This window comes from Nonomuraea sp. NPDC050022 (assembly GCF_044460705.1).
Classification (GTDB): domain Bacteria; phylum Actinomycetota; class Actinomycetes; order Streptosporangiales; family Streptosporangiaceae; genus Nonomuraea.
This window is the reverse complement of record NZ_JBITKE010000022.1, coordinates 54,440-110,539: the sequence shown is the minus strand read 5'-3', so window position 1 is coordinate 110,539 and position 56,100 is coordinate 54,440. Positions and strand designations below refer to the sequence as shown.

Here is a 56,100-nt window from a genome sequence, read left to right as displayed (position 1 = left end):
AGGAAATCTGGTAGCCGGCGGCACCGAGCTGGGTGTTGACGGTCGCCAAGGCTTCCTTGGTCAGGTTGGTCTTGGACTGGAGCTTGCGCGTGGTCTTCTCGAAGACCGCCGCGAAGATGGCGCCCGTGCCCGCACCCGTACCAGTGATCATGGTGGGCTGGAAGCCCAGCTGCTGCTGTTCGGTGATGCGCTTCGGCAGGTCGGTGACCGACAGGTCCTGCAGGACGTTCACCTTGCGGGTGGCGTCCTTGACCCATACGGAGGTGTACTCCGGGTTGGCCGCGTTGGTCACGCTCAACGCCGAGGGAACGTAACCCGTACCCAGCAACTGCTTGATGCGCTGCAGGTGAGCGGACTCGGTGAGCCCCTGGAGGGAGAGCCAGCTCAGCGGCAGGCTCTGGGCAGACTGGACGGTCTTGGCGGGCTGCTCGGCCATCGCCGGAGACGAGAGCGCCAGCAAGGGGGCCGTGGCCGCCGCGAGCACCGTGGTGACAGCGACGATTCTCGGAGTGTTCCTCATGGTCCTCCTTAGGTAAAGGTTGTCCCAAAATCGGGACAAGAAGTGACCATAACAAAGAATGAGCGCATCTTGACCATCTGTCACCGTGATCGTGACAACGATGTGTCAAGAAAGCGGGTGCCGAGCGGCCGCATCCAGAGGAACCTTCACGTTTTGGCCGGTCACCGTCGTGCCCGACCTACGCTCCCAGGTCTGAGCGGCTCGTGCGCGATTGGGGTGCCAGCTTGATACTCGGAGATCGCCCAGATCCCTCCCGCCCGGCGACAGGAGCCGACCGTGGATCTACTCCTGCGCGCTGCCATCGACTTGGTGGCCGCCTATCGCGAGTCGCCTTGCACCTCCAGGTCGAATCCGTGTCTCCTCAGCTGGTAGAGGCGCAGGGATCGCTGCGGGAGGAAGCCGAGCATACGGATGAGTGTCGAGAAGATCACCTGGTGGACCAATTCGATGGGCATGAGACCAATGAAGGCCCACAGGGGTGATGTCGCGAGTAGCCACGTCGCGCACTGCCGCGCCAGGTAGCGCGAATCGAGCAGGTCGTCGCGTGCCCACCAGCGGTAGGTGTAGGGAAGGCGCTTGTGGAACAGCCGATACAGCGCCCAGTGCCACAACGGCGGGCGTTCGCGCAGGCGCAGTGCGATACCGGCACGTATGACGTCGAGTGAGTCACGCAGGGTCGGCCTGGTCTGCTCCGGCTTCGCCAGGTCCATCAGCGTGCCGATCAATTCCTCGCCCCGCGTCTGCCGATATCGGAGCGGATAGGCCCGCACGAGGAGCCGGCAGCGACGCTCGTAGGTATCCATGATCACGTCCCGGGTTGGAGTCGTGCGCCGAGGCGGCGCTGCGCGGTGGCGGCCAGGCGGGCCAGGCGGGCAGTCTCCTCGGTCAGGAGCTCGGCGCCCTGACCGGTCAGCTCGTAGTAGCGGCGGTGTCGGCCGTCCACGACCTCTTCGCCGACCACACGGGCGAGCCCAGCCTCGGTCAGGCGATCAAGCGCGCCATAGAGGGTGCCCGCGCCGAGGCGTATGCGGTCCTCCGACAGCTCGCGCACGGCTTTGATCACGCCGTAACCGTGCAATGGGCCTTCGGAAAGGGCCAGCAGCACGAGATAGCTCTGTTCACGTAGCGGCATATCCGATATATATCGCTAACCGTACTATTGGTCAAAGAGGCCGGCGCTCGCAGAACCGAGCGCTTCACCCGCCTCCGGCCCTTGAACCGGTCTGCCGCGCGTTGGCTCTGCCAGATCGCCCCAGCGAAGCGTTCCGTCAAGGTGCTCCACTCGTCGGGCTTGGGGAATGCGCACGCAATCCGGCACGGGCGAAGGCCGAGGGCCAGGAGCCGAAGTCGATGGGTCCGCTGGCTGGTCTCTAGGCGCGGCGGGCGCTCGCGACCTACCTGGTCGCCCAATCGCCGGACGCCGCCGGGCGACCGCGTCCGCGCGCAGTGCTGCCTAGTGAAAATTTGTGAGCGCCATCTCCGCCAAGTCGCGGAGCTGCTCATCGGAGTCACTTCGAGCAATACTTTTAACCGACTCACGAAGAGGATCCCACGGCATGTACATAGAAGCGATCACAGCCGCTCGCCGCACGTCCAGATGAGCCGACACAAGGCCGTCTCTAATCACACCGGAGACATCAGGCGAATATTCGGAAGCTGTAGCCGCGAGCATCATCAGCAGCAGAACCCTGGCATTCCACTCAGGAGCCCCATCGTAGAGCTCGACAAGCTCGCCCGACTCCACCACCTCGAAGCCTGCCGAAACTTCCTGGTAAGCATGGTGAACGGCCACGCCAGGAACACCCGAGACGGAATCATTCTCCAGCACGAGGTACGCGATGCCCAGAACCTCGTCGTCCACAAGGTGGACCCCCGACCCCACTCGGCATGACCCAGACCAGCTCTTCAGGAGAGAATTCGCCGGCAGGATGATGGCCGTCGAATGTCCAATTCCAGCGCTCCGCAAAACTAGCAAGTGCCGAGATTTCAACAGCATCCCGAAAGACCAGGTTCAATCGCGCGGGCACTCCGATCCAACGAATCACATCTCCCGGAGCCCCGAGAAAGGGGCTTCGCGGGCACGCGGCCCGATCAGCGCTGCGGCGTCACTCCCACTCGATGGTGCCCGGCGGCTTGCTCGTCACATCGAGCACCACCCGGTTGACGTCGCGGACCTCGTTCGTGATTCGGGTGGAGATCCGGGACAGCACGTCATAAGGCACCCGCGACCAGTCGGCCGTCATCGCGTCCTCCGACGTCACCGGCCGCAGCACCACCGGATGCCCGTACGTACGCCCATCCCCCTGCACTCCCACCGACCGCACGTCGGCCAGCAGCACCACCGGGCACTGCCAGATCTCCCGGTCGAGGCCGGCGCGCGACAGCTCCTCGCGGGCGATCGCGTCGGCCTCGCGCAGCAGGTCGAGGCGCTCCCGTGTGACCTCGCCGACGATGCGGATGCCGAGGCCGGGGCCGGGGAACGGCTGGCGCCAGACCATCGCCGTCGGCAGGCCGAGCTCCTCGCCCGCTCGGCGCACCTCGTCCTTGAACAGGGTCCGCAGCGGCTCCACGAGCTTGAACTGCAGGTCCTCCGGCAGGCCGCCGACGTTGTGGTGGGACTTGATGTTGGCGGTGCCCGTGCCGCCGCCGGATTCGACCACGTCGGGGTAGAGCGTGCCCTGCACCAGGAAGTCGACGGGGCCGTCGGCCATGATGGCGCGCTGCTCGTCCTCGAAGACCCGGATGAACTCGCGGCCGATGATCTTGCGCTTCTCCTCGGGGTCGCTGACGCCTTCGAGGGCCTTGAGGAAGCGGTCGGCGGCGTCGACGACGCGGAGCTTGACGCCCGTGGCGCGGACGAAGTCGCGCTCGACCTGCTCGGCCTCGCCCTTGCGCAGCAGGCCGTGGTCGACGAACACGCAGGTCAGCCGGTCGCCGATGGCTCGCTGGACCATCGCGCCGGCCACCGCCGAGTCGACGCCGCCGGACAGTGCGCAGATCGCCCGGCCGTCGCCCACCTGCCGGCGGACCGCCTCCACGGCGTCTTCGACGATGTTGAGCATGGTCCAGGTCGGGCGGCAGCCCGCCGCGTCGAGGAAGTGCTTGAGCACCGCCTGGCCATGCTCGGAGTGGAGCACCTCGGGGTGGAACTGCACGCCGTAGAGACCGCGCCCGGTGTCCTCGAAGGCGGCGACGGGCGTCTGCTGGGTCGAGGCGGTCACCGTGAAGCCCTCGGGGGCGGTGGCCACGCTGTCGCCGTGGGACATCCAGACCTTCTGCGCGGCGGGCAGCCCGGCGAAGATCACGCCCTCGCTGAGCACGTCTAGGTCGGTGCCGCCGTATTCGGCGACGCCCGTCTGGGCGACCTCGCCGCCCAGCGCCTGGGCCATGGCCTGGAAGCCGTAGCAGATGCCGAACGTCGGCACCCCCGTCGAGAACAGCCCTTGGGGCACGGCGGGCGCGCCCTCGGCGTAGACCGAGGAGGGCCCGCCGGACAGGATGATCGCCTTCGGCTTCTTGGCCAGCATCTCCTCGACCGGCATCGTCGAGGGGACGATCTCGGAGAAGACGTGGCACTCACGGACCCGCCTGGCTATCAGCTGCGCGTATTGCGCGCCGAAGTCGACGACGAGCACTGTGTCGAACTCAGACACCGAGAGGACCCCCCAAAGCGAATGCGGTGCTCACAAGTGTATCGGGGGGTAGCCCCAGAGGATGCTCCCCACCAGCCCGGAGCCGAACCTAGAGGATGCTCCCGACCAGCCCGGGGCTGATCCTAGAGGATGCTGCCGATCAGCCCCAGCGGCGGTGAGCCCAGGTCGAACAGGGCCTTGTGGAAGCGCTGCAGCGTAAAGCCCGCGCCCCATTCCTTGCGCGCCCGCTCGCGCAGGTCGAGGATGAGCAGCTTGCCCCATGTGTAGCGGCCATAGGTGGGATCGAACGTGGCCCGCCTCGCCTCCGACAGCGCGGCCGGTCCGGCCAGGTGGGTGTCGGACCCGAAACGCCGGGCGCCGTCCTCGACCGTCATCTGCCCGGTGTGTACGCCGATGGCGCAAGCCAGCCGGGTTACCCGGATCAACGCCTCCATCCAGACCCCGATCTCGACGCGCGGGTCCTGGGCCTCGAACCCCTCCTCGACGCAGAGCTCCTCGGCATAGTGCGCCCAGCCCTCGGCGAACGCCATCGAGTGCAGCAGCCGCCGCACGTCCGAGCCGGCCCGGCGCAGGGCGCGGCCGTGCGAGAAGTGCCCGGGAGCGACCTCGTGCACGTTGATCGCGGGCAGCGTGGTGTCGCTGAACACCTCCAGCCACTCCTCGGCGTCCCGCGCGGGCCAAGCGGGGTCGGGCGGGGTGATGTGGTACCAGGAGGGGCCCTCCGGTTCGCCGGGAGAGTTCCACGACATCATCGCCATCCCCCAGCGGCGCGACGGCGGCGCCAGGCCGACCAGGCACTCGCCGTCGTGGTAGGGCACCAGGTCCTTCTCGCGGGTGAACGCGATGGCCTTCTCGGTGCCGATCCTGGCCGCCTCGATGACGCCGTCGGCGTCGGGGTGCTGCTTGACCAGCTCGCGTACGACCTCCAGCGGCGCCTCGCCTCGCCGCCCCAGCTTGGCGCAGGACTCGGTGAGCAGGGCCATGAGCCGGTCGCGCTCGGCGTCGGCGCGCTCGGCCAGCCTGCCGAGGTCGACGGAGAGTCCTTCGGTGGCGCCCATCAGCCGGGCCAGCGCGTCGCCGCCGAGCGACGCGTCGGGGTCGCCGACCGCCGCCGCCCGCTCGATGTGCGCGACCAGCAGGCCGTGCGCGTCGAGCGCGGCCTCGTCCGTGACACCGGCGGACAGTCCCTGTACGGGTGCGACCAGCGACCTCGCGACGGGCGCGCTGACCCGGTCGAGCGCGGCGATCGCGTACGTCACCGCCTCCGGCCAGCGCGCCAGATGCGCGGCCTTGGCGGCCTCGCGCTCGGCCTGCGGCGCGTAGTCGCGGTCGTAGCAGGCCAGGTCGAGGTTGGCCAGGTGCGGAAGCGGATTGCTCCGGTGCAGCTCCAGCTCGCCGTACTGGGTACGCAGGCCGTCCTCGAAGACCCGCAGATGCGCCGAGTCGTACGGGTCGGCGGGTGCGGCGCCCTCTCCAAGCCGCGCCAGCCCGGCCTGTACGCCTTCCGGCGACAGATCCTGGATCTTGCCGTCGTACTCGTGCCTGCCGCCGGACTCGCGTGCGTCGGCCACGTTCAGATCGGTTATGGCGCGGAGCCTGGGGTCGAGTTCCGTCATGCCGCCGACGCTAGCGCACAGAAGTCCGACGGGATCTGGCCAATTAGCTGCTGTGCAGGGCCTCGATCGCGTCCAGCAGGTCTTCGAGCGTGGCGTCGTCCGTGGCCGGGGCCATGACCGTGACGCGTAGGTGGCGGACGCCGTCGAGTTCGGCCGAGGTGAGGTAGAAGGCGCCGTCCGCCATGAGGCGCTCGCGCAGGTCCGCATGGTCGGCGTCGCCGTACCGGAAGCAGACGATGTTGCTCTCCGGCTCGTACGGCAGCGCGAACCCCGGCCGCCGGCGGGCCAGCTCCCAGAAGCGGTGGGCCGTGGCGTACTGGCGTGCGACGTAGTCGCCCAGGCCGCGCTCGCCGCGCCAGGCCAGGTTCAGGAAGATCTTGAGTCCGAGCTCGGCCTTGGTGCACTCGACCGTGCGGCCGATGAGGTCGAAGCCGCGCTCGCCGTAGAACAGGTAGCTGGCCTCCTGCTTGAAGGCCGCGTCGAGGTCGTTCTCCCTGCGTACGAGGACGGCGGCGGCCAGGGAAGAGGTACGGAGCATCTTGTGCGCGTCCCAGATGACCGAGTCGGCCAGCTCGATGCCGTCGAGCAGGTGCGCGTGCTCCTCGGCGAGCAGGGCGGAGGCGCCGTGCGCGCCGTCCACGTGGAACCAGACGTCCCGCTCGCGGCACCATTCGCCGATGGCGCGCAGGTCGTCGTACAGGCCGGTGCCCGTGGCGCAGGCGGCCGCGACCAGCGCCATCACCCTACGTCCCGAAATATCCGGCAATTTCGTGATGTCTATGCGGCCGAGGTGGTCCGTCGCCAGCGGCACCATGGCCCGCTGCCCCAGCCCGAGGATCGAGGCCGCCCGCGACACCGAGTAGTGCGCCGACGCGGGCGCGAGGATCACCAGGTCGCCGGGCACACCGTCCTCCCATGCCCCGGGTACGGCCCGCGCCCGCGCCGCCAGCAGCGCCGTGAGGTTGGCCAGCGAGCCACCATGGGTGAGCACCCCACCACCCGCCGGGAACCCCACCTTGGCCAGCATCCACCTCAGCACCTCGAACTCCACCGTGGCCGCCGCCGCGCCCATCTCATAGATGGCCATCGGGTTGTTCGTGGCGCCATGGATGAAGTCGGCCAGCGCGGCGGGGAAGTCGGGCGAGGCGCTCTGGTGGCCCAGGTAGGCGGGGTGGTGCAGCCGGGTCCCCTCGCCGAGGAAGGTCCGCAGGAAGTCCCGGAAGGTCTCGGGCGTCATGCCGCCCTTGGCGATCAGCTCGCCGAGCCTCAGCCGTTCGGCCAGCTCACGGGGTGGGCGGCGGCTGATCGCGGGCTCGTCACCGCGCTGGCTGCGGTCCACGTAGGCCGCCAGCTCGCCGACCGTGATCCCGGCGGCCGCAGTGAACTCCTCGATGTTCCACATACCTCGAAATACTCGTCAATCGGGTGGCGTACGACTAGCCTTGCCGAATTGAGGGGCGGTAATCGTGCATAATGCCGAACTGGATTCGATCGACCTCGCGATCCTGGCCGAGTTGCAGAAGGACGCCCGGCTGCCCAACAAGGATCTCGCCGAGCGGCTCGGCGTCGCGCCCTCCACCGCGCTGGAACGCGTGCGTTCGCTGCGCCGCCGTGGGGTCATCACCGGCTTCCGCGCCGCCGTCGACACGGCCCGGCTCGGCCGCCCGCTCCAGGCGCTGCTCGCCCTGCGCGTACGGCCGCACACCAGCCGGATCGTGGACCCATTGCGTACGTTCGTGCTGGGGCTGCCGGAGACGATCACGCTGTTCCACGTCGCGGGCACCGAGGACTTCCTGGTGCACGTGGCCGTGGCCGACGCCGACCACCTGCACCGGCTGGCCCTGGAGCGGTTCCTGATCCGTACGGAGATCGTGCACCTGCACACCACCCTGATCTTCAAGACCGAGCACCAGCCCGTCCAGCGGCCGGCCGAAATGGGCTGAAGGAAGATCGCGACAGGTGTGACAATGATCCGCATGTCGCTCCGGATCACCACGCTCGCCGAGCGTCCCGAGTTCGCCTCCGCGCTATGGGAGATGGATCACTCGTGGCGGGTCTTCATGTTCAACGACCCGATCGCCGACCTGTTCTATCCCGTCGCGGCGACGGACTACGCCGACTATGTGCTGGTGGCCGATGACGACGCCGAGCCCGGCCGGATGGTGGCCAGGGGCTGCATGATCCCGTTCCCGGCCGGCGACTTGCCCGACGACGGCTGGGACGGGGTGATCCGCCAAGGCTGGCTGGCCCGCAAGCTGGACCGCCCCCTTGACGCCGTCTCCGCGCTGGAGATCACCGTCAGGAAAGACCTGCTGGGCTCGGGAGTGTCACCGACGATGGTGGCCGGGATGCGAGACCACGCGGCGCGGCTGGGGTTCAGGGAGCTGGTGGCGCCGGTCCGGCCGAACCAGAAGCACCTCGAACCGCGCACGCCCATGACGGAGTACGCCTTCAGGTCCCGCGAGGACGGCCTGCCGCACGATGCCTGGCTGCGTGTGCACGTACGGGCCGGCGGGGAGATCGTCAAGGTCGCGCCGCGCTCGATGGTGATACCGGGCACGCTCGCCGAGTGGCGCGAGTGGACCGGCCTGCCGTTCGACCGGACCGGACCGGTCGAGGTCCCTGGCGCGCTCAGCCCGGTGTACTGCGACGTGGCCCAGGACCACGCCGTCTACATCGAGCCGAACGTCTGGGTCAGCCATCGGCTGGGCTGACGGTCCCCCCGGAGGTTCGTCACACCCACCGTCTCGATCTCTGTGACGGTCCGTGGTGGCTGGGGTCCTTTGAAGGAATACCCCCTGCGGGGGAGAAAAGGAAGACGGTCCGTCGTGGCAGTGGTCCCTAGAACGGGACCCCCTGGCAGGGGGAAGAAAACGGTCCGCCGTGGCAAAGGTCCCTAGAAATAGCCCTCTTCGGGGAGCGGAAGAAGACGGTCCGTGGTGGCTGGGGTCCCTTGGAGGGCGAGGAAGCGGCCGCCCTAGCTGCCGGTACGGCGGCGCAGCTCGGCGTCGTATTCCTGGACGTCAAGTCCCTTCCCGGCCGTCCACTTGTCGTCGTGATATGTCGTCAGATGGCGTGGGTGGGCGTCGCCGAGGACGGAGACGATCATGCCGCTCTCACCCTTGGCGCGCATCCGCTCGACCACCTCCAGGGCGGCCCACAGTGCGGTCCCCGACGAGCCGCCCACGGGCAGCCCGGTGACCTCCCTGATGAGCCGCGCCGCCGCGACGCCGGCCGCGTCGGGCACGGGGATGACCAGATCGACGAGGTCCGGTCGGAATCCGGGTTCGATGCGCGGGCGGCCGATGCCCTCGATGCGCGACGGCATTCCGGTCGCGTAGTCGAGCGCGTCGAGCGTCCATCCGGGGAAGTAGGCGGAATTTTCCGGATCCGCTACCACCACCCGCGGCACAGGCCCATCATGGTCGCCGCCGGACGAACCACCGGGCACCGTCGCATGGTCGCCGGACGAATCAACCATCGTCGTCGCGTGGTCGCCGGACGAATCAACCGTCGGCGTCGCGTGGTCGCGGGACCAGCGGCCGAGTGTCGCCGAGGTCGCGCCCGTGCCCGCACCGACCACTACCCAGTCAGGACGTACCTGGGCGAACAGCTCGGCGGCCAGGTCATGCTCGGCCGCCCGCCCGAACTGGTCGAGGAAGTGCCCCTCGATCTGCCGCGCCGCGTCGTAGATCGCCAGCGGCGGCGTGACGAACCGGCACTCGCCGCCCAGTTCCTCGACCGGCCGCGCCCGCTCCTCGCCGCGTACGCCGGGCATGACCACGATGTACGGCAGGCCGAGCCGCTTGGCGAACCACGCCTGGGCCACGGCCGCGTTGCCACCCGTGGCCTCGACCACCGTGGTGCCCTCGGTGATCAGCCCGTCGAGCACCGCCTGCCGGAACAGCGCCCTGGCGTGCCGGTGCCGCAGGCTGCCGGTGGGCTGAGCGGACTCGTCCTTCAGCAGCAGCGTGACCCCGGGCGCCCCGACGGGGAACTCGATCAGCGGCGTCGGCGCCCCGGCCGCCAGCAGATCCAGCGCCGCCGTCTCCCAGCTCATCCCCACAGCATCTCCTATGAGAGGGTCACCCGCTCGCCCGGCTCCAGCAGATGCACGCGGTCGCCTCGGTTCGTGGTGGCTGGGGTCCTTCCGCGGGATACTCCCTTCGGGGGAGAGAAAGAACTGGGGTCCTTTCGCGGGATACCCCCTGCGGAGGAGAGAAAGAACTGGGGTCCTTTCGCGGGATACCCCCTGCGGAGGAGAGAAAGAAGACGGTTAGGAGAGGGTCACCCGCTCGCCCGGCTCCAGCAGGTGCACTCGGTCGCCGAGCCCCGCGAGGGACTTGACCAGCGTGTCCCGGCCCTGCGTGAAGTGTCCCCAGTGCTCGAAGTGCAGCGGCACCACGTGACGGGCGCCCAGGATCTCGGCCGCCTCGGCCACGTCGTCGCTGGTCAGCGTCAGGTACGCGTCGCCCACCAGCGGTGTCCGCGCCCCTCCGGCGAACAGCACCGCCACGTCCACCGGCCCGACGCGCGCCGCGATGTCCCTGACCACGTTCAGGGAGGCGTTGTCGCCGCTCACGTACACGGTCGGCAGTGCCTCGCCGCTCAGTACGAATCCGGTCACCTCGCCCACCAGGTGCTCGCTCCCGTCGGGCCCGTGCTGCGCGGGCACGCCGGTGATCCGCAGCGCGCCGCCGCCGGGGCGTGCCAGCTCGGTGTGCGTCCAGTTCGGCAGCGCCCGCACCGGTTCGCCGATCCGCTCGGCCGCCGAGCCGGTCGACAGCACCACCGGCGCCGAGGACAGGTAGGTACGCCCGGCCTTGTCGAGGTTGTCGGGATGCTGGTCATGGGAGAGCAGGACGGCGTCCACGGTCCCGGCGTCGTCCGGCCCGAACGCCGGTCCGGCCGTCTTGACCAGCGCCCGGTTCCCGATCGGGTAGTCGCCGGGCGGGTCGAAGGTGGGGTCGGTCAGCAGCCGCACCCCGCCGATCTCCAGGACTGCGGTCGGGCCGCCGACGTAACGAATCTCCATGGGGATCATGACACTTACGCCCGACGCGGTATTCCGCTCACCCGCGCAAGCCGTCGATGATCCGCCACATGGCCCGGTGGCAGAGCGCTCGGAAATCGGCCTCCTCCATCGCGACGCGCCCGCTCAAGTACTGGTGGATCAGCCCCTGCATGCTCGACGTGACAGTCAGCGCCACCTCCAGTGGGTCGTCGCGGCGCAGCAGGCCGGTGCGCATCCCGTCTTCGACGGCCGCCACGATCACGGTGAACGGCGGCCCCTGCCCGTCGCGGAAGTCCTCGGGGAAACGGCGGGCCTGCGCCCAGGCGTCCGACATCAGGAACGTGTACAGGTGCGGCCGGCTGAGCGCGAAGTCGAGGAAGCCGTCGAGCAGGATGTCGATCCGCTCCTCCAGCGGGCCGGCGGGCGGCAGCCGCTCCCACTGCTCGGCCAGCTCACGGCCGCTGGCGGTGGCGACGGCGCGCAGCAGCGCCTCGCGGTTGGGGTAGTGCCGGTAGATGGCCATCGCGGTGACGCCGACGGCCTCGCCGACCCGGCGCATGCTCACCGCCTCGGCGCCCTGCTCGACGAGGATCCGCCGCGCGACCTCGGCGATCCTGGCGGCCGTTCCCCCATCTCTCACGTGTACAGCGTAAACCTACTTGAGGCGCAGCCTCTTCATGGTCTTGAGCGTGGTGACCAGGGCGCCCGCCCATTTGTCGTACGTCATGCCGAAAGGCGGCTCGAAGCCCAGCCACGTGGCCTGCGAGGCGACCGTCTGCGCCTTCTCATATGCCTCATGTACGTCATCCACCCCGGAAACCGGCAGGTCGGCGAGGGGTTCGCCGGTGAACGGCGCGGTGATCTCGGTCGTCTTGCCGCTGGACGTCACATGCATGGAAGCAGGCTATTCCGGATCGCTACCGGCGGGTAGTTTTTGCCAATCCATGGCATGGGGACAGAATCCCTTTATGCCTTCCTTCGCGCCACTCAGACCGGGAGACCCCGAGAGACTCGGCGGCCTGCCTCTCCTAGGACGGCTGGGCGAAGGCGGCCAAGGCGTCGTCTACCTGGCCAGAGACCCGGCCGGCACGCACGTGGCGGTCAAGTGGCTGCGCCCCGACCAGGCCGGCGACGAGGTGAGCGTGGGCCGGTTCCTGCGCGAGGTCCAGGTCGCCCAGCAGGTGGCGCCGTTCTGTACCGCCGCGGTGCTCGGCACGGGTATCGAGCACGACCGGCCATACATCGTCAGCGAGTTCATCGAGGGCCCCTCCCTGCAGCGGGTCGTCCAGGAGGAGGGCCCGCGCACCGGCACGGCCCTGCACCGCCTGGCCATCGGCACGGCGACCGCGCTGGCCGCGATCCACCAGGCCGGGATCGTGCACCGTGACTTCAAACCGGCCAACGTGATCATCGGCGCCGACGGGCCGCGGGTGATCGACTTCGGCATCGCCAGGGCGCTCAACGCCACCTCGACGATCAGCAGCATGCCCGTGGGCACGCCCTCGTACATGCCGCCCGAGCAGGTGATGGGCCACACCGTCGGGCCGGCGGCCGACCTGTTCTCGTGGGGGAGCACGATCGTGTTCGCCGCCTCGGGACGTTCGCCGTTCGGCAGCGACACGATGCCCGCGGTAATCAACCGGGTGCTGAACCACCAGCCGGACATGAGCGGGCTGCACGGTCCGCTGCTCGACGTGGTGGCCGCTTGCCTGTCCAAGGATCCGGCGCAGCGGCCGACGGCGGAGCAGGTGATCATGCGCCTGCTGCAGCACCCGGTGCCCAACTCCGGCATGCTCGCCCAGGCCGCGGCGGCGGCCGCCCCGGCGGAGCCCTGGCAGGCGGCGCCCTACGGTCAACCGCCCGTGACCGGTCAACCTCTTCACGCGGGGCCGCCTTCCCTGCCCGGCGGGCCGCCTTCGGCGCCCGGCCACCACTACGGACCGCCGTCCATGGGCGGCGGATACCCGCACACGGGCGACCACCGGCCGACGCACCCGAGCCCGTACACCCCCGGACACTCCCAGCAGAAGAAGAGCAGGGCGCCCATCGTCATCGGCGTGACCGTGGCCGTCGCGCTGCTCGTGCTGGCCGGCGTCGGCGTGGTCATCAGCCAGACCAAGCCCCCGGCCGCCACACTGACCGCCAACAGCCGCGCCTCCGTCGCGGCGTCCGGCAGGCCCAGCACCAGGCCGACAGGCGTGCCGCGGACGGGCACGAAGCGGGCAATACCCGGCGGCGCCATTTCGCTGTACGAGAATCCGGCCGACCCGATCACGCTGACCTCGTACGAGGTCTACAACAAGAAGGCCGACGACTGGATCGACTACGCCCGCAACTCACTGCGCGGCACGTTCACGAAATACTCCGGCAACTGGGAGACGCTGGTCTCGCCCGACGGTCACTCCATGGTCGGCCGCGGCCGCAACTACACCTCCGACAACTACGACTCGGTGATCATCACCGACCGGCGGTCCGGCGACAGGACCTCGATCAAGACCGTCCGCAAGCCGTTGATCAGCAGCATCCGCGCCTGGTCGAAGGACGGCTCGAAGATCCTGCTCAACATCGAGAAGGAATCGGGCAAGGACTGGCTCTACCTCGGCTTCGTCATCGTGGACGTGGCCGCGGAGGACGCCAAGGTGGTCACCGTGTCCGACACCTCGATCCGCAAGACCGCCTTCGGCTGGGACGGCGAGGAGGAGGGCGTGGTCAACATGTCCCCCGGGCGGGGCCTGCGCTTCTACGACACGAGCGGCAAGGCCACCCGCACCCTGGCGAACATCGGCTCACTGGCCTCCGGCACGCAGGACATCTTCTCCCCCTCCGGCAAGGTGTTCATCACGAACTGCCCCAAGGGCGGAGACGGCGACCACTGCGTGTGGAACACGGAGATCGGCAACCGGGTCCGCCGGTTCACCTCCGACTGCGACAAGGTCCTCGGCTGGTACGACGAGACTCACCTCTACTGCTGGGAGCAGGACAACTCCACCAGGGACGAGATCCAGGTGGTCGACTTCCAGGGCAAACTGGTGCGCAAGCTGCTCGACATCCCCGAGAACCTTGACTTCAGCCCGGTCTTCACGGTCGACCCCCCTGGATGATCGTGAACCGCTCGGCGCGGAGATCCGTCAATGAGGTCATGAAGACGCTGATCCGTACGGTCGTGGCCGGGGCGGCCCTCGCGACGGCCATCTCCGCCTGCACCTCCGCGCCGGGGGGCACCACGCCCGTGAAGCAGCGCCTGCAGGTGCGCCTGGTCTCCTACAACGGGTGCGACGACATGCTCGCCGGACTGCGCGAGCACGCGGCGAGCAACGTCGGCCAGTGGGGCTTCGGCGGCCCGGTGCCCATGTACATGACCCGCCAGAAGTCCATGGAGGCGACCAACGACGCCGCCCCGGAGCACTCCACGACCAACACCCACGAGGCGGGAGTGGACGAGCCCGACCTGGTCAAGACCGACGGCAACCGGATCATCACGGTCGCGGGCGGCACGCTGCGGATCATCGACACGGCCACCAGGAAGATCACCGGGTCCGTCAAGCTCACCAAGGCCGACGAGCCCGCCTACGCCCCCGCCGACCTGCTCGTCTCGGGCGAGCGCGCGCTGGTGATGTATCGCGGGGGCGACATCATGTACAAGGGGTTCGCGCCCGTGGGCGAGACCAGATATCTGCTGGTGGACCTGTCCGGTGAGCCCAAGGTGCTCGGGACGATCAAGCCGCAGGGCACGTACGTGGACGCCAGGATGGTCGGCTCGACCGTCAGGCTCGTCACCCGCAGCCAGCCCGACATCACCTTCCCGGAGCCGAAGCAGAACGCCTCCGAGGCCGAGATGAAGAAGGCGAACGCGGACGCGGTACGCCGGGCGCCGCTCGACGCCTGGCTGCCCAAGATCCAGATCACGGACGCGGCCGGGACCGTCACCAAGAAGACGGTCGACTGCGCGCGGGTGAGCCATCCGGCCGACTACACCGGCACCTCGCTGCTGACCGTGCACACCATCGACCTGGCCCAGGGCCTCACGGAGGCGGGCACCGACCCGATCAGCCTGGCGGCCGACGGCGACACGGTCTACGGCACCGGCCAGAGTCTGTACGTGACCAGCAACCCGCGCTGGTGGTGGCCGGTGCCGATGGCGGCCGTGGAGGACACACCCCAGGCCCCCGCCACCGAACCCGACCCGACCGAGCCCAGCCCCTCAGCCAAGGTCACCCTCGGCCCCTCGACCCAAACCAGCCCCAGCCCCGAACCGACCCCGACCGCTCCGCCCGAGGAGACCGAGGTTCACCGGTTCGACATCAGCAAGCCGGGTCCGCCCTCCTACGTGGCCTCGGGCAAGGTGCCGGGACGGCTGCTGAACCAGTACTCGCTGTCGGAGTACGAGGGCAACCTGCGCGTCGCCACCACGCTCAACTCCGAGGCCCAGAAGACCAGCACCAGCAGCGTGTACGTCCTCAAGGCCGACACCCTGGACAAGGTCGGCGAAGTGGGCGGCCTGGGCGAGGGCGAGCGTATCTACTCGGTCCGGTTCATCGGCCCGGTCGGCTACTGCGTCACGTTCAAGCAGGTAGACCCGCTCTACACGCTCGACCTGCGCGACCCGGCCGCGCCCAAGGTGACCGGCGAGCTGAAGATCACCGGCTACTCCGCTTACCTCCACCCCGGCGCCGACGGCCGGTTGATCGGGATCGGGCAGGAGGCCAGCGAGAAGGGCAGGACGCTCGGCACGCAGATCTCGCTCTTCGACGTCAGCGACCCGGCGAACCCGAAGCGGCTGTCGCAGATGTTCCAGAAGAACTCGGGCTCCGAGGCGGAGTGGGACCCGCACGCGTTCCTGTACTGGCCCAAGACCGGCCTGTCGGTCATTCCGCTCAACACCTACGAGCAGAACAAGGAGGAGATCGGCGCCGTGGTCCTGAAGATCGACGACACCGCGGTGACGAAGCTCGGCATGATCAAGCATCCGGTCCAGCGGCCGAAGGACGGGGCGTACCAGCCGAGCATCCAGCGCGCGATGGTCATCGGCGACTCGATCTGGACCGTCTCCACGGACGGCGTCCAGGTCAACGACGCGAACACGCTGGCCGAGCAGGCGTACATCCCGCTCCACTAAAGGCGTCCGGCTCTGCTAGACCTCACGATCCGGGAGGGCGACCGGCACGATCTCGGGTGCGCCGAGTCTGATCGCGTCGGCCTCCTGGTCGGTGTCCTGCTCCTGGGACAGGCGTTCGGCCTCGACGCGCTTGGTGAAGTACTCGACCTCGCGCTTGACCTGGTCCCCGTCCCAGCCGAGCGGCTGGGCGAGGAGCTCGGCGGCCTCGTGGGCGCTGGCCAGGCCGCGGTGGAAGGTCTCGATCGAGATGTGCGTCCGCCTGGTCAGTACGTCGTTGAGATGCCTGGCGCCCTCGTGGGTGGCCGCGTAGACGATCTCCGCGCGCAGGTAGTCGTCGGCCCCGCCGAGTGGCCGGGCCAGCGACCTGTCGTGGTCGATCAGCTCCAGTACCTCGTCGACGAGCGAGCCGTACCGCTGGAGCAGGTGCTCGATGCGGGCCACGTGCAGGCCCGAGGTGTGCGCGAGCCGGTACCTGGCGTTCCACCGCGCCTGGTAGCCCTCGGCGCCCACGAGCGGGATGCGGTCCGTGCACGACCTCGGCACCCGCTGGTCGAGGCCGTGGGCGACGGCGTCGACGGCGTCCTTTGCCATAACCCGATAAGTCGTATATTTCCCGCCGGCGATCATCACCAGGCCGGGCACCGGATGCGCCACCACATGCTCGCGCGACAGCTTCGACGTCTCCTCCGACTCCCCCGACAGCAGCGGCCGCAGCCCCGCGTAGACGCCCTCGACGTCGTCCCGCGTCAGCGGCACGGACAGGACGGCGTTCACGTGATCGAGGAGGTAGTCGATGTCGACCCGCGACGCCACGGGATGCGCCTTGTCCAGCTTCCACTCGGTGTCGGTGGTCCCGATGATCCAGTGCCGCCCCCACGGAATCACGAAAAGTACGGATTTTTCGGTCCGAAGGATGATTCCGGTGAGCGAGTGGATCCGGTCGCGCGGCACCAGCAGGTGGACGCCCTTGGACGCCCGTACATGGATCTGTCCCCGGCCGCCCACCAGCTCCTGGATGTCGTCGCTCCACACGCCGGTCGCGTTGACCACCTGCCGGGCGCGTACGTCCAGCTCGGCGCCGCTCTCCAGGTCGCGCACCCGCACCCCGGTGACCCGCTCCCCCTCGCGCAGGAACCCCACGACCTGGGCCCGCGGCGCCACGTGCGCGCCGTAGGTGGCCGCCGTACGCAGCATCGTCATCACGTAGCGCGCGTCATCGACCTGCGCGTCCCAGTACTGCACCGCGCCGGTGAACGCGGTCCGCTTCAACGCGGGCGCCAGCCGCAACGCCCTGCTCCTGGACAGGTGCCGATGCCCCGGCACCCCGCGAGCCAGCCCCGTGGCGAACCCCAGGGTGTCGTAGAGAGCCACCCCCGCCCCCACGTACGGGCGCTCCCACCCGAGGTGGGTCATCGGGAAAAGGAACGGCACCGGCCGGACCAGATGCGGCGCGATCCGCTGCAACAGCAGCGCCCGCTCCTGCAGCGCCTCTCTGACCAGCTCGAAATTGAGCTGCTCCAGGTAGCGCAGGCCGCCGTGGATCAGCTTGGAGGATCGCGACGACGTACCGGAAGCGAAGTCGCGCGCCTCCACCAGGCCGACGTCGAGCCCTCGGGTGACGGCGTCGAGCGCGATCCCCGCGCCGACGACTCCCCCGCCGACCACGACCACGTCGAGTTCCTGTGCCCCCATCCAATCCAGCGCCGAGGTCCGCTCTCCAGGCCCAAGCCGGGCGATTCCCCTTCCCGCCATGCCCCTCCTCTTACCCGCCGCAGGCACTTCTGCGACAAACTCCACTCTTTTCTTGTACGGCACGCATGGGTTTACTCGCTACCCGCCGACCATGGCTGGGGTCCTCAAGAGAAGGCTCTTGTACGGCAAGCATGGGTTACCCGCCACCCGCCGACCATGCCTGGGGGCCTCCAGGAGACGGCCTCTGACCGGATGGTGGCCGAGCGCCGTTACGGCCCGCGGAAATGTTGGGGAACACGCTGAGGCGGAGGCATGGCCCAGCACGCTGAGGCGGAGACGTGGGGAACACGCTGAGGCGAAGGCGGGAACGCGGGGGCGTCAGGCGCGGATGACCTTTACCCCCGCCTCGGTCAGTTCGCCGGCGAGGGAGTCGGAGAGCTGGGCGTCGGTGACGAGCGTGTCGATCTGGTTGATGGGACAGATGCGGGAGAACGCCCTCTTACCGACCTTGGAGGAGTCCGCCACCACCACGACCTGCGCGGCGCGGCTGATGAGCAGGTGGTTGACGCTGGCCTCCCCCTCGTGGTGGGCCGAGGCGCCCAGCTCCACGTCGAGCGCGTCCACGCCGAGGAAGGCCACGTCGAGCGTCACCTGTTCGAGCACGCCCGAGGCCAGCGGGCCGATGAGCTCGTAGGACTGCGGCCTGGCCACGCCGCCCGTGACCACGATCTTGACGTGCTGGCGGACCGTGAGCTCCGAGGCGATGTTCAGGGCGTTGGTGACGATGGTGAAGCCCGATTCGAGCGCTGGGTAGGTGGCCAGCGTGCGGGCCAGCTCGGAGGTCGTGGTGCCGCCGTTGAGCCCGATCACGGCGCCCGGCGAGACCAGCTCGGCGGCCGCCGCGGCGATGAGGTGCTTCTCGTCGGCGTGCCGGGCGGTCTTGTAGCGCAGCGGCAGGTCGTAGCTGACGCTCTGCGCGACGGCCCCGCCCCGCGTGCGCATGAGCATCTGCTGCTGCGCGAGCTGGTCGAAGTCGCGGCGGATCGTGGCGGTGGAGACGTCGAGCTCTTGGGCGGCCTCCTCGACGGAGAGCCGTCCTTCCTGCGCGAGCAGCTCGAGAATCGCGTTCCAACGATCGTAGCGGGACACGATGCCTCCCCTTTGAGATCCGTCGGGGCCAAGCGTGGCACAACCTGGGAGGTCAAGCCACCGGTGCAAATTTCTGCTCCTTTATGCTATAAAAACAGCAGAAACAATCAATCACGGGGAGGCAAGTGGTGACCACCCACACCGAGGCCGAGATCGACTCCCAGCCCGAGTGCTGGCGTCGCGCCGTCGCGGACGTACCCGTCGACGCGCTGCCCCGCCCCGGTGAGCGGGTCGCCGTCGTCGGCTGTGGGACGTCGTGGTTCATCGCGATGGCCTACGCCACCTTGCGCGAGCGCGCGGGACTGGGCGAGACCGACGCGTTCGCCGCCTCGGAGGCCCCCACCGGCCGCTCGTACGACCGCGTGCTGGCTCTGACGCGCTCCGGCACCACGACCGAGGTGCTCGAACTCCTGCGCATGACCGACGCCAGGACCACGGCCATCACCGCCGACCCGAACACGCCGGTCATGACGGCCGCGGACGACGTCATCGTGCTCGACTACGCCGATGAGCGGTCGGTCGTGCAGACCCGGTTCGCCACCACGCAGCTGGCCATGCTCCGCGCCAGCCTGGGCGAGGACCTCACCCAGGCGATCGCCGACGCCGAGCAGGCCGTGGCGGCCCCGTTGCCCGCCGAGCTCACCGACGCGGAGCAGTTCAGCTTCCTCGGCATCGGCTGGTCGGTCGGCCTGGCCCAGGAGGCCGCGCTGAAGATGCGCGAGGCGTCACGGTCGTGGACCGAGGCGTACCCGGCGATGGAATACCGCCACGGCCCCATCAGCATCGCCGGCCCCGGCCGCGTCACCTGGATGCTCGGCACCGCCCCCGAGGGCCTGCGCGAGCAGGTCGAGGAGACCGGCGGCACGTTCTTCCAGACCGGCCTCGACCCGATGGCCGAGCTGATCAGGGCGCAGCGGGTCGCGGTCGCCAGGGCGTTCGCCAGAGGTCTCGACCCGGACGAGCCCCTGCACCTCACCCGATCTGTGATCCTTTCTTCATGAGCCTTACTCTTGCCGACGCCCGCATCGTGACTCCCGAGGGAGTCCACGACGGATGGTTGACCATCGAAGACGGCCGCATCACGCACGTCGGGCACGGAGCCGCCCCTCGCGCGGGCCACAGCCTGGGCGGACGGCACGTGGTGCCCGGCTTCGTCGACCTGCACAACCACGGCGGAGCGGGCGGCTCGTTCCCGACCGGCGAGCAGGACCGAGCGCGTGACGCCGTGGCGCTGCACGAACGCCACGGCACCACCACGATGGTGGCCAGCCTGGTGACCGGCGCGCTCGACGACCTGGGCCGCGCCACATCGTCCTTGGCCGAGCTGTGCGACGAGGGCCTGCTGGCCGGCATCCACTTCGAAGGCCCGTACATCTCACGGGCCCGCTGCGGCGCCCACAACCCCGGGCTGCTGCGCGAGCCGTCGCCGCGGGAGTTCGGCGAGCTGCTGAAGGCCGGACGCGGGCACGTACGCATGCTGACCATCGCCCCCGAGCTGCCCGGCGCCCTTGAGACGATCCGCATGGCCGCCGCCGAAGGCGTGCTCGCCGCGCTCGGCCACAGCGACGCCACCTATGAGCAGACGCTGGCCGGCATCGAGGCGGGCGCGACCGTGGCCACGCACCTCTACAACGCGCTGCCGCCGCTCGGCCACCGCGCCCCCGGCCCCATCGCCGCGCTGCTGGAGGACGAGCGGGTCACGATCGAGCTGATCAACGACGGCGTGCACGTGCACCCGGCCATGCTGCGGCTGGCCTACGAGGTGGCCGGGCCCGCCAGGACCGCGCTGATCACCGACGCGATGGCCGCCGCCGGCATGGGCGACGGTACGTACGTGCTGGGCTCCATGGACGTGATCGTCACCGACGGCGTCGCCAGGCTGGCCGAGGGCGGCTCGATCGCGGGCAGCACGCTCACCATGGACGTGGCCTTCCGCCGCACCGTCCAGGAGGTGGGCCTGACGCTGTCCGAGGCGGTCCAGCTCACCTCACTGACACCGGCCCGCGTGCTGGGCGTCGCCGACCGCGCCGGCTCAATCGCCGTGGGCAAGGCGGCCGACCTGGTGGTCCTGTCCGAAGAGCTGGAGGTAGCGGGCGTGATGAAGCGCGGAGCCTGGGTCGTGGAGCCCTGATGATCCTCACCGTGACGCTCAACGCCGCCCTCGACGTCACCTACCAGGTGCCCCGCGTCGACTGGGACGGGGTCAACCGCGTCGCCGCCGTACACCGGCGGGCGGGCGGCAAGGGCGTCAACGTGGCCCGCGTCCTGGCCGCGCTCGGCCAGGACGTGCTGGTCACCGGCCTCGCGGGCGGCCCGACCGGCCAGGCCATCGAGGCCGACCTCCAGGAGGCCGGACTGCCGCACGCCTTCGTGGGGATCGCGGCCGACTCGCGCACGACGCTGGTGGTCGCGGATTCCGGCCAGGCCGTGGCGGGCGAGCGGGGTTCCGGAGGCCAGACCGCGCTGTTCAACGAGCCGGGGCCGGAGGTCACGGCGGCCGAGTTCGGGCGGATGGTCGGCCGTTTCACCGACCTGTTGGCCACGGCGGAGGCGGTCGTCATCTCGGGCAGCCTGCCCAGGGGCGTGCCGCTCGACGCGTACGCGACACTGGCGGCCGTCGCCGCCGAGCACGGCGTGCCCGCCATCGTGGACGCCGACGGCGAGCCGCTGCGGCACGCGCCCGGCGGCCGGCCCTCGATCGTCAAGCCGAACGCCGAGGAGCTCGCGCGGGCCGTGCCGGAAGGCGGTCCCGAGGAGGGCGCGCAGGCGCTGCGCGGTCGCGGGGCCGAGTCGGTGGTCGTGTCGATGGGCGCCGACGGTCTGCTGGCCGTCACGCCTGAGGGGATCTTCCGGGCGCGCATGCCGTACAAAGTGGAAGGTAATCCGACCGGCGCCGGTGACTCGCTGGTCGCCGGGCTGGCGCTGGGGCTCGTGGAGCGGTCCTCGTGGCCCGAGCGGCTCATCCGGGCGGCGGCGCTGGGCGCGGCGGCGGTCGCGGCGCCCGTGGCGGGCGACTTCGACCGCGACGTCTACGCCGACATCCACCCCCGCATCGTCATCGTCTAAGGAGCTGTCATGCCCCTCGCCCGAATCGGCGACATCGTCCGCGAATCACCCGCGGGAGTGGGCGCGTTCAACGTGATCCAGTTGGAGCACGCCACCGCCATCGTCGCGGGCGCCGAGGCCCTGGGCCTGCCGGTCGTCCTGCAGATCAGCGAGAACTGCGTCCGCTACCACGGCGCCCTGGAACCCATCGCGCTCGCCTGCCTCGCGGTCTCCAAGGGGGCCGCGGTGCCGGTGGCGGTGCATCTCGACCACGCCACCGATCGCGCCCTGGTCGAGGAGGCGGTGGAGCTGGGTGTCGGCTCGGTGATGTTCGACGCGTCGGCACTGCCCGACGAGGAGAACGTGATCGCCACCGCCGACGTGGCCGCCTGGTGCCACGAGCGCGGCGTGTGGGTGGAGGCCGAGCTGGGCGAGGTGGGCGGCAAGGACGGCGTGCACGCGCCGGGCGCGCGGACCAAGCCGCACGAGGCGGTGGACTACGTGGCGCGCACCGGCGTTGACGCGCTGGCCGTCGCCGTGGGCACCTCGCACGCGATGACCACCAAGGACGCCGTGCTCGACCTGGACCTCATCGCCGAGCTCCGCGCCGCCGTGGCGGTCCCGCTGGTGCTGCACGGCTCGTCGGGGGTGCCCGACGACACCCTGCGCGCGGCCGTACGGCACGGCATGAAGAAGATCAACATCGCCACGCACCTGAACAAGGCGTTCACCGGTGCCGTGCGCGACTACCTGGCCGGCGACGAGAAGGTGGTCGACTCGCGCAAGTACCTGCGAGCGGGCCGCGACGCCGTGGCCCGCGAGGTGACCCACCTCCTCGGCGTCCTCACAAGCTGAGAAGAAGGCTCTATCCACGCTCGGCCGGGACCACCGTGCGGATGAAGAAGTCGGTGACCGCCTTCTCGTAGCGGGCAGGGTCGGAGTTCCAGGACTCGACGTGCTCCGCGCCGGGGAACTCCGCGTACTCCACGGGCCAGTGCGTCTTCTTGGCCGCCGGGACGAAAGCGCGGTCCATCGCCAGCGGGGCCTGCGTGTCCGCCGTACCGGCGAAGAGCAGCGTCGGCGGCTTCGTGGCCGGTGGGTGGGTTATCAGATCCAGCTGATCGAGGTCGACGCCGGTGCGCCAATAGGTGATCTGGTTACTCAGCCAGATCGCCGGGGCGGGCACTCCGTACTGCCCCCCTGCGAACGCGGCCACCATCGGCATACTGAGCAGCGGTGAGTCCAGCAGCGTCGCGGTGACGACACCGGCCAGCGGCGAGCGGACCAGGAACTGGCCGACGATCATGCCGCCCATCGACTCGCCGTACAACACCACCCGCTTCGCCCCCATGCTCTGCGCGTAGCGGACCGCCGACTCCACGTCCCGATACTCCGATTCGCCGGAGTGGATCAGACCGTCAGCGGAAGGCGGTGCCCCTTCGTCGTTGCGATAGGTGATCGCGAGCACCGGCAGGCCGAGCCGGTGGAATATCGGGATGGCCACCAAGGCGTTGCGCCGCCCGTTCAGACCGTGTACCGCGATCACCCACGTCGACCCGGACGCCGGTACGTACCAGGCCGGGGCCGGGCCGAGCTCGGTGCGCACCGAGACCTCCGAGTAGTCCAGCCCGAGGGAGCTCTTCGGGTCGCTGATCATCACCCCGGTCACGTCCACCGTCGTCCCGACCGAGGGAGCCGGGCCACTCAGGATGGGCCGCTCCACGGAGCCCGCCGAATCGGCGACGACATCGCCGATCTTCGCTTCGACGCCGTCCCACACCATCCGGTACGTCCCGCGCCTTCGCGTGTACGCGTTGGGCGAGCCGATGACCACGTTCTCGCCGGAGCCGACCCGCTTCACTTCGAGCACGACGTTGGAGTGGTCGGGGTGCGTGGAGAAGGGATGGTCCGGCTTGATGCCGAAGTCGCTCCCCCACCAGGCGCTCCCGAAGGTGCCGCCGATCATGGCCACCAGCAGCACGGACACCGTCACGATGATGATCCGCCGCCGACGCCGCCTGGGCTTCCCGCCCTCGGGCCCGTTTTCCTGGATGACCTCTGCCATGTTTACAGCGTACACGTACAACGTTTACGGCGTATACATGATTGACACCACTCCAGCCGTAGTACTACGGTGAAGCCACTTCATCTGCAGTACTAACAATGGAGTGCTTATCTTGCGAAGCCTCACCTACTACGTCGCGACGTCCATCGACGGCTACATCGCCGGCCCCCGCGGCGAGTTCGACTTCTATCCGGCGTCCGACGACCTGGCCGCCTACGCCAACGAGGAGTTCTCCGAGACCGTCCCCACCCACATCCGGAAGCAGATCGGCTTCGACGCCCCCAACAAGCGCTTCGACACCGTCCTCATGGGCCGGGGCACCTACGGGCCTGTCCTCGACGCCGGCGTGACCAGCCCCTATGCCCACCTGCGGCAATACGTCTTCTCCACCACGATCCCGGAGATCGCCGACCCGGCGGTGGAGCTCGTCTCCGGCGACCCTCTCGCGCTGGTCCGCCGCCTGAAGGAGGAGGACGACGGGCTCGGCATCTGGCTCTGCGGCGGCGGCAAGCTGGCCGGCACGCTGCTGCCGGAGATCGACGAGCTGGTCGTCAAGGCCTACCCGGTGGTCGCGGGGTCGGGCATCCCCGCCTTCGACGGCGAGTTCCGCCCGACCCTGTTCAACCTGACCGCGACGCGCACGTTCGGCAACGGCACGGTCCTCATGAGGTACGCGCGCTAGGAGTTCAGCGCGCTCATCAGCTCCTCGCGGTACTCCTCCATGCCCATGGGGTTCCCGTAGTCCCGGGAATGGACGATCAAGCCCTCCCGCACCCGGACGACCATGATGTACGTCGAGACGACAGGCCGCCCCGAGGCGACGAGAGAGCCGTGGAGTTCGAACTCCACGATGACCACCTCGGGGTCCGCGGTCTCGTGGATCAGCACGTTGTCCGTCCGCTCCCAGCGCAGCACGCCTTTGGCGGCCTCGAACCTGGCCCGCAGCTCCTCACGTCCCTGCGTGCGCCGAGGGATGCCGGCCGGGGCGAACGGTATTTCGATCACGACGTCGGGGGCGTACAGGTCGGCCAGCCCGCCGTCGACGGACGCCCGCAGGAAGCGATCGACGACCTCTCGGGGGGTCGGGTATGTCGGTACGGTCATGCGAACTCCTCGTTCTGCATAGAATCGGAACGGTCAACCCGCTTAGACGCTACGGAACGCGCGTTCCGGTTGTCAATCCGGGCACCAAACCGGCGCATGGGAGACCACATGACGATCGCCGCTCGCGCGGACGCCCGGCACAACCGCGCCCGCGTGCTGGCGGCCGCCCAGGAGGCGTTCGCGGCGGAGGGCCTGTCAGTGCCGCTCGACGTGATCGCCAGACGCGCGGGTGTCGGCGCGGGCACGGTCTACCGGCATTTCCCCAGCAAGGAGGCCCTGTTCGAGGCGGTGGTCCACGACCGGATCGAACGCCTGGCCGACGAGCTCACCGCTCTGCTGGCCACCGGCGAAGCGGAGACCGGGGAGGCGTTCTTCACCGCCTTCGCCTCGACCGTCGAGCAGGCCGGACTCAACAAGGCGCTCTGCGAATCCTTCGCCTCCGGCCACAAGGCGGAGATGGCGCTGGAGGCCCGGCGCCGCTACGGCACCGCCCTCACCGCCCTGCTCGACCGGGCCCGCCAGGCGGGAGCCGTACGGCCGGACGCGCAGTTGACGGACGTCATGGCCCTCATGGCGGGATGCATCACGATGGAGACACACAGCACCACCCCCGGCAGGGCCACCGCACTCGTCCTGGACGGCCTCCGCACCGGACGCTCCCCACTGCCCACCGTAACGAAACCTGTGACGAAACAGGAAGCTCGTAACGAAACCCCTGCGGAGCACGCCGCCCGCTGTGAGGAGTGCGGCACCGTCATCCAGACGTCCCGCACCGGCCGCCCACCCCGCTTCTGCGGCGGCGCCTGCAGGCAGAAGGCCCACCGCCGCCGGACCACCGGCTGACCGGTGACCTACCAGGCCAGAGCCTCGCCATCACGGAAGAATCCCCCGGTAGGCCCGCCATCCGGCAGATCCACCGCCCACAGCACGCTCCGCGCCCCCTCGGCGACCGGCCGCCCGCCGGGCCCGCCCATGTCGGTGGCCACCCACCCAGGGCAGACGGAGTTCACCAGGATCCCATCCTCGCGCAGCTCGGCGGCCAGCATCCTGGTCAGCGCGTTGAGCGCGGTCTTCGACACGGTGTAGGCCGGGGTGCCGCCGCCCATGACGGCCAGCGACCCGGCCTCGCTGGAGACGTTCACCACCCGCCCGTGATCGCCGGCCCGCAGCAACGGCAGCAGCGCCAACGTGACCCGCCAGGTCCCCAGCAGGTTCGTCTCCAGTGCCTCCCGCACGACGTCGAGATCGGCGTTCTCGGCTCGCTGCCAGGTGTCGTAGTGGATGGCGGCGTTGTTGACCAGGACATCTACCTTGTCGTACGGCAACTCCTCGACGAACCGGCGCACCGAGGCCGGATCACCGACATCCAGTTGCCGCGGCTCCACGGTCCCGTGCAGCCCACTCGCCGCCTTCTCCGCCTTCCCCAGATCCCTGGCGGTCAGGATGACGGTGTCCCCGGCCAGCGCGAGCTGGCGAGAGACCTCCAATCCGATGCCCCGGTTGGCCCCGGTGACCAGGCAGACGCGATTCATTCGTACGAGCCTATCCACGGAACCCACTTCCTGAGCCTGACCTTGACCAGGCACAAGGGCGGGGTGCGCAGACCGCCCCCGTAATTGGACGCGGAACAAACCGTGATCCCCATGCTGTGATGACTCGCGTTTGTCACAGACACGGGGGTTTCACTCATGCAGAAGAAAGTCCGCTTACGCCTGACCATCCTCAGCACCGCCTGTGCGCTGCTGCCCTTTCTGGGCGCGGGGGCAGCCACGGCGCAGACCGCCACCGACGACCCGGCCGTGACCACGCGGGCCATCGACGACCCGGGCGGCAAGACGCCGGACAGGGACGCGACAGGGCCGCGGGGGGCGGCGCCGGGCGGGTTCGCCGACTGGAAGGCGCTGTTCTCGGAGCAGACTCGGCTGAACGGGGTGGCCGACCGCATCATCGAGTCGGCCGAGAACGCCGAGGGCTACGCGGGGATCGTCGTCGCACCGGAGAACCACGAGGTACGCCTGTACTGGCGGGGCACGGTGCCGCCGGCCGTACAGACCACGATCGACCAGGGACGGCAGACGGCTCCAGTGGCCGTACTGCCGGCCGCATACACCAACGCGCAGCTCCTTCAGGAGGCCGAGAAGTGGGCCGAGGCCGGCCAGGCGAGCGGCGCGGCGCCGCAGCCGGACGGCAGCGGCATCCGGCTCTCGGTCACCGGGGAGGACGCCGACCCGCAGCAGTTGCAGCGGCCCAGCGGCACGAGCGCGCCGATCACGCTGGAGACAGGAGAGGAGTTCAGCCCGGCCTACAGCAGGCAGGACGACGTGCCGAGCTACTACGCGGGCGGCCGGACCTGGAACCAGCAGTCGGGGGCGGGCTGCAGCTCCGGCTTCGCGGTCGTCGACAAGTACGGCACCCCGGGGTTCCTCACCGCCGCTCACTGCGGCAATGTCTGGGACCAGTTCTACGACGGCGGAGGCATCAGCCCGGCGAACCACATGGGTCAGCTGTCCTGGCGCGTCGCCAAGCGAGACGCCGCGATCGTGCTCGCCGACGCGACCGCCAACGTCTTCGACGGCAGCAGCACCGCCTCCACCAGCAACAAGGTGGTGGCGCTGTGGAAGGCGTACGTGGGCAACTTCGTCTGCAACTCCGGGGCCACCCTGGGCGAGAACTGCCTGATCAAGGTGACCGAGACCGGCTGGAGCGGCACCTACACCAACGGTCAGTACGTCAAGCACATGGTCCGCGCCAAAAGCGTCGTCGGCGGCTGCGCCGTCGCGCACGGTGACAGCGGGGGCCCGATCTACTCCTACACCAACTGGTTCGACGAGGTCGCCGCACAGGGCATCACCTCGGCCGTCAGCAAGAAGGTGTACTGCGGCGCCGCGGACGGCGGATCCGTGATCATATTCTCCCGCGTCTGGGACGTGGACCTGGAATTCGGCGCCCTGCTACAGGTCTGGTAGCCGCCGGATCTCCCAGGAACGCCCGCCCATCCCGGCCGTGTGCCGGGGTGGGCGGCTCATTGTCCGGGGCTGAGGCGGCGTGCGCGCCGGGCGGCGTCGGCGGGTATGTCTGATAGCCATGGGACAAAGAACGTTTTATCCGCCTATTGAGCCGTACGAGACCGGGATGCTCGATGTGGGCGACGGGAACGAGATCTATTGGGAGGTCAGCGGCAACCCCGACGGCAAACCTGTCGTCTTCCTCCATGGCGGTCCCGGTGGCGGGTCGTTACCGCCGCAGCGGCGGTTCTTCGATCCCGAGGCGTACCGCATCGTCCTGTTCGACCAGCGCAACTGCGGGCGCAGCCGACCGCACGCGGCCGACCCCGGGGTGTCGCTGGAGACCAACACGACCTGGCACCTCGTGGCGGACATTGAGCGGCTCAGGCAGCACCTCGGCATCGAGCGCTGGCAGGTGTTCGGCGGCTCGTGGGGGTCGACGTTGGCGCTGGCCTACGCGCGGCGGCATCCGGAGCGGGTGAGCGAGCTGGTGCTGCGCGGCGTCTATCTGGCGAGCAAGGCCGATGACGCGTGGGCGTTCACCGGCACCGGGTCGGCCCGGCTGTTCCCGCGGGAGTGGGCGGCCTTCCGCGGCTTCATCCCGGAGGCGGAGCGGGACGACCTGGTCGCCGCCTACCATCGCCGGTTGTCCGACCCGGACCCGGAGGTGCACGTACCGGCCGCACGGGCCTGGGCGGCCTGGGAATTGTCGGCGAACACCCTGCTCCCCGCCCCACCGCCACCACTGGACGACCAGGTGCTGGTGGGCTTCTCCCGCATCGAGGCGCACTACTTCAGCCAGGGGTGTTTCCTGCGGGAGGGCGAGCTGCTCGACGTGGCCGCGATCCGGCACATCCCGTGCGTGATCGTGAACGGCCGCTACGACATGAAGACGCCGCCGGACGCGGCGTTGGACCTGCATCTGGCCTGGCCGGAGGCGGAGCTGCGAATCGTCGAGGACGCCGGCCACGCGGGCGCCGAGCCCGGCACGCTGCACGAACTCATCGCGGCCACGGACGGCTACCGCGACCACCACCCCGCCTCCATCGCTTAGCCGCCCGCTGTGGGGCGGATCGCGTGACGGCTGACGGGCGGGAGTCCGGCAGGTGGCGCCGCCTGCCGGACTCCCGCCCGGGGGGTCAGCTACCGGCCGGCGGGTATGCCCCGGGGTTCGTCCTGGGGTCGGGCATCTTGCTCCAGGACGGGTCGACGACGACCTTGCAGGGCTTGACCGGACCGGTGACGAGGTAGCCGCTGAATTGCCACATGGCTCTGGGCTTCTCCGGGCCCGAGGTCTGGTCCTCGTTCTCGGTGAACTCCATGACGGCTGTCTGCCCCGGTTTGATGTGCTGCGGGCGGATCCGCACCTCGCCGCGCCCCATCCTGAACGCCTTGCCGTTCGGCGAGTTCTCGATCGCCTCCCTGATCCTCTTCCGAACCTCGGGATCCTTGCTGTTGATCTCCTCCTTGGAGAACGAGGGGCCGGCGTCCGTGTGGCCGCGGTCAGGGGCACACCAGGTGCCGGGCTTGACGTAGGAGACGTCGGCGGTCACGCCGACTGCCGCCAGGTCCTTCTCCACCTGATCGGGGTCCCTGAACTGGTTGATCTTCAGGGTGATCGAGCCGTCGGTGTTCTTGGTGACCGCGTAGGCCGGGTTCTCCGACCCGGTCAGGAACGGCACCGCGACGGCCGCCGCGGCCGCCATCGCGGCCACCGCCGCCCCGGCGAGCAGGCGCCGCCTGACAGCCACACGTCTGGCCGTGTTCCGGGCGGCGATTTCGGTTTTGAGCTCCATCAGCAGCTGCTCCTTGAATCTCATCGCATTCCTTCCATGACGAAGGGAGCCATCTCCGGCACGTTCCTGAGCGCGTGGCGGGCGCGGTGCAGCCTGGCCCTGGCGGCCCCCTGCCGGATGCCCAGAGCGGTGGCCGCCTCGCCGATCGTGAGCTGGTCGATGACGACCAGTTCGAGCATCGCGCGATCACCGTCCGGTAATCCGGCCATGGCCTGGAAGGCCCGCCTGGCCACGCTTTCCGCGTCGATCCGCTCTTCCAGCTCGGCGAGGTCGTCGGAGTCGAGCAGCCTTGTCCCGCCTAGGCGATAGGCCAGCCTCGTCTCCTTGAACGCCCGCCGCCGCTCGGCCGACAGAGTGTTGCGAGCCACGCCGTACAACCACGCGATCTCGCTACCGAGCCCGGGCCGGTAGGTGTGGGCGGAGTCGAGCACCGCGACGAAAACCTCGGCCACCAGATCGGCGACCGTGTGCGGATCATCGACCCGGCGAGCCAGGAACCGCGCGATCGCGTCGACGTGGCGCCGGTAGAAGGCTTCGAAAGCCTCCGGGTCTGTGGCGATGTCCGAACGTTTGCGACGCACCGGCCATGCTCCCTTCGTCGATTACCCCCCTTCTTGGTCAGCTGCCGACAAAGCGTTATGAGAGTGAACAGACGATGCCGATGTTCGCGGCCCGCATCGGTCTCGCGGGCCGGGAACATCGGCATCATGGGCCCGCGTCAACGCGGCGGGCTATTGCGGATGATCAGCTCTTGGTGATGATCAGCTCTTGGTGCGTCGGGCGAGCCAGGTGACCTGGTACCGGTCGATCGCCGCGCCCAGTTGGGCCAGCTTCTCGGTGAAGGCGACCGGGTAGACGCCGGGCTCGGTCGCCGGCCGGTTGGCGTCCACGTACTGGGTGCCGAGGTTGGTGAAGGCCACGACGACGTAGTGGCGGCCGGCCTTGCCCGGCAGGGACCGTACGATGCCCGCGTCAGCTCCCGAGTTGCCGACCCAGCCGGTCTTGTGCGCGAACGTCACCTGCGCCTGCTTGTTGCAGGGCCGGACGTCCTTGCCGAACTTGTTGCCCTCGACCGTCACCGTGCCGTCGGCGGCCACCCACCGCGAAGCCACCCGCTGCGGGATGCCCGCGGCCGGGTACGCGCTGCCGCACCGGTTGGTGGTGGAGAGCATGTCGTTGAAGCCCTGCTCGCCGAGCAGCTTCTTGAAGACCTGGCGGGAGGTGGGGCTCAGCACCGCGCCGGTGACCGGTGAACCGTTGGGGGCGGTCCACGCCGTGCCCTGTACGCCATCGACCAGCGCGAGCAGCTTGGCCGTGTCCAACGAGTTCATCGTGACCGGGTTGGACCAGCGGCCGCCGTTGGCCGGGTTGGTGTTCTTCAGCTGCATGGTCTCCAGGCCCAGGTCCTGGAAGGTCTGGTTGAGCTCGTCCACCGCGCCCTTGTCGTGCAGCAGCTTCACCAGCGCACAGGACGCGGCGTTGGAGGAGGAGGTGATCGAGGCGTCCATGTAGGCGCTGATGGTGTTGCTCGACGGCCCACCGCACAGCGAGCTGACCGTGGTCGGCTGGTAGTCGTAGGTGTCGTCAAGCTTGATCACGCCCTTGTCCACCAGGCGCAGCACCCCGAAGTTGACCATCAGCTTCAGGACGGAGGCCGGGTAGGGGAGCATGAAGTCGATGGGCGCGTTCTCCCGGCCCGGCACGATGTCGATGGTGCCTTTGCCCTGGTTGGCGTACCATCCGGCGTCGTCCCACTGCCGCCAGCGCACCTGATCGGTGTGGAAGTTCTTGTCCACCGGCACGACGATCCCGTTCGGATACTGCGGGCTCATCAGGACCGTGCCGGATGAGAGCAGCTGCCCTCGCCGGTCCAGTTCCAGTACGGTCACGTCGAGTTGCGGCTGCTGGACGATGGGTTTGGGGTCGGCCGCATTGGCGAACAGCCGGGCGTAGTCGGCGGCCGTCTTCGCGTCCTTGTCGACGCCGTTGGCAAGCGTCCGAGCCTGCGGGGATGCCGGCGGCGCCAGGTCGAGCACCTGCTCGAAGCGAAGGTCGTTCATGGTGTCCCGCAGGAAGGCGGCGATGCCGCCGCCATCGGTGGTGGCCTGGGCCGGCGGCGCCACGGCGGCTAACAGCAGCGAGGCAGTGGACAGCGCGGCCACGGCACGACTCGTTCTGGTTCGGAAAATAGACACGATCTGTAATTCTCCTTGGCAGACGTTCCCGGCTTTGGGAGTTCAGGTTTGTCGGCTGGTGACGCGGACTTCGAACGCGGACTTCGAACGCGGCGAGGAACGGGCTCGCTCGTCCATGGAAAGAGCACTCAGAGGGGCAACTGTCACACGGCCAGCCCTCGGCGAGGGTGATCGCGCCGCATGGCCGGGGTTATCCCCGTGAGCTCACCCGTCCGAGCCCGCTCATAGGTGACGACCTCAGAGCTCTTCGCGGCTCATCACTCGCCGCTCGATGGCGTCTGCGCCCCGTCATGACATCCCCCGATGCAGGTTCGTGACCTTAACACAGTCTGGATCTTGGTTTCGGATTTTCGACGCCTTCGACTTCACCCGCCGCTCGATCGCGGGCGGCCTTCCGGGAATCTGGCGCGTCCACCAGGCCACTAGCTGAGCTCATGCATACCTCTCATATCTGGATCCTCATCAGTATTGCCACGAAGCAGCCTTCGAGTTCACGCCGTAGCAGAGGACGAGGTGGAGGGTGCAGGCGCAGTCGATTGCCTCGCTGGGGGCTAACCTGCTCCGTCCGATACATCCCGGCTGCGGGGCTGTGGCAAGTACGCGACGGCCGGACCATCACCGCGCACGCCGTCGCGCGCTCATGAGCCCCCAGACGAGCGTGAGTGCCCGCTCGACACGGCAATGGAGGCGCCTGACTCTTCCACGTTTCGGCGAAGGCGGCGGGCCGGCGACGCTCGCTGTCTTGGTCGGTCAGCGCCAGCTGGCAGGCCCTGCGCACGATCGCTTGGGTCGCTGCCCCGGGTCCCGGGACTACCGGCCGCTGAGGCGGCGATGGCGCTGACGATCAGAACAAGCAGGCCATGAACTTCGGGGACACCGCCGGCATCGGTCAACGACGCTCTCATAAGGCGAGCCGACTGACCGGAACATTTGTACAAGCCGCTGGCGCGCACCAGCGACGACAGTAGGCCCGTGACTATTTCCCTGGGGCTCGATGACCCCGCTGTTTCAACGACGCCGACCTGCGGTTTCCGCGCCGGCAGGCTGATGTGAGCAACCCGGCACGGCGCCGGCGGCGCCTCTTGATCATCTCGGCCGTCCTCTTCGTCGTCGTCGGACTGCTTCTCGCGAACGCGGAGGTGGTGACGCGGCAGAGCGCCGAGGCCAGTGGGGATCCAACCCTGCCCCTCAACGGCGGGAACATCTACGTGCGCCAGGACGGCCCCGCTGATGCCCCAGCACTCGTACTGATCCACGGGCTCGCCGCGTCGACCCGCTCGTGGGACGCGCTCGTTCCGCTGCTGACCAAGTCCCATCGCGTCATCCGGATCGACCTGCTCGGGCACGGCCGGTCGGCCAAGCCGGCCGGTGGTGGCTACGGGATGCCGGAGCAGGGACTCCGGGTCGGTGAGGCAATGGACCGGCTCGGGATCAAGCACGCCACAGTGGTCGGCCATTCCACCGGTGGCGCGGTCGCCACCGCTCTCGCCGAGCAACGCCCCGACCTGGTGACCTCGCTCGTTCTCATCGACACCGCGCCCCGTTTGGCCGCCGCCGTCTCAGCCGGCGGCGTCGGCGGGCTCTTGTACACCCCCGTCATCGGCCAACTGCTGTGGCGGCTTCGGACCGACAGCCTGATCCGCAACGCCGCGAGCACCGCGTTCAGCCGCCCCGGCTTCAAGGTCCCGCAGGCGGTCGTGGACGACGCGCGCGGCATGACCTACCACGCCCTCATCGCGACAACGCAGACCGGCGACGACTATGTGAATCAGCGCGCGCTCCCCGATCGGCTGATTCCCCTCGGCAAGCCACTGCTGGTGATCTTCGGCGAGGAAGATCAGCGATGGCGATCCTCCTCCGCCGCCGAATACAGCGCCGTTCCGGGCGCGAAAGTCGAGTTGCTGGCCGGTGTTGGGCACTCGCCCATCATGGAGGATCCGCCGCGGACCGCCGCGCTTCTTCTGGCCTTCACCGCGAGCCGCACCACCCAGGCGCACTGAACGAGATGATGCGCCCATGGCGGGCCCCGGTGCGGGTGGATCTGGCCGATGTGCTCGGCCGTACGTGTATGCCCAACAAACTTCGCCGAGACTAAGGAGATCGCGATGCCCCACACCAGTTCAGGCATTTACTGGGAGGAACACGGCCAGGGCCCTCTGACCCTTGTCATGCTGCCAGGATTCGGTGCCTCGGCTGATCTCATGACCGGAATCGCGCGACACCTGAGCGGGTTCCGCGTCTTGATCTTCGACCTGCCCGGACATGGTCAGTCCGTACGCGCGCCGGCGGACGGGAGACTGTCCACGCTGGCCGCGACCCTGCACGACGCGATCAACGACGTGGGCGTCGACGCCTACTGCCTGGTCGGCTATTCCCTTGGCAGTGCGATCGCGGTGCGTATCGCGCTCGACTACCCGGATGGTGTGCGTGCGCTGGTTGGTGTTGTTCCGTGGAACGCCGCGGGGACGACTGCCGGGGACGAGGTGATCGCCGGCTTCGATGCCGCCTACGGCAACGTCGAGGCCCTCACGCAAGGAGTGGCCGCAATCTCGGTGGATCCCTCGAAGACCTCGAGTCTGACGAGCAGCATGCTGACCGTCACCGAACAGATGTGGCACGGCTGGCTGGCCGGCGGTGCGCTGACAAGCCAGGCCGACGAGCTGTCTGAGATACGCATACCGACCTGCTACATACTCGGCGGAAAGGACGTCGTCGTAGATCAAGCCAAGCAGCTCGACGACGTGCGACGCATCCCCGGAAGCCGTGCGGTCCTGCTGAGCGAGCTTGGACACCTGTGTGGTCTCGAGATGCCCGACGTCGTCGCGAACGAGATCTCGAACTTCCTGGAGACGGAAATCTCGAACCGCTGCCAGCCACCGGTCGAGAAGGGGATCAGTGTGGTGTAGCCGGGCGCCGAGCCGCACTGAATCCTCAGGTCTTCTTATCGATGATCATGCCGGTGAGTGTGGTTGGTGTTGGAGTACGTGGAGTACGTGAACTTCTCGCCCGGCTCGCCGGTGCGCGACCGGCCGAGCGTCATCTGCACCGGAGGGTGTGGCGGGAGGCCGATCGGCGCGGGCGTATCCCCCGGTGTCAGGTCATCGAGCGGCGAGTACGTGCGCCCACGGCTCATCGATGTCGGCCAGACCCAGGACGGCGACCACGTTGTCGAGCATTCCGGCGCCGAACCAGCGCCGGACGGCGTCGTCATCGCCCAGCAGCCGCCGAACAGTGTCAACCTGCTTGGCGTAGCACCGACGCACGGCCTCCCCTACCAGCGGCTCGCCGGCGGCACAGTTCGCGTGCATGAGGAAACGTAGGATGGTCCGGTCCGCGATGAGCGCGGCGTAGGCACCGCGTGCCGCATCCAACGCCGCCTCGGACGCCGGCCCGGCCCCACCCGACGCCGCCTCAGACGCCGGCCCGGCCCCACCCGACGCCGCCTCAGACGCCGGCCCGGCCCCACCCGACGCCGCCTCAGATGTCAGCCCAGCCCCACCCGACGCCGGCGAGTGCGCGACCAAGGTTTCGGTCATCACGACGGACACGTGATCGACCACCGCCGCGAACAGCGCTTCCTTGTTCGGGTACAGGCGATAGAGATACGGCTGAGAGATGCCGACCCGCTCAGCCAACTCATGCGTCGTCGTACCGTAGAAACCCTTCTGCGCGAAGCAAGCCATCGCGGCGGCCACGATGGCTCGACGTCGTTCGTCGCTCTTCGTGCTGGTACCGGCGGCGGGCATGGACCCTCAACCTCCGAACGTCACGCTGAGCTCAGCGTCGGACGGCACATCGTGGGGCGTGAGTGCCTCGATCGCCACCAGCGGGTTCCAGTAGTCCAGGTAGTGGGTGATGCGCGCGTCGTCATCGGTCCGGACGACGGAGACGCACCTCTGCTCGTACGGCTTGCCGGTCGGCAGTGCGATGCCCGTCGAGCGGAATTCGGCGATCACGAGGCTCGGATCGACTGTCGGGTGGAACACCAGGTCGACGAACTCTACGTCGAAGGTCTCGGGAAAGTTGCTCATGTGCGCCAGCAGTGCGTCTCGCCCCGTCACCCGTTGAGGCACGCCGACCGGCGCGAACGGGAACTCGAGCACCCCCTCCGGGGCGAACAACGCCACCCATTCGTTGGTGAGTCCTGCGGCGGTAAGGCGCAGGTGCTCGGCCACGGTGTGCTGGGCAGCGGCGCGGCGGCTGGCGTGGTCTTGCTCGGCTGTCATGTCGACTCCTAGGTTAGTAATCGACCAATAACATACCAGCCGCCGCGGCCAGGTCGAGTGCTGACAGAAACCCGCGACCGGAGATTGCTAGGCGTCGCGGCGCAGCGTGAACCAGAAGGTCGGCACCGAGTTGGTGCCCGGTGTGACGTCAAGCAGTTCCCAGCCGTGGAACCTGGCGCGGAGCTCGTCGGCTGTGACGCCCGCCGCCCACGACGCGACCTCGGGGGTCGGATTGCCGAGCGGCTCGGGGCCGTACCCGAACATCAGCAACCGTGCTCCAGGAGCGGCGCGTTGGGTGAGCCCGGCGGCGTAGGCGTCGCGGCGGTGCAGCGGGACCCCGCAGTAGCAGCTCAGGTCGAAGAACAGGTCGAAGGGGCCCGGCACGTCCAGCTCGTCGAGGCGGGTGGCGTCTCCGTGCAGCAGCCGTACCGCCACTCCCGCTTCCGCGGCTTTCTCCCTGGCCTGGTCGACGGCGCGGTCGATGAGGTCGACGGCCGCCACCTCCCAGCCGTGCCGTGCGAGGTAGGTGGCGTTGGTCCCCGTGCCGCAGCCGAGTTCGAGGGCGCGGCCGGGCGGCAGCGCGCCGTGCCCCTCTACCAGGGCGACCAGCTCGGGCGGCGTCACGCCGGTGTCCCACGGTGGCTTGCCGGTGCGGTAGTAGCGCTCCAGTGCGCGGAGGACGGACTCCTCCTCCGGGTCTCTCTGCGCTGAGGCCAGGTCCGGTTCCGGCTGCTGGATGGTGTTGGGCTGGTCCATCGTCTTCCCCTAAATATAGAGTTGAACTCTAGTGACAAACTCTAGAGATATACTCGCAATATGGACCATGTCAAGCGGCCGGACAAGCGAGCCGAGCGCTCACGCCGCACCCGGGAAAAGGTCGTCGAGGCGGCTCGCGAGCTGTTCGTCGCGCAGGGTTACGGGGCGACGAGCCTGCAGGAGGTCGCGGACCAGGCGGGCGTGGCCGTCCAGACGGTCTATTTCGTCTTCCGCAACAAGCGCACGCTGTTCAAGGACGTCGTCGACACATCCATCGCCGGGGATACCGAGCCGGTCGCCACCATGGATCGTGAGTGGTTTCGCGCCGCGTGCGCCGAGCCCACCGCAGCCGGGCAACTGCGCGCGCACGTCCACGGCACCCGCGAGATCCTGGGCCGGGTCGCCCCGATCATGCCGCTGATCGCGGCTGCCGCGGCCACCGATCCTGAGATCGCCGCACAGTGGCCGGACGGTCCCGACCCGCGTTACACCGTGCAGTACGCAGCGGCCGAAGCCCTGGCCCGCAAGCCTGACACCCGTCCCGGCCTCTCCGTCGAGATGGCGGCGGACCTCCTGTTCGGTCTGCTCAGCCCGCAGCTCTACCTGATCTTCGTCCGCGACCGCGACTGGTCACCGGACAAGTGGGAAGAGTGGGCCCGCACCAGCTTGACCTCCCAACTCTGCGCCGACCCCGGCTGAGCGGACGGACGTCACGATGGTCCTCCAGCCGCGATGCCGGTGGCCAACCACCTGGCCGGCCTCCCGCGGGCCGGGTCGGACAACCTCGCCGACACCCATACCGGGCCTACGCCGACCAGATCACCCCGGCCACCCAAGCCCCAAGGCGGTAGGCCGACCACGACAAACAACCTCCGGCCCCGTCCCGGCGAGGCCCTACCCAGGGTCTTCTTCGGCTGGCGGGGCACAGCGCCACTGGCCTTGTCCAGAGGCCATGAGCCACCGATGGACTCCCCTTGGTGGCTCATGGCCCAGGGTGTGCATGCTCGCTATCCCTGACCCGAGGATTTCTGCGCACTTGGAGTTTCTCGGCGCTGGGGGTCAAAGGCCAACGGCGGCCACCTGTTCAGGAAGCAAGACAGCACACCGAGTGCCGTACCACCAGGCGGCTACCGACTCACCGCCCGATCAATACACGATCGACTCTCTAGCGAGTCCGGACCGCCACATAGGTGAGGATGAGGGCGTCGGGCTGCCGGGAGGTGAGGTCGGTTCCATACCGCGTCACCACAGCGATCATCGAGGGCGGCACCGGCCATCCGATCACGGGCAGCTTAGGGGGCCATCGGTGTGCCGTGGGCGAAGCGCGCGGCGGAGCCGCGCCCCAGCAGGGCGTCCGAGCGGAGCGAGGTCCTTCAGGGGTCGGGCCCTGGGCCCGACTGGGAGCAACGTCTGCCCCCGAAGCGCGAAACGCCCACCCGCGAAGCCCTTTGGGCCGGAAGCGGGTGGGCGCTCAAATGGTCAGCGCTGGGTGGGCGCGACGACTACCTCGACGCGCTGGAACTCCTTGATGTCCGAGTAGCCCGTCGAAGCCATCGTCCGCTTCAACGCCCCCATCAGGTTCATGGACCCGTCGGCCACGCTGGACGGCCCGTGCAGGATCTGCTCCAGGCTGCCCACCGTGCCGAACGCCACCCGCCGGCCCCGAGGCAGGTCCGGGTGGTGGGCCTCCGAGCCCCAGTGGAAGCCATGGCCGGGGGCCTCCGTCGCGCGGGCGAGCGGGGAGCCGACCATGACCGCGTCGGCGCCGCAGGCGATGGCCTTGGCGATGTCGCCCGAGGTGCCCATGCCGCCGTCGGCGATCACGTGGACGTAGCGGCCGCCTGATTCGTCCATGTAGTCGCGGCGGGCGGCGGCGACGTCGGAGATCGCGGTGGCCATCGGTACGGCCACACCCAGCACGTTGCGGGTGGTGTGGGAGGCGCCGCCGCCGAAGCCGACCAGGACGCCCGCCGCGCCGGTGCGCATGAGGTGCAGGGCGGCCGTGTAGGTGGCGCAGCCGCCCACGATGACCGGCACGTCGAGCTCGTAGATGAACTGCTTGAGGTTCAGCGGCTCGGCCCGGCCCGAGACATGCTCGGCCGAGACCGTGGTGCCGCGGATGACGAAGATGTCCACGCCCGCGTCGATGACGGCCTTGTGATACTGCACCGTACGCTGCGGAGACAGGCGGACCGCCGTGGTCACGCCGGACTCCCGGATCTCCGCGATCCGGCGGCCGATCAGCTCTTCCTTGATCGGCGCCGTGTAGATCTCCTGCAGCCGCTTGGTCGCGGCCTCGGCGTCGAGCGAGGCGCACTCCTCCAGCAGCGGCGACGGGTCGTCGTAGCGGGTCCAGAGCCCTTCGAGGTCGAGGGGCGCCAGGCCGCCGAGGCGGCCGATCTCGATCGCGGTGGCGGGCGAGACCACGCTGTCCATGGGGGCGACGACCACGGGTAGTTCGAACCGGTAAGCGTCAATCTGCCAGGCGATCGAGACCTCCTCCGGGTCACGAGTGCGCCGGGAGGGTACGAGGCCGATCTCGTCGAGCGCGTAGGCCCGGCGACCGGTCTTGCCCCGGCCGATCTCCACCTGCTGAGTCATGTCTTACCTTCTGTGATAGTTCGGGGCTTCCACGGTCATCTGAATGTCGTGGGGATGGCTCTCCGTGAGTCCCGCCGCCGTGATCGGCATGAGCTCACAGTCGGTGTGCATCTGCGTGATCGTGCGGCAGCCGGCGTACCACATGCCCTGGCGCAGGCCGCCGACGAGCTGGTGGGCGACCGCCGCGACCGGTCCCCGGAAGGGGACCTGGCCTTCGATGCCCTCGGGGATGTATTTGTCCTCGCCGCCGATGTCGGCCTGCGCGTAGCGGTCCTTGCTGAAGGACATGCCGCCGCGCTCGCGGTTGCGGACCGCGCCGAGCGAGCCCATCCCCCGGTACGACTTGAACTGCTTGCCGTTGATGAAGATCAGCTCACCGGGCGACTCCTCGCAGCCGGCCAGCAGCGAGCCGAGCATGACCGTGTCGGCGCCGGCGGCGATGGCCTTGACGATGTCGCCGGAGTATTGCAGACCGCCGTCGCCGATGACCGGCACGCCGGCCGGGCCGCACGCCAGCGATGCCTGGTAGATGGCGGTGACCTGCGGCGCGCCCACGCCGGCCACGACGCGGGTGGTGCAGATGGAGCCGGGGCCCACGCCGACCTTGACCGCGTCGGCGCCCGCGTCGACGAGCATCTGGGCGCCCGCCCTGGTCGCGATGTTGCCGCCGATGACGTCGACCTTGCTGTTGGCCTTGAGCTTGGCGACCATGTCGGCCAGGCCCTTGGAGTGGCCGTGCGCGACGTCTACCACGACCACGTCGACGCCCGCCTCGATCAGCGCCTTGGCCCGCAGCTCCGCGTCACCGCCGACGCCCACGGCGGCGCCGACGACCAGGCGGCCGTCCGCGTCCTTGGTGGCCAGCGGATATTGCTCGCTCTTGGTGAAGTCTTTGACCGTGATCAGACCGCGCAGCCGGCCGTCGGGATCGACGAGGGGCAGCTTCTCGATCTTGTTGTGCCGCAGCAGCTCGAAAGCGCCGTCACGCGACACCCCGACCGGGGCGGTGACCAGCGGCATCGGGGTCATGACCTCGCGCACGGGCCGCGACTGGTCGGTCTCGAAGCGCATGTCGCGGTTGGTCACGATGCCGACGAGTACGCCGGACAGGTCGGTGACGGGCACCCCGGAGATCCGGTACGTCGCGCACAGCCGCTCCACGTCGGCCAGGGTGTCGTCGGGAGTGCAGGTGACCGGGTTGGTGACCATCCCGGCCTCGGACCGTTTGACCAGGTCGACCTGCTGGGCCTGCTCCTCCACCGACAGGTTGCGGTGCAGGATGCCGATGCCGCCCTGGCGGGCCATGGCGACGGCCATGCGAGCCTCGGTGACCGTGTCCATCGCGGCGGAGACCAGCGGGATCGACAGATTGATGCCGCGCGACAGGCGTGAACCGGTGTCCGCGTCACCAGGTTGCAGGTCTGAATAGCTTGGGACGAGCAACACGTCGTCGAAGGTCAGACCCGTCTCGGTGAACTTGGACATGCTGCGGCCCCTCCTGCCGATGCTGATGAGGCAAGTCTAGGGCCTAGATGCAAAACGTCCCGAGGCCGGGAGCACGATGACCCCCACGGCCCGTCGTACCCCCGGCATCCCAAAGAGCCGGAGGATGGGGCGGTCGGTGATCCGCCCCATCCTCCGGCCACCGACATCCGGGCGGAAGCGCATAAAGCGCCACCGAACCCCCCTCCGCGTCCTGATGGCAAGCGCTGCCAGCTCAAGTGGATGCCGACGCTGGGTTAAGCCTGCGTTACTCATCGGCACACCGCAATGTGAAAACGTGCAATTGCACGAAGCTGCACATGTGGCCAAGGAGTCCACGCAAGGAGCGGACAAGGACGTATCGCCGAGTTATTCTCACGGCACGCCCGTGTCCCCCCTACGGAGCCCCTTATATGCGTAGCGAGTCCCACACCCTGTCCGACCCTCTCGCGTCCGCTCCCCTCGCGTCCGCTCCCCTCGCGGACGCTCCCCTCGCGACGCTGGGCCTCGACCCGGCCCAGACCGCGCTTTACACGGCGGTGCTGCGCCTGCACAGGGCCACGCGTACCGAACTGGCCGAGGCCATGGACGGTCCCGTCGACAAGGTGAGCAGACAGCTCGACGATCTCGTCAGGCTCGGGGTGATCGACGAGCAATCGGGCGAATACCTCGCCCGGCACCCCGCCGCCGCGCTCGGCCGGCTGATCGCCGAGCGCCTCGACCGGCTGGCCGAGGAGAGCAGGCGCATCGACTCCGCCCTCGGCTCGATCCGAGGGCTGATCCGCGACTACGACGTGGGGCACGACTACCAGAACGGCGCGTTCCGGGTTGAGATGGTGAGCGGGGCCGACGTGCTCTACGAGAGCGTGGTGGGCATGGCGGTGCAGTCCCAGTCCCCGCCGATGCACCTACTCACCGCCATTCCCGACGAGCGGACGATGGCGGACTTCGTCCGAAAATTTGCCGATCCTTGGATCGACGCACAGCAGCGGAAACTCCTGAACGTGCGGGCCGTCATCCCGGTCTCCACGCTGACCCTGCCCGGCGTACGCGACCAGCTGACCAGACTGCTGGCCACCGGCGGGACCGTACGCACGCTGGCCCGGGTGCCGAGCTGGTTCATGACCGCCGGGCCCGACGCCGCCGGCCTGCCCGCGCTGTGGGGCGGCAACCTGCCCGACCACGCCTACAACTTCTACCTGGTACGGACCCCGATCGTCGTGGGCATGCTCAGGTCGCTCTTCGAGGAGCTGTGGGGCCGGGCCGTACCCCTGCCCTGGGGTCGCCGGGGCGAGGGCGTGGTGCAGGTGCTGCGGCTCGCGGCGCAGGGCATGTGCGACGACTCGATAGCCCGCCAGCTCGGTGTCTCCGTACGCACGGTACGGGCCAGGTTCGCCGACGCCATGGTTCAGCTTGGCGCGCAATCACGCTTTCACGCAGGTGTGGAGGCCGCCCGGCGTGGATGGCTGAGCTAATAGCCACCGCGGTGGCCGCATCGGTCATATGGTGGGAAGGTGCTGGAAGACGTCCCCCGCGACCCGTTCGCGGACGACCCGAACGACCCTTCCTCAGCGATGGGCGAGCTCGACGACGCCGAACCGCTGACCGCCGCCGAGCGCGACGAGGCCATTACCGACCTGGCCGACGTCGAGGTCTTCCGCTCCTTGTTAGAGCAGCAGGGAGTGCTGGGCCTGGTGCTCGACTGCCCGGAATGCGGCGAGCAGCACTTCTTCGACTGGGAGCTGCTGCGCGGCAATCTGCGCCAGATGATCGACAAAGGCCAGCCCCAGATGCACGAGCCGGCCTTTCACCCTGACCCGGCCGACTACGTGACCTGGGAATACGCCAGAGGCTACGTCGACGGTGTCATCGACACCGAGGAGCGCCGCTGATCCACGTCGTCCAGCAGCGCGGCGAGCAGCCGCGCGGCCGGATCGCGTGAATCGGGCAGCTCGCCGCGGGCCAGCACGTCGAGGAGCGCGTCAGTCTGCTCCTCCGGCGTCAAGCCGACTCCAGTTCGGCCATCTGCCGCAGCCTCGCCAGCGCTCGATGCTGAGCAACACGGACCGCACCTGGTGACATACCGAGTACATTACCGGTCTCCTCCGCCGACAGCCCCGACACCACCCGCAACAACAGCAACTCGCGCTGGTTGTCGGGGAGCCTGGCGAGCAGCCTGCGGGCGTACTCCACCTCGATGTAGCGGACCACCGTCTCCTCGGGCCCCGGTCCGTCGTCGGGCCCGTCCGGTAGATCCTGAGTCGGTACGGCCGAGCGGACCGAACTCCGCAACGCGTCGGCCACCTTGTGCGAGGCGATACCGAAGACGAAGGAGGCGAAAGGCCGTCCCATGTCGCGGTATCGCGGCAGCGCGGACAGGACCGCGATGCACACCTCCTGGGCTACGTCATCGGCAATGTGATATTGCCCTGAAACCCTGCCCAGCCTGGCGCGGCAATAGCGCACCACCATCGGACGCAACTCGCCGAGCAGGGATTCGATCGCACTGCGATCTCCCTGTACGGCGAGGCTCGTCAGTTCCCTTAGGTCGGAGTCATCCGTCCGTGCCGGAAGTCTCGACGCGAGCCTTACCCCAATTTTGGCGTCGGCGACGCTTCCCTCGCTCACGATAGGCATGATGCCCGCACTGATCGGGCCTGTCGTCATCGCGAACGGCTACGGATTGGTCACATTGACGCGGCGATAACGGGCAGTAATCAACCGGCCACACTAAGCCTTTATTACGGAAGAATATTTCATCCCATAACCCAAAATGTGCAGAAATTGTCAGACGCCTAGACGCTTAAGCCACACATCCGGTTTACCCGAATAAACCACTTTCCCGGTTCATCGCCCTTCGCTCACCCTCTCAGCAGCATCGACAGGATTGCCCGTATGTCATATGCCATACATGGCTTTGCGGGGGTTGGAGGCCAGGGGCGCGCCGGAGAAAGCACACGACCCGCACCTGTAATCAGGCACGGGTCGGGTGAGGAAGGAAGGGCTCAGTGGCCGTGGCCGTGACCGTGGCCCTGACCGGCGGCGGCCGGCTCCTCCTCCGGCTTGTCGACGACGAGCGCCTCGGTGGTGAGGAGCATGCCGGCGATCGACGCGGCGTTCTGGACGGCCGAACGGGTGACCTTGACCGGGTCGATGACGCCCTGGTCGAGCAGGTTGCCGTACTCGCCCGTGGCGGCGTTGAGGCCGTTGCCCGCCGACAGCTCCGAGACCTTGTGGGTGACCACGTAGCCCTCGAGACCGGCGTTCTCGGCGATCCAGCGCGTCGGCTCGACCAGCGAGCGGCGGACGATGGCGACACCGGTCGCCTCGTCGCCCGTCAGGCCCAGGTCGTCGAGGTCCTTGGCGACGTGGATCAGCGCGGAGCCACCGCCGGAGACGATGCCCTCCTCGATCGCGGCGCGCGTAGCGGAGATCGCGTCCTCGAGGCGGTGCTTCTTCTCCTTGAGCTCCACCTCGGTGGCGGCGCCGACGCGCAGCACGCACACGCCGCCGGCCAGCTTCGCGAGGCGCTCCTGCAGCTTCTCGCGGTCCCAGTCGGAGTCAGACTGCTCGATGGCAATCTTGATCTCCTTGACCCGGTCCTCGATCGCCTGCTGGTCGCCGCCGCCGTCGACGATGGTCGTGTTGTCCTTCGTCACGACGATGCGGCGGGCGTTGCCGAGCACCTCAAGGCCGACGTTCTCGAGCTTGAGGCCGACCTCCTCGCTCACGACCTGGCCACCGGTGAGGATGGCGATGTCCTGCAGCATGGCCTTGCGGCGGTCGCCGAAGCCCGGCGCCTTGACGGCGACCGAGGTGAACGTGCCACGGATCTTGTTGGTGACCAGGACGGCCAGGGCTTCGCCCTCGACGTCCTCGGCGACCACGAGCAGCGGCTTCTTGGTCTGCGCGATCTGCTCGAGCAGCGGCAGGAAGTCGGAGATCGAGGAGATCTTGCCCTGGGTGAGCAGGATGTAGGCGTCTTCGAGGACGGCCTCCATGCGCTCGGGGTCGGTCACCATGTAGGCCGACAGGTAGCCCTTGTCGAACTGCATGCCCTCGGTGAACTCGAGCTCCATGCCCATGGCGTTGGACTCTTCGACGGTGAGAACACCGTCCTTGCCCACCTTGTCGAACGCCTCGGCGATCAGGTCACCGATCTTGGCGTCCTGAGCGGAGATGGTCGCGACGTTCGCGATCTCCTTCTTGTCCTCCACCGGGCGCGCGCTGGCCAGCAGCTTGTCGCTGACCGCCTTGGCGGCCTTGTCGATGCCGCGCTTCAGCGACAGCGGCGAGGCGCCGGCGGCCACGTTGCGCAGGCCCTCGCGGACCATCGCCTGAGCCAGGACGGTCGCGGTGGTGGTGCCGTCACCAGCGACGTCGTTGGTCTTGGTGGCGACTTCCTTGGCGAGCTGGGCGCCGAGGTTCTCGTAGCGCTCCTCCAGCTCGATCTCACGAGCGATGGTCACGCCGTCGTTCGTGATCGTCGGAGCACCGAACTTCTTGTCGATGACGACGTTGCGGCCACGGGGGCCGAGGGTTACCTTCACGGCGTCCGCGAGGGCGTTGACGCCACGCTCAAGCGCGCGGCGTGCGTCCTCGTCGAACGCTAGGATCTTCGCCATGCTGAAAGTCCTCTCCTAGCGTCGAAAGCCCCGGCCGCACGCGCTCAGAGGAGACGCGCGCCCGGGGCCTGACGCATCCGGCTTACTTCTCGATGATCGCGAGAACGTCGCGGGCGGAGAGCACGAGGTACTCCTCGCCGCCGTACTTGACCTCAGTGCCGCCGTACTTGCTGTAGAGGACGATGTCGCCCTCAGCGACGTCGAGCGGAATACGCTTGTCGCCGTCCTCATCCCAGTTGCCCGGGCCCACCGCGAGGACCTTGCCCTCTTGCGGCTTCTCCTTGGCGGTGTCAGGAATGACCAGGCCGGAAGCGGTCGTCTGCTCGGCCTCAAGCGGCTGAACCACGATGCGGTCGCCGAGCGGCTTAACGGGAACCTTGGTGGCGGTCGTCACGATCGGACCTCCCCTTCAGATTTGAATGATCTAGAAGAGGCGACCAGCGGGGCCTGCCGTCGCGGGTGTCAGACCTGCCTCGTCGCACGTTGGCACTCTCAAGGGGAGAGTGCCAACAGGAAACATATGCAAGAGGGGCTTGACAGTCAACACGAACGCGTCTGCTCAGAGCGATAAGGCCCAAGAGCTTGCCCAAGGTTGGGGGTAATTGGGGTGACACGGGCTGTTGGCGCAGGCGAACGCCTGAGCCCCCACCTCCGCGTACAGCGGACCTTCCAGCCACCGCGCCCGCGCATGGCGGCCGTTCCAGCCGTCCGCCGTACGCGCACGGCGAACGTTCCAGTCCACCACCGTACGCGCACGGCCGCAGGCTGGAGTGCGGCGGGGAGACGCTAACGTCGGGTGACGTGGATCTCGACGCCTTCACCGAGTTGCTCACCCCGCGCGGGCAGCGCGCACTCGCCGAGGCCGTCGAGGTGGTGGGCGCCGATCCGGTGGTCGCGGCGACGAGGCTGCGCAGGTCGTACGACGCCGACCTCACTTCGGCCGCGCTCACCCAGGCGGCGCTGCGCGAGCGCGCCAAGGCCAAGTTCGGCGCCGACGCGGCCCACATGTACTTCACTCCGCACGGTCTGGAGCAGGCCACCCGAGCCGAGGTCGGCGCCCACCGGGCCCGCCGCCTGGCCGGAACCGCCGGCGGGACGCGGGTCGTGGACGTCTGCTGCGGCATCGGCGGCGACTTCCTCGCCCTGGCCCGCGCCGGCTGCGTCGTGGACGCCGTGGACCTCGACCCGCTGACCGTCGCCGTCGCCCGGGCCAACGCGGAGGCGCTCGGACTCGCGGATCGGGTCACCGTACGCCAGGCGGACGCCGCGACGGTCTCGCCCGAGGACTACGACTGGCTGTTCGCCGACCCCGCCCGCCGGACGAGCCGGGGCAGGACGTTCGACCCCATGGCCTACTCGCCGCCGTGGCCGGTCGTGCTCGACCTGGTCGCCAGGGCTCGGCGGGCCTGCTTGAAGGTGGCTCCGGGCATCCCGTACGAGTTCATCCCGGGCGAAGCCGAAGCTGAGTGGGTGTCGTACAAGGGCGAGGTGAAGGAGGCAGCCCTCTGGACCGGCCCCGCCGAAGGGCCGGCGCAAGCCGAAGGGCCGGTGCGAAGCGAGGGGGCGGCGCGAGGCGAGGGGGCGGCGCGAGGCGAGGGGGCGGCGCGAGGCGAGGGGGCGGCGCGAGGCGAGGGGGCGGCGCGAGGCGAGGGGCCGGTGCGGCGTGCGACGTTGCTGCCCGGCGGCGAGACGCTCGTCGCCCGCGGGGCCGAGGCGCCGACCGGCCCCGTCGGCCGCTTCGTGTACGAACCCGACGGGGCCGCGATCCGCGCGCACCTCGTCGGGGAGGTCGCCGAGATGGTCGGCGGCCGTCTCCCCGACCCGATGATCGCCTACATCACCGGCGACGAGCCGTTCGACACCCCATGGGCCGCGCGTTACACGGTGGAAGAAGTGCTGCCGTTCTCTCTGAAGCGCCTCCGCGCCACTCTCCGCGAGCGGCAAGTCGGAAATGTCGTCATCAAGAAGCGAGCCTCGGCGGTCGACATCGAACGACTCAGAAATGACCTGCGACTTTCGGGTGACAAATCTGCGGTAATCATACTTACCCGCATCATGGATAAGCCTTCCGTCCTGATTTGTCACCCATCCCCACCTGCGCAAATGGCAAAGTAGGGCATTATCGGGTCAACCCCGATCTTTTACTTCGCTCCTGACGGACCTTGATCGAGCGGCTAAGGTGAGCACGCGGGAGTCCTCCCCCTTTGGCGGTTAGCCGCGTTCTCGTTTCATCTGCAAACCGGACCTGTCCCACCGCTGCGCGGCAGACCGTCGGCGAGCGAAGGAGCCTTTCGGTGGATCACGCCAACCACACCACCCTTCTACAGGCAGGCGGCGATTCCGCCATCTCCGAAAGGATGCGGGACCTGCTCGCGCGTGCGTCCCAGGACCACGTCTACGAGCAGCGGACCCAGGGGGCCGTCCTCGACGAGATCCGCCAGCGCCTTGAGGGTATGGAGTGGCTGCTCAGGGAGGTTCGCGAGCGGGAGCTGGGGGGTCTGAGCGGCACGCTCGAGACGGTGAGCGGGCGGCTTGACGACATCGCGGCCAAACCGCCGATGTGGGCGGAGGGCCTGGCCCAGCATGTCGAGGCGGTGCGCGACCATGTCGACGCCGTCGGCGAGCAGGTGGGCACCGTTGACGCGCATGTGGAGTCGGTTCACCAGCGGGTCGCGCCGGTGGCGGAGCTGCCGGGGCTCTGGGCCGAGGTCGGCACCGTCGGCGACAACGTGGACGAGGTGCTCAAGAAGCTGCAGGCGGTCCTCGACTTCACGGAGGGCATCACCAAGCGAATGAGCGACCTGGGTGTCAGGCTGGGTCACCTCAACACGGGCATGGAGGCCGCCGCCGGCCGCTTCAGCCGCATCGACAAGTCGCTCGCCGAGCTGACCGCCCGTACGGACCGCATCGAAGGCGCGCTGCTGGAGCTGCCCGACAGCTTCGACGGCAAGCTCGCCGCCAACGCCGAGCAGCTCGACGGCAAGCTCACCGCCACCGCCGAACAGCTGGACGGCAAGCTCGACGCGGCCACCGACCAGCTCGACAGCAGGCTCACCGCCGCCGCCCACCAGCTCGGCGGCAAGCTCACCGCGGCCACGGACCGGCTCGTCGCCCAGGTGGACGGCACCGAGCAGCGCCTCTCCGTACGCCTGGGCGAGACCGAGGGCCTACTGACCGACCTGGACCAGCGGCTCACCGGCCGCCTGGACAGGACCGAGCAGAGCCTGACCACGCACCTCGACCGGGCCGAGAAGGGGCTCACCGCCCGTCTGGGCGAGTCCGAGCAGGGCCTGGCCGACCGCCTGGACGAGGCCGAGCAGGCGCTGACCGCCCGGCTCCACGAAACTGGGCAGACCCTGACCGAGCACCTGGACGACACCCGGCAGAGCGCGGCAAGCCGCCTCGACCAGACCGAGCAGCGCCTGGCGGGCCGCCTCGACGAGAGCGAGCAGCGCGTGGCCGGGCGCCTCGACGGCGTCGACGGCAAGCTCCTCGACGTCCACGGCGCCCTCGACAGCCGGCTCGGCGGCGTCGACGAGCACCTGGCCACGGTCGACGGCCACCTGAGCACGGTCAGCGGCCATCTGACCACCGTGAACGGCCACCTGTCCCGCCACGACAACCGCTTCGACACGCTCGACGGCCGCGTCGACGGCCACTTCATCCGGCTCGACGAACGCCTGGCCGCCGCCGACCGCCACCTCATCGACTCCGCCACCCGCAACGAGGGCCGCTTCAACCAGCTCGACAACGGCATGGACACGCTCGACGAACGCCTGGGCGAGGTGGAGGAGCGGGTGACCACCCGCTTCGACGGTCTCGGCAGCCAGCTCAACGGCGTGGAGACCCACCTGACCGGCCTCGCCCAGCACGCCGAGCAGGCCGGCGAGCACCTCGAAGCCGTCGACGACCGGATCGAGGCCGTCAACCAGCGCATCGGCCAGTTGCCCGCGACGCTCAGCATCGGCGAGCGGGTGGGCGAGCTCCTCGACTCCCAGACCACCCACCAGGGCGAGCGCCTGGCCGCCGCCGCGGCGGTGCTCACGGAGCTGGTCGCGGCGCGCCCTGACCGCACCGAGCTCACCCAGACGGTGACCGACATCGTCGAGCCCGCCACCACCGACCTCACCAGGCGTCTGGGCGCTCTGGAGGAGACCATGCTCGCCCTCGCCGAAGCCCTCCTCCGCCCTACGCGAAAAGACTGAGCTACCCGTCCGGCACAGCCATGGCGCGCGACCCAACGCGAGCAGGTCGACGCACATGTGCAAGTTTGTCCGGGTTGACCAGCGCATACAGCCCGCCCGCCCGAGTGCCCGTTTCGTCAGGTTCCACGGTGAGCGCGACCCGGACCTGGCCCCCGGCCAGCAGCAGGAACATCGGCCCAGCCGTCCAGAGGAGGTCCAGGTCCACGTACCTGGGCGCGATTCCCATGAGTACGCGGGACACCCTGTCCGAGCCGTGAATCGGGCGTAGTGAGGCGTGCACGCGGCCACCGCCGTCGTTCCACATGGTGACGTCCGGAGACAGCACCGCCAGCAGGTCGGCGAGGCTGCCGCCCGCCATCGCCGCGACGAAGCGCTCCGCCACCTCGCGCGCCACCCGGGGGTCGGCCGGGTAGCGCGGGCGGCGGGAGCGGACGTGTTCGCGGGCCCGGCGGGCGAGCTGGCGCGCCGCCGCCGGTGTGCGGTCGAGGATGCGGGCGATCTCGGCGTGCTCGAACCCGAACGCCTCCCGCAGCACGAACGCCGCCCGTTCCAGAGGCGACAGCGTCTCCAGTACGACCAGCAGGCCCGTGGTGACGTTCTCAGCGGCCGTCACCGGGTAGTCGGCGGTCACCACCGGCTCGGGCAGCCACGGGCCGGTGTAGTCCTCTCTGGCGGCGCGCAGGCCGCGCAGCCGCTCCAGGGACCGCCGGACGGCGATGCGGATCAGGTAGGCCCGCGGATTGCCCACCTGGGACAGGTCGACACCGGCCCAGCGCAGCCAGGTGTCCTGCACGACGTCCTCGGCGTCCGCCACGCTGCCGAGCATGTCGTAGGCCAGCGTGAACAGCAGGCTCCGGTGCTCCCCGAACACCGCCTCAGCATCGGCCACGGTCCCCTCCAGATCCCCCTGCGGCTCCGCGGGAGACGGTTTCGGCCCACCGTAACGGGCACGTGGACCAGACGCGCAACGGGCATCTGGGCCACATACGAAAGAGGCCAGTGGGCCACATGACGGCTCGGCATGTCACATCCGGCACCCCGCCACGCATCCGTTGAAAGAAGACCCCACACCGCACAAGGAGACAGAGCAGGCATGAAGGTACTTCTGGCAGGAGCCACCGGCACCGTCGGCACCGAGCTGATCCCCCAGTTGCTCGCCGCCGGCCATGAGGTGCTCGGCCTCACCCGTTCCGAACGCGGCGCCGCCAAACTGGCGGAGGCGGGCGCGACGGGCCTGGTCGCGGACATGATGGACCGCGACGCCCTGCTCGCCGCGGTGCGGGACCACCAGGCCGACGCGGTGATGCATCAGGCGACGGCGATCACCGGCCTGCCGCTGTTCCACCGCCAGCTGTATCCGACGGGCGCGCTGCGCGACCGGGGCACGGCCAACCTGATCGCGGCCGCCAAGGAGGTCGGCGCGCACCGCTTCGTCACGCAGTCGTTCTTCCTCGGGTACGGCTACCGCGACCACGGCCCGGAGCCGGTGACCGAGGACCGGCCGTTCGCCGAGCCCGCCAGAGGCCCCTTCGGCGTGCACATGAGGACGATTCGGGCCAACGAGGAGCAGGTGTTCAATACGCCGGGCATCGACGGCGTCTCCCTGCGCTACGGCCTGTTCTACGGCCCCGAGGTGACGACGCGGAAGATGATGGCCATGGCGAGGCGGCGGATGCTGCCGGAGGTCCACCCGGCCAGCGTCATCTCGCTCGTGCACGTCCACGACGCCGCCTCGGCCGCCGTCGCCGCGCTGGACCGGGGCCGGGCCGGGCGGGCGTACAACATCGCGGACGACGAGCCGGTGAGCTTCGACGCCTATGTCCGGGCGCTGGCCGAGGCGGCGAACGCGCCCGCGCCGCTTCGGGTGCCCGGCTGGCTGCTGCGACCGACGCCGTACATCCACGCCTTCATGACCGGCGTACGCATCCGGCTCTCCAGCGACCGCGCGAAGCGGGAACTCGGCTGGACCCCCGCCTACCCCACCTATCGCACGGGGCTCAAACGTGAACGGTCGTGATCGGCATCGACGAGTCGGCGGGGATGTCCAGCCTCGACGGGGTGATGCCCGCCGCGACCAGGTCGGAGCCCAGGGCGGCGACCATGGCGCCGTTGTCGGTGCACAGTCCGGGCCGGGGCACGCGCAGGCGTACGCCCGCCGCGTCGCACCGCTCCTGGGCCAGGGCGCGCAGCCGGGAGTTGGCCGCGACGCCCCCGCCGATCAGCAGGTCATGAACGTCGTACTTGCGGCAGGCCTGGAGTGCCTTGCGGGTCAGCACGTCGACCACGGCCTCCTGGAAGGAGGCCGCCACGTCGGGTACGTGAATGGACTCACCGGCCGACTCGCGGGCCTCCACCCAGCGCGCCACGGCGGTCTTCAGCCCGGAGAAGGAGAAGTCGAGCGTGCCGTCGTCGATCTTGCCCCGGGGGAAGGTGACGGCCGTGCCCGACCCGGAGGTGGCGGCCTTGTCGATGTGCGGGCCGCCGGGGAACGGCAGACCGAGCACCCGCGCCACCTTGTCGAACGCCTCCCCCGCCGCGTCGTCGACGGTGGAGCCGAGCGAGATCACGTCTTCGGCCACGTCGGGCACGAGCAGCAGCGACGAGTGGCCGCCCGAGACCAGCAGGGCGATGCACGGTTTGGGCAGCGGGCCGTGTTCGAGCTGGTCGACGGCGACGTGGGCGGCCAGGTGGTTGACGCCGTAGAGGGGTACGCCGAGGCCGAGCGAGTAGGACTTGGCCGCGGCGACGCCGACGAGCAGCGCCCCGGCCAGCCCGGGACCGGCCGTGACGGCTATGGCGTCGATGTCGGAGAACTTCAGCCCGGCCTGCGCCAGCGCGGCCTCCACCGTCGGCGTCATCGCCTCCAGGTGGGCGCGTGAGGCGACCTCCGGCACGACGCCGCCGAACCTGGCGTGCTCCTCCATGCTGGAGGCGATGGTGTTGGCCAGCAGCGTGTGACCCCTGACGATGCCGATGCCGGTCTCGTCGCAGGACGTCTCGATGCCCAGAACAAGAGGGCCCTGAGCCAGCGGTGCGTCAGCCATCCAGCTTCCTTCTCATCATGATCGCGTCGGTGCCGTCGTCGTAGTAGCGGCGGCGCCGGCCGATCACCTCGAACTCGAAGTGCTCGTAGACCCCCCGCGCCTGCGGGTTGTCGGCCCGTACTTCCAGGAAGATCTCCCGCACCGCGCGCCGACCGGCCTCGGCCAGCAGCTCCGCCAGCATCGCGCCGCCGACGCCGGTGCCCTGGTGCGGTTGGACGACCGCGATGGTCTGGACGTCGGCCTGGTCGGCCGCGGCGGCCAGGCCCGCGTAGCCGACGATCTCCTGATCGACCAGGGCCACCACGTAGTGCCTGGTCCGCGGCTGGTCGGCCAGCTCGCCGCGGAGCATGGCCTCGCTCCACGCGTCGAGCGGGAAGGTGTCGCGCTCGATCGCCATGACCGCCGGCAGGTCGGCCTCGGTCATCTGCCGCAGCCGCACGTCCACCTGCCGGGGTTTCACGCCGTCACCCTCTTGGGGGCGCCGGGCACCACCGCGTCGGGCCGCCGCAGGTAGATCGGGCGCGGCGGGCCGAGTGGCTCCCCCGCCGCGATGCGCTCGGCCGCCAGGGCGGCCAGGAATCCGGCATAGGGGTACGGCGGAGCGTCGGACTGCCCCAGGATGTCGGGGTAGAGCCCGGCACCGGCACCCACCACGGGCAGGCCCTCCACCGGCACCTCGGCGGGCCGGTCGACGAACGGCCCGTCGAGCCGGGTGCGCGCGTCGGAGTAGCGGGCCCAGAACACCTCCTTGCGCCGCGCGTCGGTGGCGACCAGGAACGGCTCGGCGAGCCCGCTGCCGTAGGCGACGGCGTCGAGGGTGCAGATGCCGTACGCGGGGACGGCCAGCGTGGTGGCGAGCCCCTGCGCGGTCATCAGCCCGACGCGCAGCCCGGTGTAGGGGCCCGGTCCGCTGCCCGCCACGACGGCGGTGACCTCGGACAGGGCCGCACCCGCCTCGCGCAGCACGGTCTCGATGGTGGGGATGAGCAGCTCACCGTGTCGCCGGGCGTCGATCGTCGTCGACTCGGCGAGGACACGCCGCCCGTCGTGGAGCGCGGCCGTGACGGCGGGCGTCGCGGTATCAAAGGCCAGGACCAGCACGACTGTTTAGCCTACCCGCCCGCCGGGTCACGCCCAGCCGGTGCGCTGTTTCAGCCAGTCAAGAGCCACGGCCCCCTGCGCCCGCTGGAACGCCCTGACCGTGGGCAGGCCGGGTGGCGGCGGCTGCCGGCCCTGCCGTACCAGGTAGCCGGTGAACGCCGCGATCACCGCCGTGGCGGCGGGATCGGGGTCGGGGAAGAGCTCCTGCGGCGCGGGGCCGCCCTGCATGGCGACCGAGGGCAGCATGGCCACGGGGTCGAACCAGGCCGCGCCGACGCAGGCCCACGGCCAGTCGACCACGTAGACGCGCTCCTCGGTGAGCAGCACGTTGTCAGCCCGCAGATCGGCGTGGAGCAGCGTGTCGCCGGCGGCGGCCGCGGCCCAGTCGGACTCCAGCTCGGCCAGCGCGCCGAGGTGACGCAGCGCCCACGGATCGAGACCGGTGGTGTCCTCCCCGAGCAGCCTGTGCCAGCCCCGGAACGCCTCGCCGAACACCTCCGCGACCGGCGGCGCCTCGATCGGGGCGGGCGTGAGCGCGGCCGACATGCGCCGCACGGCCTCCCTCACCCGGTCGAGCTCGGCGCGGCGCCAGGGCAGCTCGGGGTGGCGGCCCTCGACGTCCTCGAAGACGAGCACCACCCAGCCCTCGATCTCGAAGGAGGTCAGTAGCCGCGGCGCGGGCACGGACGCGGGGAGGGCGGCGGCGATTTTGCGCTCGGCCTGGTAGATGCGGACGCTGTCGGGGTTCGGTTCCGGGCCGACGGCCTTGACGAAGACGCGCCGGCCGTTCGCGGCGCGCAGTCGTACGGCCGCCGCGGGCGAGAACCCGCCCGGCTGCGTCACGGCCTCGGTCACCGGGGCGCCGAGGAACTCCTCGACGGCCGCCCGAGCCGCCGGATGCACCTCCGGCCAGGGAACGCGCGCGCCCGACGCGGGCGGATGGGTCTGCTCGCTCACGCTCTGGAAGCGTAGACGATGATGTTGTCGACGTATTCGCCCTTGGCGTAGTCGAACTTGCCGCCGCAGGTCACCAGCTTGAGGCCGTCCTCGATGTACACCCGCTTGGCCGGGAAGTGGTCCTTCGACACCTGCTCTACCGAGTCGACCTTGTACTTGACGACCTTGCCGTCACTCCGCTCGACCTTGACGATCTCGCCCTTGCGTACCTGCCTGAGCTTGAAGAACACCGCCGGGGCCGTCTTGGTGTCGACGTGGCCGATGATCACCGAGGCGCCCTTGTCGCCGGGCACCGCGCTGCCGGTGTACCAGCCGGCCATCTTGGGCTTCTCGTACGGCGGCAGCTCGACCTCGCCGTCCTTGCTCAGGCCGAGCTTCATCAGCGGCGCCTCGACCTCGATCGACGGGATGTCGATGCTCTCGGGCACGACGGAGCCGGCCGTCTTGGTGGTTTCCTGATAGGTCTTGCCGAACGCGACCAGCACCAGGCCGGTCACGGCGCCCGCGATGACCACCCGTCCAGGGCGGGCCATCGGCTAGCCCCGGACGCGGCGCTTGATCAGCAGCCCGGCCGCCGCCAGCACGGCCGCGCCGACCAGTACGCCGCCGACCGGCATGCCCGAACCCTCGTCCACGTCCTTGCCGAAGGTGCCGCCGCCGCCCGCTCTGGGCGCCTTCGTGGGCGCCTTGGTGGAGCTGTCGTCGGAGGTGTCAGCGGTCGCGCTGACGACGCGCAGGGTGGCCTTGCCGGTGTCGTTGGTGCCGTCGCACTTGACCTCGACCGGGTAGTTGCCGCGCTTGACCGTGCCCGACACCTGCGCCTCGCCGCGTACCCACGGGTTGCCGGCCGCGGTGCCGGTCGGGGCGGGCGTGGCCGTCGAGGACGTCGGCGCGGTGGTCAGCGACACGCCGTTGATGAACGCCTTGGACGTGGCGGTGCCGGTGTGCGCGGGGCCGCCGCTGGGGACGGGGCAATTGGCTAAGATCCACACCTTCGAGGTCTCACCCGCGGTGACCTTGGCGGGGCTGAGCTCGACCAGGATGGGTTTCCTGCTCACGGTGGCGGTCGGTGTGGCGCTGACCGACCCGGTGGCCGAGGCCGAGGGTGTGGGTGTGGGTGTCGATGAGGTCTG

Annotated in this window: 55 protein-coding genes (2 of these 55 only partly in view); 20 read left to right on the top strand and 35 right to left on the bottom strand. The window is 69.4% G+C overall.

The annotated features are described in order from the left end of the window. The 7 genes from ACIBO2_RS56315 to ACIBO2_RS56285 form a co-directional block, all read right to left on the bottom strand. On the bottom strand, nt 1-520 hold the 5' portion of the coding sequence (locus tag ACIBO2_RS56315; RefSeq protein ID WP_358552938.1) for a hypothetical protein. 350 nt of this gene lie to the left of the window's left edge; only the first 520 of its 870 coding nucleotides appear in the window; its start codon is at nt 518-520; its stop codon lies off the left edge, out of view. A gap of 317 nt (nt 521-837) precedes the next feature. Beyond that, entirely contained in the window at nt 838-1,323 is a 486-nt protein-coding gene (locus ACIBO2_RS56310; RefSeq protein WP_358552940.1) for a hypothetical protein, read from the bottom strand. Nucleotides 1,324-1,325: 2 nt separating this feature from the next. Continuing rightward, entirely contained in the window at nt 1,326-1,652 is a 327-nt protein-coding gene (locus tag ACIBO2_RS56305) for a PadR family transcriptional regulator (protein ID WP_358552942.1), read from the bottom strand. Nucleotides 1,653-1,973: 321 nt separating this feature from the next. Then, a complete protein-coding gene (locus ACIBO2_RS56300; RefSeq protein WP_397305123.1) occupies nt 1,974-2,381 on the bottom strand; it encodes a hypothetical protein in 408 nt (135 codons plus the stop codon). 244 nt (nt 2,382-2,625) lie between these two features. Next, nucleotides 2,626-4,173, bottom strand: coding sequence for a glutamine-hydrolyzing GMP synthase (guaA, locus tag ACIBO2_RS56295; RefSeq protein WP_358552946.1), 1,548 nt, complete (start codon nt 4,171-4,173; stop codon nt 2,626-2,628). Between the two features lie 122 nt (nt 4,174-4,295). Next, nucleotides 4,296-5,789: a DUF885 family protein gene (locus ACIBO2_RS56290; protein WP_358552948.1), complete on the bottom strand. Its 1,494-nt coding sequence runs from the start codon at nt 5,787-5,789 to the stop codon at nt 4,296-4,298. A 43-nt stretch (nt 5,790-5,832) separates the two neighbouring features. Beyond that, nucleotides 5,833-7,191, bottom strand: a complete 1,359-nt coding sequence (locus ACIBO2_RS56285) for a pyridoxal-dependent decarboxylase (RefSeq protein WP_358552950.1) — start codon at nt 7,189-7,191, stop codon at nt 5,833-5,835. A 64-nt stretch (nt 7,192-7,255) separates the two neighbouring features. Here ACIBO2_RS56285 and ACIBO2_RS56280 point away from each other — a divergent pair, with 64 nt between their 5' ends. Both ACIBO2_RS56280 and ACIBO2_RS56275 read left to right on the top strand, forming a co-directional pair. Next, nucleotides 7,256-7,732, top strand: a complete 477-nt coding sequence (locus tag ACIBO2_RS56280) for an Lrp/AsnC family transcriptional regulator (RefSeq protein WP_357948368.1) — start codon at nt 7,256-7,258, stop codon at nt 7,730-7,732. Between the two features lie 33 nt (nt 7,733-7,765). Continuing rightward, nucleotides 7,766-8,503 (top strand): N-acetyltransferase, encoded by a 738-nt coding sequence (locus ACIBO2_RS56275; RefSeq protein ID WP_397305122.1) that lies wholly within the window; start codon nt 7,766-7,768, stop codon nt 8,501-8,503. A 263-nt stretch (nt 8,504-8,766) separates the two neighbouring features. On the opposite strand, the gene ACIBO2_RS56270 is transcribed toward ACIBO2_RS56275, so the two are convergent. The 4 genes from ACIBO2_RS56270 to ACIBO2_RS56255 form a co-directional block, all read right to left on the bottom strand. Further along, complete coding sequence (locus ACIBO2_RS56270; RefSeq protein ID WP_358552954.1) at nt 8,767-9,849, bottom strand: pyridoxal-phosphate dependent enzyme; 1,083 nt, start codon at nt 9,847-9,849, stop codon at nt 8,767-8,769. A 216-nt stretch (nt 9,850-10,065) separates the two neighbouring features. Then, a complete protein-coding gene (locus tag ACIBO2_RS56265; protein WP_397305121.1) occupies nt 10,066-10,824 on the bottom strand; it encodes an MBL fold metallo-hydrolase in 759 nt (252 codons plus the stop codon). Nucleotides 10,825-10,861: 37 nt separating this feature from the next. Further along, nucleotides 10,862-11,443, bottom strand: a complete 582-nt coding sequence (locus ACIBO2_RS56260; protein ID WP_358552958.1) for a TetR/AcrR family transcriptional regulator — start codon at nt 11,441-11,443, stop codon at nt 10,862-10,864. Between the two features lie 15 nt (nt 11,444-11,458). Beyond that, nucleotides 11,459-11,698, bottom strand: coding sequence for a hypothetical protein (locus ACIBO2_RS56255; RefSeq protein WP_358552960.1), 240 nt, complete (start codon nt 11,696-11,698; stop codon nt 11,459-11,461). A 73-nt stretch (nt 11,699-11,771) separates the two neighbouring features. On the opposite strand from ACIBO2_RS56255, the gene ACIBO2_RS56250 reads away from it, so the two are divergent. After that, complete coding sequence (locus ACIBO2_RS56250; protein ID WP_358552962.1) at nt 11,772-13,904, top strand: serine/threonine-protein kinase; 2,133 nt, start codon at nt 11,772-11,774, stop codon at nt 13,902-13,904. Between the two features lie 38 nt (nt 13,905-13,942). Then, nucleotides 13,943-15,919, top strand: coding sequence for a beta-propeller domain-containing protein (locus ACIBO2_RS56245; protein WP_397305120.1), 1,977 nt, complete (start codon nt 13,943-13,945; stop codon nt 15,917-15,919). A 15-nt stretch (nt 15,920-15,934) separates the two neighbouring features. Here the strand turns inward: ACIBO2_RS56245 and ACIBO2_RS56240 are convergent, their stop codons facing one another. Both ACIBO2_RS56240 and ACIBO2_RS56235 read right to left on the bottom strand, forming a co-directional pair. Further along, nucleotides 15,935-17,671 (bottom strand): glycerol-3-phosphate dehydrogenase/oxidase, encoded by a 1,737-nt coding sequence (locus ACIBO2_RS56240; protein WP_358552966.1) that lies wholly within the window; start codon nt 17,669-17,671, stop codon nt 15,935-15,937. A 318-nt stretch (nt 17,672-17,989) separates the two neighbouring features. Beyond that, nucleotides 17,990-18,760: a DeoR/GlpR family DNA-binding transcription regulator gene (locus tag ACIBO2_RS56235; protein WP_358552968.1), complete on the bottom strand. Its 771-nt coding sequence runs from the start codon at nt 18,758-18,760 to the stop codon at nt 17,990-17,992. A gap of 128 nt (nt 18,761-18,888) precedes the next feature. Here ACIBO2_RS56235 and ACIBO2_RS56230 point away from each other — a divergent pair, with 128 nt between their 5' ends. The 4 genes from ACIBO2_RS56230 to ACIBO2_RS56215 are packed head-to-tail and all read left to right on the top strand — an operon-like array spanning nt 18,889 to nt 22,660. Continuing rightward, a complete protein-coding gene (locus ACIBO2_RS56230; RefSeq protein ID WP_358552970.1) occupies nt 18,889-19,761 on the top strand; it encodes a sugar isomerase in 873 nt (290 codons plus the stop codon). Continuing rightward, a complete protein-coding gene (gene nagA, locus ACIBO2_RS56225) occupies nt 19,758-20,891 on the top strand; it encodes an N-acetylglucosamine-6-phosphate deacetylase (RefSeq protein WP_397305119.1) in 1,134 nt (377 codons plus the stop codon). The genes ACIBO2_RS56230 and nagA overlap by 4 nt, the downstream gene beginning before the upstream one ends. Then, nucleotides 20,891-21,826 (top strand): 1-phosphofructokinase family hexose kinase, encoded by a 936-nt coding sequence (locus ACIBO2_RS56220; protein ID WP_358552974.1) that lies wholly within the window; start codon nt 20,891-20,893, stop codon nt 21,824-21,826. The genes nagA and ACIBO2_RS56220 overlap by 1 nt, the downstream gene beginning before the upstream one ends. 9 nt (nt 21,827-21,835) lie before the next feature. Beyond that, the gene (locus ACIBO2_RS56215; protein WP_358552976.1) at nt 21,836-22,660 is read left to right on the top strand and encodes a class II fructose-bisphosphate aldolase; all 825 of its coding nucleotides are present in this window, start codon (nt 21,836-21,838) and stop codon (nt 22,658-22,660) included. 10 nt (nt 22,661-22,670) lie between these two features. Here ACIBO2_RS56215 and ACIBO2_RS56210 read toward each other — a convergent pair whose 3' ends face one another. After that, complete coding sequence (locus ACIBO2_RS56210; protein ID WP_397305118.1) at nt 22,671-23,870, bottom strand: alpha/beta hydrolase family protein; 1,200 nt, start codon at nt 23,868-23,870, stop codon at nt 22,671-22,673. Nucleotides 23,871-23,982: 112 nt separating this feature from the next. Here ACIBO2_RS56210 and ACIBO2_RS56205 point away from each other — a divergent pair, with 112 nt between their 5' ends. Beyond that, nucleotides 23,983-24,552 (top strand): dihydrofolate reductase family protein, encoded by a 570-nt coding sequence (locus tag ACIBO2_RS56205; RefSeq protein ID WP_397305117.1) that lies wholly within the window; start codon nt 23,983-23,985, stop codon nt 24,550-24,552. Here ACIBO2_RS56205 and ACIBO2_RS56200 read toward each other — a convergent pair. Beyond that, nucleotides 24,549-24,974, bottom strand: coding sequence for a nuclear transport factor 2 family protein (locus tag ACIBO2_RS56200; protein ID WP_358552982.1), 426 nt, complete (start codon nt 24,972-24,974; stop codon nt 24,549-24,551). The two genes, ACIBO2_RS56205 and ACIBO2_RS56200, sit on opposite strands and share 4 nt — an antisense overlap. A gap of 108 nt (nt 24,975-25,082) precedes the next feature. Between ACIBO2_RS56200 and ACIBO2_RS56195 the strand changes: the two genes are divergently transcribed. Then, nucleotides 25,083-25,817 (top strand): TetR/AcrR family transcriptional regulator, encoded by a 735-nt coding sequence (locus ACIBO2_RS56195; protein ID WP_397305116.1) that lies wholly within the window; start codon nt 25,083-25,085, stop codon nt 25,815-25,817. Between the two features lie 8 nt (nt 25,818-25,825). Here the strand turns inward: ACIBO2_RS56195 and ACIBO2_RS56190 are convergent, their stop codons facing one another. Then, a complete protein-coding gene (locus tag ACIBO2_RS56190) occupies nt 25,826-26,506 on the bottom strand; it encodes an SDR family oxidoreductase (RefSeq protein ID WP_358552986.1) in 681 nt (226 codons plus the stop codon). A 156-nt stretch (nt 26,507-26,662) separates the two neighbouring features. Between ACIBO2_RS56190 and ACIBO2_RS56185 the strand changes: the two genes are divergently transcribed. Next, nucleotides 26,663-27,940: a S1 family peptidase gene (locus ACIBO2_RS56185; RefSeq protein ID WP_397305115.1), complete on the top strand. Its 1,278-nt coding sequence runs from the start codon at nt 26,663-26,665 to the stop codon at nt 27,938-27,940. 118 nt (nt 27,941-28,058) lie between these two features. Beyond that, nucleotides 28,059-29,033: a prolyl aminopeptidase gene (gene pip, locus ACIBO2_RS56180; RefSeq protein ID WP_358552990.1), complete on the top strand. Its 975-nt coding sequence runs from the start codon at nt 28,059-28,061 to the stop codon at nt 29,031-29,033. Nucleotides 29,034-29,118: 85 nt separating this feature from the next. On the opposite strand, the gene ACIBO2_RS56175 is transcribed toward pip, so the two are convergent. From ACIBO2_RS56175 to ACIBO2_RS56165, 3 genes are all read right to left on the bottom strand, one after another. Further along, nucleotides 29,119-29,799, bottom strand: coding sequence for a hypothetical protein (locus ACIBO2_RS56175; RefSeq protein ID WP_358552992.1), 681 nt, complete (start codon nt 29,797-29,799; stop codon nt 29,119-29,121). After that, nucleotides 29,796-30,356, bottom strand: a complete 561-nt coding sequence (locus tag ACIBO2_RS56170) for a sigma-70 family RNA polymerase sigma factor (RefSeq protein WP_358552994.1) — start codon at nt 30,354-30,356, stop codon at nt 29,796-29,798. The genes ACIBO2_RS56175 and ACIBO2_RS56170 overlap by 4 nt, the downstream gene beginning before the upstream one ends. Before the next feature lie 180 nt (nt 30,357-30,536). After that, nucleotides 30,537-31,970 carry a serine hydrolase gene (locus ACIBO2_RS56165; protein WP_358552996.1) on the bottom strand — a complete coding sequence of 478 codons (1,434 nt, stop codon included), beginning with the start codon at nt 31,968-31,970 and terminating at the stop codon, nt 30,537-30,539. 1,049 nt (nt 31,971-33,019) lie between these two features. Here ACIBO2_RS56165 and ACIBO2_RS56160 point away from each other — a divergent pair. Both ACIBO2_RS56160 and ACIBO2_RS56155 read left to right on the top strand, forming a co-directional pair. Beyond that, nucleotides 33,020-33,970, top strand: a complete 951-nt coding sequence (locus tag ACIBO2_RS56160; RefSeq protein ID WP_358552998.1) for an alpha/beta fold hydrolase — start codon at nt 33,020-33,022, stop codon at nt 33,968-33,970. 105 nt (nt 33,971-34,075) lie between these two features. Next, complete coding sequence (locus ACIBO2_RS56155) at nt 34,076-34,876, top strand: alpha/beta fold hydrolase (protein WP_397305114.1); 801 nt, start codon at nt 34,076-34,078, stop codon at nt 34,874-34,876. A gap of 192 nt (nt 34,877-35,068) precedes the next feature. On the opposite strand, the gene ACIBO2_RS56150 is transcribed toward ACIBO2_RS56155, so the two are convergent. The 3 genes from ACIBO2_RS56150 to ACIBO2_RS56140 all read right to left on the bottom strand — a co-directional run bounded on the left by ACIBO2_RS56150 (nt 35,069) and on the right by ACIBO2_RS56140 (nt 36,952). Further along, nucleotides 35,069-35,716, bottom strand: a complete 648-nt coding sequence (locus ACIBO2_RS56150; protein ID WP_358553002.1) for a TetR/AcrR family transcriptional regulator — start codon at nt 35,714-35,716, stop codon at nt 35,069-35,071. A 6-nt stretch (nt 35,717-35,722) separates the two neighbouring features. After that, on the bottom strand, nt 35,723-36,196 hold the full coding sequence (locus tag ACIBO2_RS56145; RefSeq protein WP_358553004.1) for a nuclear transport factor 2 family protein: 474 nt from the start codon (nt 36,194-36,196) through the stop codon (nt 35,723-35,725). An 87-nt stretch (nt 36,197-36,283) separates the two neighbouring features. Next, on the bottom strand, nt 36,284-36,952 hold the full coding sequence (locus ACIBO2_RS56140) for a class I SAM-dependent methyltransferase (RefSeq protein ID WP_358553006.1): 669 nt from the start codon (nt 36,950-36,952) through the stop codon (nt 36,284-36,286). A 60-nt stretch (nt 36,953-37,012) separates the two neighbouring features. Here ACIBO2_RS56140 and ACIBO2_RS56135 point away from each other — a divergent pair, with 60 nt between their 5' ends. Continuing rightward, nucleotides 37,013-37,651: a helix-turn-helix domain-containing protein gene (locus ACIBO2_RS56135; RefSeq protein ID WP_358553008.1), complete on the top strand. Its 639-nt coding sequence runs from the start codon at nt 37,013-37,015 to the stop codon at nt 37,649-37,651. A 780-nt stretch (nt 37,652-38,431) separates the two neighbouring features. Here ACIBO2_RS56135 and ACIBO2_RS56130 read toward each other — a convergent pair. After that, nucleotides 38,432-39,553 carry a GuaB3 family IMP dehydrogenase-related protein gene (locus tag ACIBO2_RS56130; protein WP_358553009.1) on the bottom strand — a complete coding sequence of 374 codons (1,122 nt, stop codon included), beginning with the start codon at nt 39,551-39,553 and terminating at the stop codon, nt 38,432-38,434. Between the two features lie 3 nt (nt 39,554-39,556). Beyond that, nucleotides 39,557-41,038: an IMP dehydrogenase gene (gene guaB / locus ACIBO2_RS56125; RefSeq protein ID WP_357948280.1), complete on the bottom strand. Its 1,482-nt coding sequence runs from the start codon at nt 41,036-41,038 to the stop codon at nt 39,557-39,559. Nucleotides 41,039-41,448: 410 nt separating this feature from the next. On the opposite strand from guaB, the gene ACIBO2_RS56120 reads away from it, so the two are divergent. After that, a complete protein-coding gene (locus ACIBO2_RS56120) occupies nt 41,449-42,510 on the top strand; it encodes a helix-turn-helix domain-containing protein (protein ID WP_397305113.1) in 1,062 nt (353 codons plus the stop codon). Nucleotides 42,511-42,549: 39 nt separating this feature from the next. Further along, nucleotides 42,550-42,927 carry a DUF5319 domain-containing protein gene (locus tag ACIBO2_RS56115; protein ID WP_358553014.1) on the top strand — a complete coding sequence of 126 codons (378 nt, stop codon included), beginning with the start codon at nt 42,550-42,552 and terminating at the stop codon, nt 42,925-42,927. Here the strand turns inward: ACIBO2_RS56115 and ACIBO2_RS56110 are convergent. The 4 genes from ACIBO2_RS56110 to groES form a co-directional block, all read right to left on the bottom strand. After that, nucleotides 42,888-43,040 carry a hypothetical protein gene (locus ACIBO2_RS56110; RefSeq protein WP_357650738.1) on the bottom strand — a complete coding sequence of 51 codons (153 nt, stop codon included), beginning with the start codon at nt 43,038-43,040 and terminating at the stop codon, nt 42,888-42,890. The two genes, ACIBO2_RS56115 and ACIBO2_RS56110, sit on opposite strands and share 40 nt — an antisense overlap. After that, nucleotides 43,037-43,672, bottom strand: a complete 636-nt coding sequence (locus ACIBO2_RS56105) for a sigma-70 family RNA polymerase sigma factor (protein ID WP_225293976.1) — start codon at nt 43,670-43,672, stop codon at nt 43,037-43,039. The genes ACIBO2_RS56110 and ACIBO2_RS56105 overlap by 4 nt, the downstream gene beginning before the upstream one ends. A 368-nt stretch (nt 43,673-44,040) precedes the next feature. Next, a complete protein-coding gene (groL, locus tag ACIBO2_RS56100; RefSeq protein ID WP_358553016.1) occupies nt 44,041-45,660 on the bottom strand; it encodes a chaperonin GroEL in 1,620 nt (539 codons plus the stop codon). Between the two features lie 82 nt (nt 45,661-45,742). After that, nucleotides 45,743-46,057 carry a co-chaperone GroES gene (gene groES, locus ACIBO2_RS56095; RefSeq protein WP_214633886.1) on the bottom strand — a complete coding sequence of 105 codons (315 nt, stop codon included), beginning with the start codon at nt 46,055-46,057 and terminating at the stop codon, nt 45,743-45,745. Nucleotides 46,058-46,461: 404 nt separating this feature from the next. On the opposite strand from groES, the gene ACIBO2_RS56090 reads away from it, so the two are divergent. Together ACIBO2_RS56090 and ACIBO2_RS56085 are read left to right on the top strand one after the other, a co-directional pair. Beyond that, nucleotides 46,462-47,775: a methyltransferase domain-containing protein gene (locus tag ACIBO2_RS56090; RefSeq protein WP_397305112.1), complete on the top strand. Its 1,314-nt coding sequence runs from the start codon at nt 46,462-46,464 to the stop codon at nt 47,773-47,775. A 179-nt stretch (nt 47,776-47,954) separates the two neighbouring features. Then, complete coding sequence (locus ACIBO2_RS56085; protein WP_397305111.1) at nt 47,955-49,865, top strand: hypothetical protein; 1,911 nt, start codon at nt 47,955-47,957, stop codon at nt 49,863-49,865. 1 nt (nt 49,866) lies between these two features. Here ACIBO2_RS56085 and sigJ read toward each other — a convergent pair whose 3' ends face one another. Then, on the bottom strand, nt 49,867-50,754 hold the full coding sequence (gene sigJ / locus ACIBO2_RS56080) for an RNA polymerase sigma factor SigJ (RefSeq protein WP_397305110.1): 888 nt from the start codon (nt 50,752-50,754) through the stop codon (nt 49,867-49,869). A 204-nt stretch (nt 50,755-50,958) separates the two neighbouring features. Here sigJ and ACIBO2_RS56075 point away from each other — a divergent pair, with 204 nt between their 5' ends. Beyond that, nucleotides 50,959-51,882 (top strand): NAD-dependent epimerase/dehydratase family protein, encoded by a 924-nt coding sequence (locus ACIBO2_RS56075; protein WP_397305109.1) that lies wholly within the window; start codon nt 50,959-50,961, stop codon nt 51,880-51,882. Here the strand turns inward: ACIBO2_RS56075 and tsaD are convergent. The 6 genes in view from tsaD to ACIBO2_RS56045 are tightly spaced (at most 27 nt apart) and all read right to left on the bottom strand, a layout consistent with a single transcriptional unit that may run on beyond the window. Further along, nucleotides 51,863-52,909, bottom strand: coding sequence for a tRNA (adenosine(37)-N6)-threonylcarbamoyltransferase complex transferase subunit TsaD (gene tsaD, locus ACIBO2_RS56070; RefSeq protein WP_358553026.1), 1,047 nt, complete (start codon nt 52,907-52,909; stop codon nt 51,863-51,865). The two genes, ACIBO2_RS56075 and tsaD, sit on opposite strands and share 20 nt — an antisense overlap. After that, nucleotides 52,902-53,369: a ribosomal protein S18-alanine N-acetyltransferase gene (gene rimI, locus ACIBO2_RS56065; protein ID WP_397305108.1), complete on the bottom strand. Its 468-nt coding sequence runs from the start codon at nt 53,367-53,369 to the stop codon at nt 52,902-52,904. The genes tsaD and rimI overlap by 8 nt, the downstream gene beginning before the upstream one ends. After that, on the bottom strand, nt 53,366-54,010 hold the full coding sequence (tsaB, locus tag ACIBO2_RS56060) for a tRNA (adenosine(37)-N6)-threonylcarbamoyltransferase complex dimerization subunit type 1 TsaB (protein WP_358553028.1): 645 nt from the start codon (nt 54,008-54,010) through the stop codon (nt 53,366-53,368). Before tsaB ends, rimI begins: the two co-directional genes overlap by 4 nt. A gap of 27 nt (nt 54,011-54,037) precedes the next feature. Continuing rightward, the gene (locus tag ACIBO2_RS56055; protein ID WP_397305106.1) at nt 54,038-54,967 is read right to left on the bottom strand and encodes a phosphotransferase; all 930 of its coding nucleotides are present in this window, start codon (nt 54,965-54,967) and stop codon (nt 54,038-54,040) included. Next, nucleotides 54,964-55,500, bottom strand: a complete 537-nt coding sequence (locus ACIBO2_RS56050; protein WP_358431450.1) for a class F sortase — start codon at nt 55,498-55,500, stop codon at nt 54,964-54,966. Before ACIBO2_RS56050 ends, ACIBO2_RS56055 begins: the two co-directional genes overlap by 4 nt. 3 nt (nt 55,501-55,503) lie before the next feature. Further along, nucleotides 55,504-56,100, bottom strand: the 3' portion of a protein-coding gene (locus ACIBO2_RS56045; protein WP_397305105.1) for a hypothetical protein. 105 nt of this gene lie beyond the right edge of the window; only the last 597 of its 702 coding nucleotides appear in the window; its start codon lies off the right edge, out of view; the stop codon is at nt 55,504-55,506.

Coding starts and splice junctions, on each gene's coding strand:
- ACIBO2_RS56265 (WP_397305121.1), bottom strand. CDS start 10,824: ATGGAGATTCGTTACGTCGGCGGCCCGACCGCAGTCCTGGAGATCGGC.
- ACIBO2_RS56220 (WP_358552974.1), top strand. CDS start 20,891: ATGATCCTCACCGTGACGCTCAACGCCGCCCTCGACGTCACCTACCAG.
- ACIBO2_RS56185 (WP_397305115.1), top strand. CDS start 26,663: ATGCAGAAGAAAGTCCGCTTACGCCTGACCATCCTCAGCACCGCCTGT.
- ACIBO2_RS56050 (WP_358431450.1), bottom strand. CDS start 55,500: ATGGCCCGCCCTGGACGGGTGGTCATCGCGGGCGCCGTGACCGGCCTG.
- ACIBO2_RS56195 (WP_397305116.1), top strand. CDS start 25,083: ATGACGATCGCCGCTCGCGCGGACGCCCGGCACAACCGCGCCCGCGTG.
- ACIBO2_RS56150 (WP_358553002.1), bottom strand. CDS start 35,716: ATGCCCGCCGCCGGTACCAGCACGAAGAGCGACGAACGACGTCGAGCC.
- ACIBO2_RS56285 (WP_358552950.1), bottom strand. CDS start 7,191: ATGTGGAACATCGAGGAGTTCACTGCGGCCGCCGGGATCACGGTCGGC.
- ACIBO2_RS56145 (WP_358553004.1), bottom strand. CDS start 36,196: ATGACAGCCGAGCAAGACCACGCCAGCCGCCGCGCCGCTGCCCAGCAC.
- ACIBO2_RS56210 (WP_397305118.1), bottom strand. CDS start 23,870: ATGGCAGAGGTCATCCAGGAAAACGGGCCCGAGGGCGGGAAGCCCAGG.
- ACIBO2_RS56310 (WP_358552940.1), bottom strand. CDS start 1,323: ATGGATACCTACGAGCGTCGCTGCCGGCTCCTCGTGCGGGCCTATCCG.
- ACIBO2_RS56130 (WP_358553009.1), bottom strand. CDS start 39,553: ATGACTCAGCAGGTGGAGATCGGCCGGGGCAAGACCGGTCGCCGGGCC.
- ACIBO2_RS56305 (WP_358552942.1), bottom strand. CDS start 1,652: ATGCCGCTACGTGAACAGAGCTATCTCGTGCTGCTGGCCCTTTCCGAA.
- ACIBO2_RS56140 (WP_358553006.1), bottom strand. CDS start 36,952: ATGGACCAGCCCAACACCATCCAGCAGCCGGAACCGGACCTGGCCTCA.
- ACIBO2_RS56275 (WP_397305122.1), top strand. CDS start 7,766: ATGTCGCTCCGGATCACCACGCTCGCCGAGCGTCCCGAGTTCGCCTCC.
- ACIBO2_RS56135 (WP_358553008.1), top strand. CDS start 37,013: ATGGACCATGTCAAGCGGCCGGACAAGCGAGCCGAGCGCTCACGCCGC.
- groL (WP_358553016.1), bottom strand. CDS start 45,660: ATGGCGAAGATCCTAGCGTTCGACGAGGACGCACGCCGCGCGCTTGAG.
- guaB (WP_357948280.1), bottom strand. CDS start 41,038: ATGTCCAAGTTCACCGAGACGGGTCTGACCTTCGACGACGTGTTGCTC.
- ACIBO2_RS56240 (WP_358552966.1), bottom strand. CDS start 17,671: ATGGCGGGAAGGGGAATCGCCCGGCTTGGGCCTGGAGAGCGGACCTCG.
- ACIBO2_RS56175 (WP_358552992.1), bottom strand. CDS start 29,799: ATGAGATTCAAGGAGCAGCTGCTGATGGAGCTCAAAACCGAAATCGCC.
- ACIBO2_RS56105 (WP_225293976.1), bottom strand. CDS start 43,672: ATGCCTATCGTGAGCGAGGGAAGCGTCGCCGACGCCAAAATTGGGGTA.
- ACIBO2_RS56250 (WP_358552962.1), top strand. CDS start 11,772: ATGCCTTCCTTCGCGCCACTCAGACCGGGAGACCCCGAGAGACTCGGC.
- tsaD (WP_358553026.1), bottom strand. CDS start 52,909: ATGGCTGACGCACCGCTGGCTCAGGGCCCTCTTGTTCTGGGCATCGAG.
- ACIBO2_RS56190 (WP_358552986.1), bottom strand. CDS start 26,506: ATGAATCGCGTCTGCCTGGTCACCGGGGCCAACCGGGGCATCGGATTG.
- nagA (WP_397305119.1), top strand. CDS start 19,758: ATGAGCCTTACTCTTGCCGACGCCCGCATCGTGACTCCCGAGGGAGTC.
- ACIBO2_RS56075 (WP_397305109.1), top strand. CDS start 50,959: ATGAAGGTACTTCTGGCAGGAGCCACCGGCACCGTCGGCACCGAGCTG.
- ACIBO2_RS56270 (WP_358552954.1), bottom strand. CDS start 9,849: ATGAGCTGGGAGACGGCGGCGCTGGATCTGCTGGCGGCCGGGGCGCCG.
- ACIBO2_RS56200 (WP_358552982.1), bottom strand. CDS start 24,974: ATGACCGTACCGACATACCCGACCCCCCGAGAGGTCGTCGATCGCTTC.
- pip (WP_358552990.1), top strand. CDS start 28,059: ATGGGACAAAGAACGTTTTATCCGCCTATTGAGCCGTACGAGACCGGG.
- ACIBO2_RS56255 (WP_358552960.1), bottom strand. CDS start 11,698: ATGCATGTGACGTCCAGCGGCAAGACGACCGAGATCACCGCGCCGTTC.
- ACIBO2_RS56120 (WP_397305113.1), top strand. CDS start 41,449: ATGCGTAGCGAGTCCCACACCCTGTCCGACCCTCTCGCGTCCGCTCCC.
- ACIBO2_RS56290 (WP_358552948.1), bottom strand. CDS start 5,789: ATGACGGAACTCGACCCCAGGCTCCGCGCCATAACCGATCTGAACGTG.
- ACIBO2_RS56155 (WP_397305114.1), top strand. CDS start 34,076: ATGCCCCACACCAGTTCAGGCATTTACTGGGAGGAACACGGCCAGGGC.
- ACIBO2_RS56245 (WP_397305120.1), top strand. CDS start 13,943: ATGAAGACGCTGATCCGTACGGTCGTGGCCGGGGCGGCCCTCGCGACG.
- ACIBO2_RS56215 (WP_358552976.1), top strand. CDS start 21,836: ATGCCCCTCGCCCGAATCGGCGACATCGTCCGCGAATCACCCGCGGGA.